Genomic DNA, 57,671 nt, shown 5'->3' with positions numbered 1-57,671 from the left:
GTTGCCGGTTCCGTTTCCGGAGGACGGCGCGGTCGGATCGGGCAGCGTGGGAATGTGGCTCGTAGTGCTGTTGAGTCCGGGAACGTAGGTGTTCCACATGACCTGGCGACCGTTCTTGGCGCAGGCCTCCTTGTCGGCCTGTGCCTGCGAGCCGTTGGGATCGGAGTAGCACCGGGGCAACATGAGCGCGGTCGCCAGCCCTTTGGAGGTGGCATTGATCCAGCCGACGGTGTAATCCAGCGCTGCGGCCACCTGTTTGGTCTGATCGACCAGCAGTCCGTTGGCCTCGTGGTAGGCCGACATCGCCGACATGGCGCGCGTGGCGCCGCCCGGGCTGGTCCAGCTCTTCTTGCTCGCTTCGACTTTGGCGTTCAGGTCGTCGAAACCCGTTTTCAGCCAACCTGCCAGCCTGCCCCAATACAACGCGGTGTGGGCCAGATTTCCGGGCACCGTCGACAGCGAATTCATGATCGCCTGGAGTTCGTTGTAGTTGTAGCCGCCGGGGCCCTCCGCCTTCATTCCGGCCGGATCGAAGGTCTTGCCGTCGGACAGGACCTTCGGCAGGTTGACCGCGGTCGCCACCGCCGGGAATTGGAGGACCGTGGGCGGCAGCGGCGTCTTGGCCATGCCGGCGCTTCTGCCCTGCTCGATCTTGGTACGCAGCGCGTCCAGATCCACCTTGCTGCCGTCCTCGGCGCCCTTGTAATGCCGGGCCGCGTCGAGAAAGGTGTTGGCGACATTGTCGAGGACCGTCTCGTGCTTACCGAGTACGGTCTGCAGCTGACCGGCCTTGCCTTCGAACTGCTTCGACAGTTGTTTACCCGACTCCAGTGAGGAGAACTCGGGCAGGTTCGAGACCATGTCCACCTGGGATTTCACCGAGTTGACCCAGTAACGCGCGTTGTTGGCGGCTTCGACCAGGTTCGGCAACGCCGACGGCTCGAGCATCAGCGATCCGTCCGAGGCTGCCGAACGCAGCCCCGCCCACTGATCCTGCGCCGATGGTCCCGTCATGAAGTCGACCCTCCCTGTCCGTACCGGTGTCGCCTCGCGCCCCGCCTGGCACCGCTACCACGACACCGCCGATTCGCACGGCTTGCTAACGATTCTACGGTCTGTCACATGAATTACGCATGTACAGCAGCGATCTCACTGGTGGCGATGGTTCGACCATCTCCGACCATCGCGATCACCAGCCCGCGTCGGTAGCGGGCCGCGACGGATCACGGGATCCGTCTTCTTCGTCGGTCGAGAGCCGTTCCCGCTCAGGCGAGTTGGGCGGCTCCAGCGAGGCTTCCACCGGCTGCGGAATCGCGAAACCGTCCATGTCGTCGACCAATTCGGTGATCTTCGGCAGGCGGGCGCGTTCGCTCTGGATCGGCGCCATCAGCGCCTGTGTCTTGCGGGCCACCTCCACCGAGGCCTGCTGCGCGGCCTCGGTCACGGCCTTGGCGATCTCGGTGTAGGTGAGGTCGTCGATGTCGGGGGTGAACTTGGTCTCGATGACTTTGTAGTCGGCGTTGACCGTCACCGTCACCCGTTTGCGCACGGTGGCGCTGGCGATGATCTTGGCGCGGTCCTGCTGGACCTGCGCGATCGCACGCATCTGGGTCTGGACAGTCTCGAGGATGTCCGCCATCTGCGCCTTGGCGTGCTCGTTGGCCATTCCCGGTTCCCTCCGACTCGCGGGCCGTCGCGCCCAGCCCGTCGGTTAGCGAGCACACCACAACTGCCACACCCACGCAACAGCACGACGCCGTAGGTCAGGTCGCCAGGCCGACGGTGTGCGTGCCCGCCGAACCGGCGAGATTCAGCTGGAACCAGGCGGAATCGACGTTGTAGACATCGTCGGGAAAGACGCGGGTGAACGCCTCCCTGGCCACAGCCCCACGCTCGGCGGCCTCGACCAGGCCGGGGACCGCTTCCTTCTGCGCCTGACCCGCTTTCGCGCCGAGCAAGCCGGTCAGCACGTCGACGACGGTCCTGGTGTCCCACATCCCGGGGACGGCGGACGTGAGCGCGTCGGCGCCCGCCGACGCGCCCCGATACCAGCGGCCGCCCTCCCACCAGTAGCAGAAACTCAGCAGACCGTTCTCGGCGCGGCGGTTGATCACCGGCTCGGCGACCCAGTCGGGGGCCCCGAGAAAGAACTGCGGCATCGGCAGGTCTTTGTTGTAGACGGCATCGAGTTCCGGTGCGTCCCATACCCCGCCGGAGAGCACCGCACGATCGCCCGGGAGCAGACACAGGGTGGAGCCGCTGTGTTTCGAGCCCTCGAAGACGTGGAAGGCCGGTGTCACGCGCGGCCCCCACTTGGAGCCGATCGCGACGAACGCGGCGGCGATCAGCGCCCACCGGCGGGCCAGGAGATCGAGCGGCGGGAATTCCACGTCCGGCGCCGACCCGATGGCGGTGCGGCCCGCCGCGGTATCGGCACGCGCCTGCTCGGCCGCGGCCAGCGGCGTGCGGATCTGCCGGTTACCGTGACCGATGTAGGCGGCCAGCCAGATCGGCAGCCGATCGCGCGGATAGATCTCGATGTCGGTGCGGTACACCGTCGGCGGGAAGAGCTGGTCGTCCGGGAACGGGTCGTCGCCGTAGTCGAATTCGACGTTCATCCGGCCCGCGTTGCTCAGCGTGAGCAGGTAGCGCCACCACGGCCCGTCGCCCATCGACGCGGACAGGTGCCGGTGCTCACGCAGCAGATCCAGCAGTTCCGGGCTCGGGAACACCCGGGCGAACCGCTCCTGCTCATCGTGGAACACGACCATCGACACCTCGGCCGCCGCCGTCAGCGCGAAGGAAGCCTCGACCTTGGTCCAGCCCGGCGGACCCAGCGCCGCCAGCGTTTTCGCGATGCGATGACTCAGGGCGGCGGCCCGATCCGTGATCCCGTCGTCGTCGGCCACCACCGTGGTGAGGGTGAATCCGACATCGGGATCCCCGGCCAGCTCGTCAGCCACTGCGCACTCCTGTTGCCTAGTCCTGGTTCTCGCCGTACCGCGCGGTCACGGTGCCTGCCTCGTCCCACACGGTCCGGGTGAGCAGCGCGCCGTCGGGGGCGAAAACGGTTTCTTCCTTGCGATTCCCGGTGGGGAACCAGGTGCGCCAGCGGCCCACCTCGTGCCGATCGGCGTACTCGCCGGTGTAGCGCGGGGTGCCGTCGAGGTACCAGCCGCGCGTCGGACCGTCGGGGTAGCCGTCGGTGTAGCCGGCCAGTTCGGTGATGGGGCTGCTCGGTGCCGGGCGGCGGAACTGCCTGCCGGTGAACGGCTCGTCGCCGTAGTACAGACGGCCTTCCTCGTCGTCCCAGCGGAACGCGGGATCGTCCGCGGGCAACGCGTCGGCCGCGATGCCCTTGCGGGTGCGCTCGTCCTCGAATTCGATCACCTCGCCCGCCTGGTTCCAGACCGAGTGGGTGAGCAGTGTGCCCTCGATGTCGTAGACGTCCTCCAGGCGGCGGGCGCCGTCGGGATACCACTCCTGCCAGGTGCCCACGGGCCGGTTGCGGTAGAACTCGCCGTTGTAGCGCATGGTGCCGTCGGGGTACCAGCCCGTCCAGTCACCGTCGCGGTCGCCGTCGTCGTAGCTCCAGTACTCGCGCCAGCTGCCGTCGGGGCGGGTCTGGGTCACCGCGCCGCTGTAGGGCTCACCCCGATACGACAACCTGCCGGTCGCCGCGTCGATCACCACATCCGGATCGCTCAGTTCGATCGGATCGTCACTCACCTTCGAAACCTCTCCGATCGCATCAGACTCGGTCGCTGAAGATTGTCATCCGGCCCGCCGGATCGGCAACCACGTTACGGATCAGCAGGCCGAGGTCCAGCTCCGGCGGCAGCGAACGGTAGATCAGCTCACCCATCGGCCTGCCGTCGACCGCGACCGTGAACCGCGTCATCCGCTGCCGTGAACGCTCCCAGCCCACGTGCGCGGCCCAGGTGAGCTCGATCGGCTGAGCGCCGACCTGCACCATCAGCCGATCGGCGAGCCGATAGAAGATCACCGTCACCCCACCGAGATCGGCGTACAGGCCGTCGGCACCGAGCTGTCCCGGCGCCGCGGGCCGCAACGAGCCGGACCGCGGATCGAACTCGGCCAGCACGCCACCGCCGTACGGACGGACGAGCAGCACGATGTGCTCGGTCGGCGGCTGATACTCCGGCCGATACGGCCTGCGGGCATCGCCCTGCCCACCGGCAGGCGGCATCGCGGGCGGCGGATACATCGGCGCACCACCCTGCGGATTGCCGGTACCCGGCTGCTGCCAACCGGATTGGTCGAGGGCCGGGTTCCCGTTCGCCGGAGGGTAGAGCTGACCGTTACCCGGTGGCTGACCATTGCCCGGCGCGTACGGCTGACCGTTGCCGGGTGGGTACGGGTGAGAACTTCCAGGTGGGTACGGCTGACCGTTACCGGGGTACGGCTGACCACTACCGGGGAACGGCTGACCGTTACCCGGCGGGTACGGCTGGCCACTTCCAGGCGGGAACGGCTGACCATTACCCGGCGGGTACGGCTGACCACTACCCGGCGGATAGGGCTGACCATTGCCTGGTGGGAACGGCTGACCGCTTCCCGGCTGGTCCGGCATGCCTGAGCCAGGGGGTTGCGTTCCCCACGGCGGAAGAGACGGCAGACTCGGATTTCCGCCGGGCGGTGTCGGCTGGACCGGCCACGACGGCACTGTCGGTTCGTTCGGAGTCGGCTCAGTCGGCGTCGGCTCCGTCGGCCACGGCGGCACAGGTGGAAGCGGCGGCTCAGTCGGTACCGGCGGCACAGGTGGCAGCGTCGGTACCGGCGGCAGCGTCGGTACAGACGGCAGCGTCGGAACCGGCGGCGCAGGCGGAAACGGTGGCACGGGCGGAACCGGCGGCAGCGGTTCGCCCGGCGGCAGCGGTTCGCCCGGCGGCAGCGGTTCGCCCGGCGGCAGCGGTTCGCCCGGCGGCAGCGGTTCGCCCGGCGGCAGAGGCGGTTTCGGTGGCACGGACGGATTCGGCTGATCCGGCGGGCACGGCGGATTCGGCTGGCTCGGCGGTTCCGGCCGGCTCGGCGGTTCCGGCGGCAGCGGTGGCTCCGGCGTCAGCGCCAGCGGCGGCACCGGCCATTGGACGGCGTCGAACACCGGCACGTCGAGCTCGACCTCGTACTCGTGCGGCGGATGCGGAATGTGCGAACGCATCGCCGACCCCGGCAATTGCCTGCGCACTCCCGGCCGCCCCTCACCATCGGGCGACCGCGGCGGATCCTGGCCGTCCCCGGCGGAACCACCGTCCCGATCCAGGTCGAAGCTCTTGTCCGGATCCCCCGAATCAGCGTTGTCCCCACCCTTGTCCGAGTCTCCGGCCGTGGTCGGCTCGCCGTCATCGACACCCGAATCCGGATCGTCCACCGACGGCCGACGCGCACCCTGGCCCGCCTCCGAACCTTCTTGTTCGGCCCGGCCGGTGTCGCCCCGGTCAACGCCCGATGTCGGCTTGCTCGGATCAGCTTCGCCCACCACTACATTCGCGCCAGCACCCACTGGATCGGGCTCACGCGGGATGGCCTGCCCAGCCGCACTGCCGTCGCCCGTTCGAGCCGCGCCGACGTCTCCGTTCGGATCGACTTCGCCCGCAACAACGTCCGGGTCTGCGCCCACCGGGCCGACCCTGCGCGGAGTCGGCGAATTCGCCGGGTCGCCAAGGTCGCCGCGCTCTCTCTGGCCCACTCGTTCGCTCGGATCCGGCGATCCCGGCCTCCGTGTCGGCAGCCCGGAGTCAGCGTTCTCGGCAGCCGGGTCGGAGCCCGGATCCTGCCGCGAACCAGCACCCGGCTGAACCTTGTTCTCACCGTCGATATCCGGACCGGCGGACAAACTCGGCGGAACCTTGTTGTTGCCGTTGCCATCCGGCCCCACACCCGATGTCGACGGAATCTGGTTGTCGCCGTCAGCATCCCGCCCCGCAGGCAACCCTGGCGGAACCTCGTTGTTGCCATCGGAATCCGAACCCGCAGGCAACGCCGGCGGAACCTGGCTGTTGCCGTTGACATCCGGACCCACAGACAACGCCGGCGGCGCGGGTGTACCGGGGCGCGCAGGCGTGGCGCGATCAAGTGTGGGCAGTGCGGGGGAATCCGGAGTGGGGGCACCGTGGGTCGGCCCACCGTCCACCGCGAGTGGGGACGTGGGCGCGTCGATCTCGGGGTCGGTGACGAACGGTTCGTTGAGGAGCTCGCGCAGGCGGGCGATGTCGGCGGCGCGCTGCCGGATCTCGTCGCGGATCTCCTCGTGCACCCGCGCCAGCTGTTCGAGGGTCAGGCGTTCGTGCTTGTCGATGCGGCCGTCGCGGAACCACTCGTAGACCTGTGCCACCCGCTTGTCGTCGGCGTCGGTCAGGTCGACGCCGAGCAGACGCGCGTGGTCGCGGCTCGGTCCGGGGACGGCGTCCTCGGGGGCGGCGGGTAGCGGCGACCGGTTGCCGAGGTTGTCGGCGCCCACTTCGCGCAGGAAGTCGAGGGCGTCGCGCAAGTGCACCGGGGGGTCGTCGCCGATGGCGCGCGGGTCGGTGTCCGGGTTGTAGACCAGGTTGTCGGCGTACGGATCGACCTTCGCGAGCGCCCGCACGTAGTCGGCGAGCGGCCCGACGAGATCGTCGATTTCACCGCGCGCGGCCCGGTTGGACAGCGCCTCGGCCAGCGCCGCCGCGTCGAGCGGCAGCGCACCGCGCGGTAGGCCGAGATGGGGGGCGAGCGCGTCACGGGCGGCGTCGACGGCCGCCGGGTCGAGTGCGCGCAGCAGCTTCGCGTAATCGGTGAGGTTCGCCGACCGCTGACGATGCAGCTCCACCCGCGTCGCCGGGTCGGCGAGCCCACGGGCGATCGCCTCCGGGCTGAGCGCCTCCGGCGTGACCCCGAAGCGCAGTGCCAACGCACTGCGCGCATTGTGCAGCGCGTTGAAGTTGTCGATCGCGTCGGCGCTGCGCGCGTAGTCGACCAGCCCCTCGACCTGCCTGGCCCGCACCTGATTGGCGCGTTCCTGCTCGGCGAGCAGCGCGTCGAGCTGCTCCCCCGACAGGTTCGACGGATCGTCGATGCCGAGCCGCTGCGCCACCTCGGCGATGTCGGCCCTGAGTTCGGCGAGCGAACGAGGTTCCGGCACAGGCTGATTCGTGTCATTCGCCACGGCGGGAAGGTCGGCGGCCGGCTCGGCGCCCGTGGGCGGCCGCTCGATCATCCGCCACGGCTGCGTCCCGTCGCGCACCATCGTCGCGTCGACCGTGCGCCCGTCCACCTCGGTGCGCAGGTGCCGCACCTCGGGCGCGTCGACCTCGAGGATGTGCACGCGGCCGCCGTCGTCGATGCCGACCACCCGGATCTCGATGTCGACCTCGCCACGGTTGAGCCGGTCGATGAAGTCGGCGTCGGCCTCGGCGAGCGCACGGGCCAGCGCGGCCTCGTGTCCGGCCCCGGTGTCGACGATCGCGATCTTGCCGTTCTCGGTGTCGACCACGAGCCGGTCGCCGCTGTCGCTGTCGTTGAAATCGGCTACCCGCTGGGTGAATTCACCGAGCACGCCGACGTTGTCGTCCAGCTGCCCGCGCAGCCTCGCGATCTCGCCGTCGAGATTGTTGACCAGCGCCTCCAGGTCCGCCCCGGCCAGGTGTGCCCAGGTGGACCGTTCGTCACGCAGTCCGGCGCGGCGCAGCGCGTCGTCGAAGATCTTGCGTGCGTCCTCGGCGTGAACGGTCGGATCGCCGCCGTCGTCGCTGAGATCGCCCCAGATGTTGACCCATTCGCCGCCGTTGTTCACCCCGCGCCAGTTGAGCATTCGCAAGCTGAACTCGTCGCCCTTGGCCGCGACGACTTCCTTGAGGTAGGCGCCGAGTGGGTCCTTGCTGTGGAAGTTGGCGGGCCGGAACGGGATGTCCGCGTGCTCGGCGTTGAAGAATCGCGCGGCCGCTTCCAGCGCCTGGATCACACCGTCGCGGCGCAGCAACCGGTATTCGGCCTCGGCGACAGCTTTGCGCAGCCCTTCTTCACTGAAATCGGTGAGCTGGACACCGAGTTCGCGGGCGATCGCCTCGAGCACGGTCGCATCGGAGATGCGTCCGTTGACCGCGTCGACCACATCCTGCAGCCACGGCGGCAGCGGTTCGGCAACCGCGGGAACTTCCTCGCCCTCGCTCGAAATCTGCACCGGCTCATCGGAGTCCGCGAGTTGCTTCGGCTCCCGCGCAGCCAGCTCCTCGGGCGACAAGCTCTCCGGTTCGAGCAGATGCTCCAGCCCCGCGTCACGCAGGTCCTGCTCGATCTGACGGCGCAGCTGCGGGTCGGCATCGGAGATCCACGGCTTGTACTCGCTGCCGTCGAGATTGCGCAGCGGCAGGAATTCGCCCGCCTGATCGGCGATCCGCGAGGACAGGTGCTTGAGGATCGGCACCAGCTCGCGGTTCTGCCACATGAGCACACCCTCTTTGAGGATGCGCGCCGGATTGAACTTGATCTGCAGCTGGTCGTATTCGCCGCCGGGCTGGCCTGGCGTCGAGTCCTTCACCGTGGTCAACGGCAGCCCGGCACTGTGGCCGAGCATCGACTGACCGGCACCGTCCATGCTCGATCCGGACGGATACTTCGGATTGTCGCCGTAGTAACCGCGATTGACGAGCCGGTCCCACAGCTTGCGCAGCCAGTTCTTCTTCGGCGGCACCTCGACAGCCTTGTCCGCGGTCGTGGTGAACGGCTTCGGTTCGATGCGCGCGAGTGGTTCCAGATGCCAGGCGTCGGGCCCGTCGGCCACCAGCCGCACCAGCATCTTGTCGCCGTCGACGTCGAGCGACAGCACGCGGTCGTCGAGCTCGGTGCGCACCATCTGATACAGGTGCGCCATATCACCGGCGTCGCGCGTCACCCCTGCGCGCAACCGGTTGATGTCGTCGGCGGCGCGGACGAGACCGGGGTCGGCGGGCAGTCCCAGCCGGGCCGCCCAGCGCCGGGCGATGGCCTCGCGCAGCGCCCGCTGCTGCGGATCGGTGGCGGCCTCGGCATGCCGGACCGCGGCGGCGAACGCCTCGACCGCACCCGCCCGCAGCAACTGGCGATACCGTGCGGCATCGAGTGAGCCCGCATCGGTGAGATCCACACCGAACCTGGCGGCCAGGCGATCCATCGCCTGCTGCGCGGGCTCGATCCTCGGCCCGCCCGGCTGACGGGCACCGTCTTCCGGCGGCAGTATCGAGGACGGGTGCAGCGGCGTGGCCTGCGGGTTCGGCTCCGGATCGGCGCCGAGGGCTTGGCGTGGGTCGTCGAGTCCGGCCAGCCGCAGTTCCTCGGCCATCTCGGCACGCACCTGCGGATCGCCCTCGACCCGCCAGTGGTCGAGCCCGTCCTGCAGCTCGTCGACGTCGAGCGGCTCGTAGTCGTCCGGATACCGCATGGGTGTGCCGAGTTCGGCGTCGGGATCCAGTGCGCTGTCGAGGAATCCGCGGGCCCGCGCCATATCGGCGATCTCGGCGAGCGCTCCGAGCGGATCACGCTGGCCGGTGAGCGCGTCACCGAGGCCGAGGGCGTCGGCGAGTACGCGGATCTGCTCGGCCTGCTGTGGAGTGAGTGGTGGCGTGTCGGCGGTTACCGAGGGCGGCAGATCGCTGAGTTCCTGGAGGAACTGGTGGACATCGTTGAGGAAGTCTCTGCGTTGGTACGCGCGCTGGGGTTCGTCACCGGCGTCGACACCGTCGGTGACCGGCTGATCCACCACGGCGTCGCCGAGTACGGCCAGTTCGGCGGGCGTCTTGGGCAGACCGAAATCCAGTGGCGACGAATTCTTGGCCGGCTCTTCGGGTTCCGGGCTCGGTGCGGTCGGCGGACGCGACGGCGGCTTGGACGGCGGGCCGCCGGGCGCCGTCTGCGCCGCGGGCGGATCACCCGAATCGTCGTCATCGTCACGCGAACCGTCGTCTTCACGCGAAGCACCCTCGGCACGCGAGCGGTTGTCGCTCTCGCCTGTCGACCCGTTCCCGCTGTCCGGCATCGAGGCGCCCTGCCGTTCGACCGCGGCGGCGAACCGGGCGGCCATTTCCGCACGGGCAGCATCGAATTCCTGCTGCGCCCGCAGATACGACTCGAGGGCTTGCGCGTCGGCCAACGCTTCGGCGTCGAGCTCGTCGGGCCGTGTCTGCGCGGCCTCGGCGAGTTCGGCACGCAGCGCGTCGAACTGCTGCTGCGCGGCGAGGTAGGACTCGAGCGCGGCCAGGTCGGCCGCGCGTACGGCGAAATCCGCCTCGGCGTCATCGCCACGCCGCGCGGCGGCCTCCGCGTCCCTGGCCGCCAGTTCCTCGAACCTGGCGGCGATCTCCGCCTGCGCGGCGTCGAAATCCCGTTGGGCGCGCAGGTACGACTCCAACGCGGCGAGGTCCTCGTCGACACCGTCGAGATCACGGAGCGTGTCCTCCAGCGCGGCATCGGCGCCGTTGGCGCGGCGCTCGTCCGCCTGGTCGTGCAGCTTGTTCTGGCGTTCGACGGCGTCGTCGATCATCGCCAGCGGATCGACCGGATCACCCGGTCCGACCAGGTCGTCCAGCGAGGGAATCGGTTCGGCCAGTTCGTCGGCGACCTCGTCCAGCTTGCGCATGGTCTGGTCGAGCTTCGCATCGGCCCGATCGTCGAGGTCGCGGCCGCGTTCGGGCGGCACCTCGGAATCGGGTCGGCCCGAATCCGGTTGCGGGCCAACCGGTCGCGGACCCCCGCCCGGCTTGCCACCCTCCGGCCCCGCGGGCAGTCCGCGCCGACCCTCGGGCAACCCGTCGGGCTGCGACCCCGGGTGTTCCCTGGCCGGCGTTCCCTCGGCGGGCGGCAGGTCGGCCACCGGCCGGTAGAACTCGTCGGTGAGCGCCTTCAGCTGCTCGAGCTGCTCGGTCCTGAGGCGGATCTCCTCGCGGATGGCCGCGATCTCGGCGGCCAGCTTCTCCGGGCTCAGACCCTCGTGCTTCTCGATCTTGCCGTCGCGGTAGGCCTCGTAGATCTCGACGAACTTCGCGCCGTCGACGGTGGACACATCCACGCCGACCAAGCGCGCCCAGTCTCGATTCGGCTGTGGCCGTGGATCATTCGGACCGACCGGCTCGTCCGCGCCATAGGAGCGGGCGATGTTGCCGGCGACCTGGGCGGCGAAATCGACGGGATTCGCACCGGGCTCGGCGGCGTCGACCACATCGCGCAGGCCGTGGATCGCGTTGCGGTCGTAAATGTGCGGGTCGCCGGTGGTGCGCGGATCAGCCGCTCTGGTGCCCGCGGGATGATCGGTGTACGGGTCGATGCGCATCAGCGCGTCGGCGTAGGCGGCCAGCGCCCCTCGCGCGTGGTCGCCCGCGCCGAGCCGGTGCATCCGCGTGACGAGTTTGCGCAGCTTGGCCGGATCGATGCCGCTATCGGCCGGGCCGACCTTCGACCGGCCCGTGAGTGGGTCGGTCTTGCTGACCTTCGGGCGCAGTGCCTCCGGATTTCCCGGGCTCAGCGCCTTGATCAGCGCTTCCTGCGCCGCCTTGACCGCGGCCGCGTCGACGTTGCGCAGCTGCTGGGAGTAACCGGCGGTCTTGCTCGGTTCGCGCTGCTGCCCGTCGAGCAGGTCCTCGAACTGCTGCTGGCGTTTGCCGCGCCGCTGTTTCGGATCGGTCAGGGCCTCGGCGATCCGTCTCGGCGTGAGCTCGCCCTCCGCGATACCGAGCCGCGATGTCAGCTGATCGCGCGCGTCGCCGATCAGGTAGAAGGTCTCGATGTCGGCCATCGTGCGGGCGTAATCGAACAGCGCCTCGGCCTGCCCGGCGCGCACCGCGTTGTCCAGGTGCAGCGCGCGGATGGTGGCGTCGATATTGTCCGGGTGCAGCGCAGCCGGACCCAGACCGAGTTGCCTTGCCAGATCGACGATGTCGCGCACCATGTCCGCACGGTCGCGCGGGGCGGGCGGCGGTTCCGGTGTCGCCTGGACCGGGCGCCACTCGCCGTCCTCGCCGCGCATCATCGTCACCTGCAGTTCGGCGCCGTCCACAGTGCGCCGAATGTGCTGCACCTCCGGGGTCGCCACCGGATCGAGGAACTGCCTGCCCGCGCCGTCGGCGTGCACGGCCCGGAAGTCGGGCCGCAGCACCCCGTTGTCGATGTCGATCGCCAGCTCCGGGTTGTCCCGCAGCGCGCGGGCCAGCGCCTCCTCCCGGTCGAGCGCACCGTCGACGACCAGCAACCGGTCCGGCCCACCGTCTGCATCGGGCACCCGCGCGACCTGATCACCGTAGGACTTGCCCACCGGTTCGGCGCCGTCACCTTGAAGGATCGGCTGCGCTGCGGCGATGAAATCGGCGAGGTTCTGGGCCCGCTGCCGAGCCGCGTCACGCAGCTCGTTGAGCGTCGGTTCCATGCGATCGCCGGACAGATCGCTGAGGTCACGGCCGAACATCGCCGCCCAGCCGGACAATTCGTCACGCAGCTGGTCGCGGCGCAGCGCGTGTTCGAAGAACTCGCGGGCCCGCGCCTCGTCCCGGCCCGGCTCCCGATCGTCGGAGAAGCTGGCCCATTCGGGCAGCCGGTCCGCGCCGTTGCCGACCCGGTCGTAGTCGCGCAGCGAGGTGACGCCCTCGAAGGCGACGATCAGGTCGCGCAGGAACCGGCCGAGCGGATCCTTGTCGAGGAAGCTGACCTCCCGCGAGAACGGCACCGGGCGTGGGGAACTGGTGTCGCCCCAGTGACTGCGCGACGGCTCGGCGCCGCCCGGTTCGTCGTCGTCGTAATAGTCGGCGTCGTCCCGTGGTTCGTCCGACTCGATCTCGCGCAGGCGGTCAGGACCGTGCAGCGTCCGGTCGTCAGGGGCAGGCGCCGGGTCGGCGGGATGATCGGCGCGCCGGTACGGGCGGGTCTGTTCCTCGTCGGCTCGGCGTGCCGCGTCGGCCAGGCCCTCGATCGCACCGATCTCGCGCAGCAGCCGGTGGCTCTGGAGGTCGATCGCCCGGCGCACATCCCGGGGTCCCTCACCGTCGAGATCGATACCGAGCCGCTCGGCCATCTCGGCCAGCGTCTCATCCTCGGGCGGCGGACCCTGCTGTTCCGGCGGCGTCTCGGCGGGCGGAACGGGCGCGTCCTCCATCGCCCGCGCCTCGTCGGTGTCGATGAGTCCGTTGAATTCCAGATCGTCGATCAGGTCTTGGCGCAACCGCGGATCGCGGGCGTCCGCGAACAGTTCCTTCAGGATGTCGCGGACCTCGTCGGCGTCCATCCGGTTGGCCCGCAGCTCGCTGAGCACGGTGTCGCGCACCGCGTTCGGATCGGCATCGGAGATCCACGGCCGGTATTCGGTGCCGTCGGGGTAGTACACCGGGCGGTAATTGCCCGCCGAATCCGCCTCGCGTCCCAGCACCCCGCCGATCACCGGAATGTGCTCACGGTTGTGGTACCAGGTGAGCCCCTCCTTGCCGATCCGCGCCACGTTCAACGCGGGATCGCCCGCACCGGGCGGTGGTTCGCTGATCATCGGACCGTCCACCGGTGGCGCGGGCTGCGCGGGTGCCGGCGTCGCGGGCGGGTCGGTCAGCAGGTGCGCGCCGCCACTGACGCCGTCGCGCAACGCGGTCTGCCCGCGTCCGTCGAGACCCGATCCGGACGGGTACTTGAGATTCAGCCCCTGATACCCGGCATTGAGATCGTCGACCAGTTTCCGCAAGGCATTCCGGGTATCGACTTCGGGAATGTCCGCGTCGTTGCGCGCGGGCACATTCTGCGTGGCTTCGTCGCCGTCGTTACGCGCGACCACCCACTGCCCGTCTGCCAGCTGGATGTGCAGCGCGACGACTTCTCCGTTGGCACCGAGTTCGACGCGCACCTCACGCTGTGGGGTCTCGGGTTCGGGATCGGCGAAGTCCGGTTTGCGCTGACGGTTTTCGCCGTCTTCGTCACCCATGAAGTCGGTGCCGTCGTCGACACGCGGCGCGCCGTCCCACGAGACCAATCCTGGTTTGCGGGGGGTGCCATCGGGATTCAGCTGCCCGTCCAGGTCCGCACGTCGCTCGGGTGCGATGGGATCCTTCGGATCGAAGCCATCGTGATTCCGGTAATGGCCTTCGGCACTTTCGGTCCCGGACACCATTCTGGTGCAGTTCGCACAGCAGAGCATTCCGGGGTGGTCGCGGTTACCGACACTCACCGGAGCGTGCACCAGCGAGCGCATGGCGTTTCGATCGGTCGGCACACCTTGCCGGTCGCGATCGTGCAGCGCCTCGTTGGTAGTCCGTACCTCGGCGTGGCGCAGCGGATCGTCACCATGCGGGAAGGCCTGCTCGCTCCTCACCCCGCGCGCCAGCTCCGCCATGTCCTGGCCTGTGGCCCTGACGTTTTCGTCGACGCGCGGATGAAGCTCGTCGACCTGGATGCGGCTGCCGCTGGGACCGTTCGCAGCCTCATAGACCCGGCCGGTGAGGCGATCGATCGTGACAGCCATGACCGGGCCGATGGGGTTCTGGGTGTCGTACGCCCGGACACAGTCGCTCTGCGCGCGGTCGAGTTCTTCTCTCAGACCGTTGAACGTCGCCTCTGTCCGCTTGAGCTCCTGGACAGCAGCACGCTTGTCCTCCGGCGCCGCCTGTTTGAGCGCGGCGATCGCGTCCACTTTCGCTCTCTTCGCCGTTTCGAGCCGCCGCTCGACTTCGCTGCGCTGGGCTTCGGCAGCCACGATGTCGGCAGCCCGCCGGCTCTTGGCAGCATCGGCCGCCGCCGCGTAGTCGGCCGCGCGGTCTGCGGCAAGCCTGCGCGCATAGTCGTCGATGTACTCACCATCGATCGACACGATCTCGCCGTCGCCGTCTCGGACGATGTCGCCGTCCAGTTCACCGAGCAGGTGTGCCTTCGCATCGGGCACATCACTGGAACCCGGATCATCGGCAGTCTCGGGCACCGGTGTGATCTTCGACATCGCCGGCCCGAGGTCGGCCGCATCGTCGGTCCGGGAGGCCGGAGTTTCGGACGAGTCCGTCGGCAAGACATCGTCGTCGTCCATATAGTCGATCCGGTCGTCACCGGTTCGAGTTTCCGAATGACTTTCCGGCGCCGGTGAATTGTTCAGGGCTGCTGCCGGATCGGCAGCGAACGGCAAGGGCACATCAGCCAGCAGATTCGTGCCGTCTCGCTCGAGCAACAGTTCGGTGACCGTCACCTTGCCCTTCTCGGATGCGTGGACGAGCTTGTACTCGACCTGCAACGTGCCGTTGTCGCGGGCTGTGCGCAGCGCATCGACGGCTTCTCGCAGTGCGCGCCCTTCGGGACTGTCGGGATCGATACCGCGGGCGCGCATCTGTTCCGGTATCTCGTTGAGAACGCGCCGCAGATTCTGATCCATGTCCAGCGTGCGCCGGAGGTACTCGGGAGAACCCTGTTCCGCGCGAGCGATCTTCGAACCACCGAGGTCCGCGCCGACGCCCTTGGCCTCGATCACGAGCAGGGTCGGCGACGAATCAGCATGGGCGGGTGGCACATACGACGCGATATCGACGACGCCTGCACCATCGAACGCACCGACGAACGGCGTGAGCAGCACCGCCCCGGGTCGGCTCAGCGCCACATCGAGTCCCGCTGTCTCACCGAGCAACTTCGAGACGCCGACCATCTCTGTGCCGAGCTTGTAGTACTGCTCGGCCACGGACTCCAGATCCGCCAGGGACTCCAGCTTGGCGACCATCTCCTCCGGGGTCAGCGATTCGTCGGCCATGACCTCCGCGGTGAGATCTTCGATCTTCCCAGCGACCTTCTCCGGCGCCAGATCATGTCGGTTCTTGACATCGAACTCACCCATGAGGCGATCGAGGTCGTCTCGTACCCCGTTGCGCTCGGTTTGGAGTTCCATCCGACGGTCGGAGGCATCGCTCAATGCGTCAGCGCGATCCGAGTCCCGCATCGTGTGCGTCTCCGAATCACCCTTCTGCACCTCGTGGAGGTATTCGCTGTCGACGAGCGGGTCGCCGCGCAAATACCCACCTTCGGGGCGCTGGAGACGGAATCGCTGGTCTCGAACAGAGTTCGCCGGGTCATCGACGTGATGCCAGGTCCCGTCCGGATCTCGATAGCTGTCCAGCCGATCGCCGGGCCGACGCAACAACCCGTCGTCGCCACGGACCATTCCGCTCGGGACCGAATCATCAGATCCGCGATCCGGACCCGCGACATCATCGTCGTCGCCCATGAAGTCGGTCTCCGGATATTCGGGTGAGACCAACCGGGGTTCGATGGGATTGCCGTCCCTGGCCGCCTGTTCGAGATCGGCGTGCCGCAGCGGGTCGACCCGGGGTGCCCCTTCGTCGATGATGTGGCCCGCGGTGCTCTCGGTGCCCTGCACCACCCGGGTGCAGTTCGCACAGCAAGGTGCTTCGACGCCACGGCTGGGGACGAACGGTGAATTGAGGATCGAGGCGAGGCCGTCGAAGTCGGTCGGCAATTGATCGCCGGGGTCACGCTGCTGGTTGAGCAGTTCCCGATCGTGCAGGGCGGCGTTGGTGCCGCGCACTTCGGCGTGGCCCAGCGGGTTGTCCGTGTGCGGGAAATGGGCCGGGTCGCGCCCGTTGTGGTAGGCGTCGGTGGGGTCCTGGTAGCGGGCGACGTTGTCGTGCAGCGTCGGGTGCAGCTCGCTGGGGTGGATGCGCTGCTCGGAGGTGCCGTTGGCGGCTTCGTACACGCGACCGGTCAGGCGGTCGATGGTGATGGAGGTGACGTGGCCCCGCCGCTTGCCGGGCAGCCGCTCGGCTTCGGCCTTCTCCAAGCGCTTGGCGGGCGAATTGCCCGCCTCGGATTCGGCAGCGTCGGCGGCCAGGAAGTTGTCGAGGGCGGTCTTGGCCGCCGCGGCCTGCTCCTTGGCGTCCGCGACGCCTGCCTCCGCGCGTTGCACCCCGTCCGCGGCCTCCTCGGCGGCGCGGCCGAGCGCGTCGGCGTCCTCGGCGCCGCGGTTGCGTGCGTCCGCAGCGGCTTCGACAGCGCGGGTGTGTGCTGTCCGGGCGTCCTTGAGGGCCATCGCGGCATCGCGCACCGCCCGGCCCTTGTCGGACTTCGCGGTTTCCAGCGCCTTCTGCTGGGCCTTGTGCTGCTCGTAGTCGGCGACCAGGGCCGCGTCCGGCGTGGACGCGTCGACGAACGCCTGGCCGCGCTCGGCACTGAGCCGGTGGGAGAACTCGTCGATCGGCTCCCCGCCGACATGGGTGATCCGGGGTGGATCGCCCGCGGTCTGCACCATCGGGTCGTTCGGATCCAGCACGCCCAGCAGATGCGCGTCGACACCGGGCGTTCGGCTGAACGGTGCGTTGACGGTCCCCGGTTCGGGTTGGAGGAACGACATCGCGGTCGGGCGGGTCGGCGGGTCCTGGTCGCTCATGAAGTCGACGAGCTCGCGATCCAGTGGTGGTCCGTCGCCGTCGAGAGTGTCGCGATCACGAGTATCGGACGGATCGGAATCCGTTCTGGGCGAAGGTGTATCGCTCGGCGTCGTCGCGGACTCCGGGCTGAACGTGCGCCACTGGCCACCGCGATCGATCACCGGATCGGAGCCGGGCTCGCGCCGCACACCGACTCGATCGGTCGGCGCGGTGACATCGACGCCGAGCTGGTCGGCGATGTACTGCGCCCAGCCCTTGCTGTTGCCCGCGTGACAGGAGAGCAGCCGGATAGGCGTTCCTGGAACGTAATTCGGGTTGCTGCGGATCGCGTCGACGATGTCGCGCGGGTGGACCGGGTCCCCGTTGCTCGGAGTCACCGAACCGTCGCGCCGCCCGTGCACGACCACGTCGTGGGAGCCGTCGTTGCGGACGTTCTCACTCACCCGGTGCGTTCGGGCGTCCTCACCGATGGCCGTGCCGGTCGGATGGTGTACGACGCCTTGGCCGTTGGGCAGCTGGGTGTCATAGACCGGGCCGCTGTCGTTGTCGTCGGGCTGCGGTTGCCTGCGATCATCGCCGGAGTCGGCGCGGTCCCGCGGCGAGGCGGCGTCGCCGGCCCCCGGTCGCCCGGGACGACCCGTTTCCGCGCCCGGCCGGGCCGGGCTCGCGCCCGGGTCCGCACCGACGATCGGCACCACCGGCGGAATATCGGCCAGCGGATCGGACTCCGGCCGAACCTCGGAATCGCCGACCCGAGTCCGGTCGGCGGTTGCGTCGGGCTCGCCCGCGCGGGTCGGCGGCGCTTCGCCCGGCGCAGCCTGCAACCCCTGAAGCGGCGTCTCGGCCACACCGGCGCCGCGCTGTTCACCGACACCCGCGCGGCTCTCACCGTCGGGTCGACCCGTCGCACCGGGATCTTCGGCGGTGCCCTGCGGGTCCGCCCCCGACTCGTCGACAGTCGGGTTATCGGTTCTGACTTCCGGTGCGCCGGAACGAATGTCGGATCCCGGCTGCACGCCGTCGGTCAGCCCCGCGCGGACTTCCGGCGCGCCGGGGCGGGCCGCGGGCTGCGAACCCTGCGCGGGCGTCGACTGCTGGCCCGGAGTGGACTGCTGCGGCGTCGATTGCGCTGGGGCACTGGGTGTTTGAGCGGGACTCGCGGCGGGCTGACCGGTCGTCGGCGTCGCGGCCTGATTGGTGACCGGCGCCTGACCGGTCGCGGCGGGCGAGGGCCCCGCCGTCGCCGCGGGACCGGCACCCGTCATACCCGCGCCGACCGGCGCCCCGGCCTGCGTCGCGGTGTCCCGGTTGGTCGCCGGAGTGTCGTTGACCTGAGTGACCGGCTGACCACTCGACTGCGCGTCGGTGCGCGTGCCCTCGCCGACGCTCGCACCATCGGCCTGCTCGGCCTCGCCGGCCCGAGACTTGTCCTGCCCGGAATCCGACTGCGCCGCAGGGGTTTCCCCTTCGGCACGGCCGCCGCCGTCCTGACGACCACCGTCGCCCGCCTGCGATTCGCCGCCCTGCACCTCGGGCTTGGAGTCCTGGCGCCCAGCCGCCGCACCGCCCTCGGCCGAGGACTGCCCGTCGTCGCCGGACTGCTGATTCGCCCGTCCCTCTTCGGAATTCGTCGGCCCCTGGGCTTCGCTCTCGGGCGACTGCGTGCTGCCCGCGGGGCGCATCGACTGACTGTCGTCACCGGCACCGGCTCGCGACTCGCCCGAGCCCTCGCCGCCCATGGTGTCGTCGCCCGCACCCGCGCGCACGCCGTCGTCGTCACCGGCACCGGTCGCCTCGTCGTCGGCTCCGGCCCGGTTCTCGCCCTCACCGCCGGGACGGTTGGACGACCCGTCGCCGCCCGCACCGTCGTTCTGCCCGAATGTTCCGAGGTCGTGGCCGGGCATGGCATCGCGAACCTGCGAGCTGAAGCTGGGACGTTCGAACAACCCGGGCTTCATCGCCGACCACGCGGAATTCGCCCCGGCCTTGTTCAGTCCCGAGAGTCCGCCGTTGGTGGCGCCCGCACTCCACATCAGCGGGTCGGACGCCGCGGTCTTCAGGTTGTTCCAGGCCTGATCCCACCCCTGGGTCATACCCTCGTACCCGAATTGGCCGAGCATGCCGCCGCCCGCGCCGACCAGACCGGCACCGGTGCCGGTGATCGCGCCCTTGAGCCAGGGCGACATGCCGTCGCCGAGCCGCTTGCCGAGGAAGTTGCCGAACGGACCGGCCGCCAGACCACCGGCGGCGGAGGAGACCGCGGCCGCCTTGACCTGGTTCCAGTCGACCTCCTTGCGGTGGCCCTGATCCACCTGCCACTGCTGGACGCCGAGTTCCTGCAGGGTGCCCAGCGCCGTGTCGATCGCCACGTGCTGGCCGACGAACTTCAGGACCCGGGTGATCACGGCCTTCGCGCCGTGCCGCAGGATCGCGGCCAGCACGCGTCCGAAGATTCCTCGCGCCACCACGCGGGTCACGCCGATCGCGGCGGCCTCCACCGCGGGAGCCGTCGGCGGAAAGATCCACGCCGCAGCGATTTCCAGCGCCAGCAAGCCCAGCGACGACAGGAACATGATCTTGGTGTATTCGATCTCGGTGCCGGTCTGATACACCGAGTCGCCGAGGATGTCGAACAGTTCGCCCAGCTTGGTCACCGACTGATCGCCGCGGGCCATCCCCTCGAAGGCCTTGAGCATGTCCTCGACGCCGTCGCCCTGCGGATACGCCTTGAACGCAGCATCTTTGGCGGCATCGACGTCGTCTACCAGGCCACGAAGACTGTCTGCGGCCGTGCGCCAGTCCTCGGCCATGGCCCACATCTCGTCTTCATTGCCCTCCGGCCACTCCATGCCGGCAAGAATCGAGAGCCAATGCAGCCCAGATGGGAGATCGATCATGGAGCGCTACGTCACCAACTCGAGCCCGTGAACGTCGCCATCGCCCCTCATCCCTCAATAGTGATGCCCGGTCGAGCACACCACAACTCGTTCGCCTGCGCAACAGAGTGACAGCTACCGACGAATCCGTGGTGACGACAGAATGAACGCCAGGCAGCCGGAACGAACCCCGCGCGGGCGACTTGACGACCAGCCGGTGCGGGCGAAGGATCGGGGTCGGGGCACGCCGAAGCGCTGGCACGACGGGGCACCCCGAGCCGACGAGCACGCCGAGCCGGACACAGACTCCATGATATCGAGAACGGGACGCACGCAATGGAATTGAAGCCGGTGGCCATGTACCGCGAGATGTACGAGCGCGGGCACGACGAGCTGCCCTCGGTCTTCGACGCGCCCACCGGTACCGTCGAGGGCGACCGCGACCGGATTCTGAACTACATGCGCAAGGTTCGCGCGATCTTCGACGTCATGGGCGAATCCCCCGACCTGTTCACCAGAGACGCCGACATCGAGGGCGGCCCCTCCCTGTACTCCGACGGCGTCTGGATCTGGCGCGAGGACTCGCTGAAGTACCTCGCCGAGCAGGCTCTCGTTCTGCCCACCGAGTTCATAGAACACGTCCGCGCCCTCGACTACGCTCCCCAGAACTTCGACACCCGCGACCCCGATTTCGACGCGGCGTTCCTGTCGTACTTCTGACGGCATCCCGGGTCCGATCGAGCAGTCCGAAAGCGGAGGGTTCACGTTGGCAGACGACGAATACATCTACGACGAAGAGATCCAGAATCTCGTGGATAGCCAGATCAGTCTCCACAACGCCGATTTGCGGATGGACGGCAACACCGCACTCTACAAAGGCAAGCCGTTCACCGGCGACATTGTCGACGACAGCAGCGGCACCATTGTCGAAGGCTACGAATATGTCGACGGCGTTCGTTCGGGTTACTGCTACGGACGCTATCCAGACGGCAGCCCACGGTTCTTCGGCGAGTACCGTCGCGGTCTCCCAAGCGGCCGCTGGACAGTCGAGAACGTGGCCGGAAGCCTCGTCGAGGAGTACGAATACGATCCGAGCGGCTGTCTGCGATATCGCAAACGCTGGAACGACAACGGTGTCCTGATCGAAGATTTCGACGCCAAGACGATCGCCAAACCCACCATCACCGGGGTCCGCGACCGCGAAGACCCCGACATCCACTACGACTCCGCGACCGACACCCGCTACGACCGCAGCGAATTGTTCACCGGACAGCTCGCCGAATACACCTGGGTTACCCGCGACATCGTCGAACTGTCCTGGTACACCCGCGGGCACTGGGACGGACCACAACTCGCCTGGTACACCCTTGGCAGTCGCAAATATGCCGGCACCTCGACCCACGGCCAGCACTTCGGTCTCTGGCTCGCCTGGCACGAAGACGGAACCCTCAGCCAGCGCTCCCTCCTCGGCCTGGACGGTACGACCCTGCTCCTCGAAAAATGGGACGCAAGCGGGCAGCGCACCGAACACACCACCGACCCCGACATTCGCATCGAGGAACTGCTCCACACCGATTACGACGACGGCAAACTCATCCGAGCTGGGATGTCGACCCCCACCGGCCCCATCGGTTACTGGTGTACCTGGGATACCACCGGCCGAATCCGTCGGGAAGACCATTACAGCCCTCGACACCAACTGCTCCTCCGCCGCGACTGGGACGAGGAAGGCGCACTCGACCGACCCGCCGAAGGCTCTGCGCTCCAACCGGACAGGACACCACGATGACTGCTTGGCACACGCGAACCACCGAGGAAGTCGCTGACCTGGCAACCCGATTGCGCGCCATCGACTGGACATGGCAGCTCACCGAAATTCCTCGAATCGCTGAACATTTCGGTTGGAAGGTCATCTCCAGCAAACCCGCCTGGGCTCTTCTCGACACCGGGCTCGGCCTGGCCAGCGGAAAGGCCTTCGCCGACAACGGCCACGTCGAGCGCCTCCAAGTCGACGCCAGCACCATCGGACCCGACACGAGCGAGGGCCGCACCGAGGTCCACGCCGCCTACTCGGCCATGGCCGAGACACTGGTCGCCACGCTCGGCCCACCGACCGCTGAAATCAATGGCGATCTCGAAGAACTTCGATGGGCGGGATCGGACTCCACCCTGCTCCTGCAGGAACTCGCACGGTCGATCAAGCTGGCCCTGGTCACCAACGAATGGCTGACCGGATTCGACCACCGAGTCCAGCTCTCCCGACAGGGACAGCTATGAGCGACTGGGTGACCTTCACCGACCGCCTGGCCTCGGGGCTCGACGAACTCCCCAACACCTCCCGCGTGATCATTTTCGAACCCAAGCCGGTCTCCGGCCGAAGGTTCGTGCAATTCGCGAGAGATGAGGACGTACTGTCGGCCCAACTCGTCGGCAGTAAGTCACTCGAACCGGAGTGGCAGCCCGATGCGGCGGGTTGGCGGGCGATCACCCGCGCGGGTTGGCACCAGCCCGACGCGGCCAACGCCCACCTGTGGTGGGTCGACTTCGACGCGCCGGTCACCATGGACGACTGCCGACGAGCTGCCGCCATCGCCGTCACCGGTCTCCGCGACGGATACGGCATCACCAGCCCGGACGCCCTCGTGTACGACGCCTGGGCGGGACGGACCAGGACCATCGACCTACACACGCTGGGGCTGAAGCAACAACGGATGTAAGCCGGGCGGCCGTGTCCTCGACTGGGAAACCGACTTCCGGCCCCGAGCTCGGCGGCTACTTCAAGCCGTCGCGGTTGCCCTTTTCCATCTTGTCGATGTAGTCGGCGCTTTCGGTTTGACCGTCGGCGAACTCGCCCATGGACTTCGCCATCGTCTTGACGTTGTCGCTGGTGTTGGTCCACGAGGAGTCGTAACCGTCGTTGCCGCCGGGGCCGTCGTTGAAGCTCTGACCGAGTTTGTCGTTGCCCCAGACGTTTCCGCGGCCGTTGAGCGAGCTGTTCAGCGTATTGATGATGCCGGTGAGTTGCGTGCTGACGTTGCGCGATTTTCCGGCCGCGGTCCGGAAATCGTCGGCGTCGTACTCGAAGGTGCCCATCGCCCTCATCCCTCCACGAGTGGTGGCTCTGAGCACACCACAACTCTTTCGCGTGCGCAACAGCCTCGCACGACGGAACGAACCCGGGATGAAAGCGCTGTGAACGGTGGGTACCTCGCGGCCCCTATGCGCTTGCTTCCCAATGCGATTCCACGCGCGACATCATCCGCTGGATGGACGTGTTGACCTTCTCGGTCAGGTCCGATCGCGACATCGGGGTGGCGATGGGATTCTCGCTGGGGAGTTCGATGACATAGCGTCCGTCGTCGGGAAGATCGCGCCACACCAGGATGTCGCGATGCATCCCGCGCGAGCCGAACATGGACTGATTCTGCAGGATGTTGATCGTTCCGGTGCGGTCGGCGGAACGGTTGAAGAACTCGGTGCTGCGCTCGACGACCGAGGTGTCGGCTTCTTCGAAGAACATCGAGGATCGCTGCCCGTACTCGTCGCCGGCGCCTGCGCTCGCGTCGGTGACGAGCGGGATCATCCCGCCAGTGCCCGCACCGGTGGTCGGCATCAAGTCGACGATGGCGTCGGCCAGGCCGTGGGGACCGATGTCGACCACCGTGTAACCACCACTGTGGGTGGGGGTTTCACCGGGGAGCTGGTAGACCAGGTATCCGTTGGCACCGGCTCGCGCGGCCCTGGCCTTGAGCCACTGGTCGGCGTCGTCACGCGCACGATCGTTCCAACCACGCAGCCGCACATATACTTCCGGCCGTTCCAGCACATCGAAGACCGAGCGAAGCGTCGGATCGACCGTGTGCTGCAGACGCTGCCAGACCTGGTACTTCTCCTCCTCGTAGTCCTCGTGCAGGCGAGTCCTGGTCTGGAAGGTGAGCGGACGCGGCAGATCGGTGCCGACGAATCGCTGCCACAGCACCCGGAATTCGATGTCGGTGAGCTCCCACTTGCGCGTCACGCCTGCGCCTCCGGCCGCGCGTGCGCGAGCGAGCCGGCGGCGCCGACTTCCACGGATTCGACCGGCGCTTCGACAACTTGCGCGGGCGCTTCCACCACTTGCGCGGGCGCTTCCACCACTTGCGCGGGCGCTTCGGTCGCCATCGACTCCGCGAGCAAGCCGGTGAGCGGAGTGACGACCTCGCCCAGACCCGAGAGATTGGAGAAGTCGGGCAGCGAGGCACGCGGGAATGCTTCGCCCGCAGCCGTTTCGGTGCTCTCCTGCGGCAGTCCCGCTCCGTCGACGGTCGTCGCGGTATCGATGCCGAGCAACTCCGCCAGCGGCGAGAGGGCAGGGTTGTCCGCGATCAGCTGGTTGAGCTCGGGCGACTGCGACAGCAGTTCGGTCAGGTCGGGGAACTGCCCGAACAGGTTGCCCAGCTGGGTGAAATCGGGCAGGCCCGACGTGGCGCCGGTACCGCTGGTGTCGGCGGACACCTGCTGCAGCGCGGTGGCCAGCGAGGGCAGCGCCTGGGTGAGCGAGGACACCGCGGACGTCACCGCCGACATCACCGAGGACAGGATGCTGGACATGTCGCCCGACCCCGAGCCGCTCGACCCCGCCGACGACCCGGTGGATCCGGTGGATCCGTTCGATCCGATGGAACCCGCCGTCTGACCGTTCGCGCCCTGCTGCGAACCGTTGGTGCCGTTCTGCTGCAGCTCCGCGGCCGCCTGCTGGGCAGCTTGCTGGGCAGCCACGGCGGCCGGCGACGTCGCCTGCTGTTGGCTCCCACCCCCGGAATTGCCACTGCCACCGGAATTTCCGCTGCCACCGGAGTTGTTGTTACCACCGGCATTGTTATTGCCGTTGTTATTACTGTTGCCGTTATTGTTATTGTTGTTGTTATTGTTGTTGTTGTTCTCCGGCGGCTTCACCGGCCCCTTCGGCGCCGCGGGCTCCGCGGCCGCGGGGAAGAGCTTCTCGGTCTGCCCGACACCGTCGACGTAGTGGCGCTTGTACCGATCGCGGTTCTCCTGCAGATCGTCGTCACACTTGTCTTCTTTGTCGATCGGCATAGACACCTTGGTCGCGTACAACCAGTTCGCGGTGTACTCGAGGTTCTGCTGCATCATCGTGAAGGAGTCACTCGCGGTCATCGCCGACTTGCCGAACGTGGAGATCGCGGCGAACGCGGCGTCACCGCCCTGGCTCTCCCACCGGTCGCGGGTGATCTCACCGAGCTTCTGCTCGAGGTTGTAGGCGGCGCCGTGCACGGCATGGGCCATCGCCTCCCAGATCGGAGCGTCGTTGGCCACCTCCTGCCAGGACAGCCGCTGACCGAGGTCGTACATGTCACGCCAGGACATGTTGTCCGCGGCGCGGACGGGTATCCGCACACCGCCCGATTCCGCCGTCGCGGTGCCCGCGTGCTTGGGCACGTTCGCGGTCTCGATGTCGTAGTTGTGCTTCTCCATCTTGATTTCCATGCCGGTGCCCTGCCGCACCTTGACATCGACTTCCCAGTGGGCCGGAGTGTAACCACCGGCCTGGGAGACCTCGCCCTTCATATCCTTGGCACCCGGCGAGGAGTTCACATTCTTCAGATCACCCTTGAGCGCGGCGATGTTGTCGCCGGAGCCCTTGTCGGTGTCGGTGTAGGACTCGCCCGCGGCCTTGAACATGGAGACCAGGTCTTCGAGCGAGTCGATATAGCGCCCCAGCAGGTCCTTGGCCTGGGTGGCCTCGGAGATGAACTTGGTCCGCAGCGGCGGACCCGCGTCGACTTGGCTACCGCCCAGCTTGGACTCGTCGTAGTTGTTGAGGTCGTGGTCGCGGAACAGATTCTGGCAACCCTTGAACACCTCGATCGCCGTACTGCACGCCTTGGCCGCCTCGAGCGCGGCTCCCGTCTCGACCTTGACTTTTGCCTTACTGGCCAGTCCTGACCAGGGAGAATCGCCCACGCTAACCGCTCCTCGAAGCACCCCACCGCCGACTCTCGCAGCCGACTCGATCGCATCGCATTCTAGTGAGCAATGCGAAATATGCACAGCACCAAGGAAACACCGGCACCGATGCCGGATGAACAGCCGGTTCCGGCGAACGATCCGGCAGCCGACACCGATCTGTGACAGACTCGATCAAAGCGCTAGCGGCCGCCGGACGGCCATGAACGAACGAACGATGGGTGCCCAGCTTGACGTCGCGATGGAACTGCTCATGACCGATCTGAGCGGCCTCGAACGGCGCGTGGCAGCCAATCGCGCCAACACCCGCAGCCAGCATGCCGACGACTACCTGCGCTTGGCCGGATCGCTGACCGAGCTCGCACAGGGTCTGCTCACGACCAGGGATGATCCGTCGGGGCGCGACCGCACGGCGGAGGCGCTGGAGCCCGCGCAGGAAGCGGTGGCGATCCGGCTGCACTGGCTGGTCGGGGGGTACGTCTCCTACGAGTACGCAGGTGCGTTGCAGGACGCGTTGCGGTTGTTCGAGCAGGCGACACGGCTGGTCGGGCACCGGCAGCTCGCGACGAACACCATTCGCAGCGCCTGTTCGGCGTATCGGCAGGTCGCGCAGGACTACCCGGATGTTTCGGCCATGTGCGCCGACGGTTTGTCCAAGTGCGGTGTGTGGTTGATGCGGCTCGATCACGACGCGGCGGTGGCGGCCAGTGAGTCGGCGGTCCGGATTCGGGCGGCGATGTACGCGCGCGCTTCCGAACAACCGGGCAAGTACCTGGCGAGTCTGAGCACTCTGCTGCGCACCCTGATGGTGGGGCGCTCACGCAAGCAGGCCATCGCGAGCTACCGCACCCTGTATTCCGAGGTGACCACCACCGCGAGCACGGCGAAACTGCGGGAAACCCGGGTCGAGGAGCTCGATCTCACCGTCAAGACCACGCAGGCGCTGGTGAAACTGGGCGCACCGACCCTCGAACGCGCGGGGCGGCTCACCCAGCAGCAGATCCTATACCAGTCGGGTGGCGACCTGGCCACGATCGACGAGATCAATTGGCGGCTGGCCCTGGTCGGTCTCAAACCCCTTGCGGCAGGGGCGATGCCGGAGCCGCCGTCGCGACCGGTCGAGATCTCCGCGACCTACGGCGCGATCGCCGTCCGGTGCTCGGCGCCGGACGCGCTGGACCAGGTACGCGCCGCGATCGTCGCCGCGTACGCCCAGGACGGCGCGAATCCCGTCGACGCAGGCCGCTTCGCCGGGGTGCACGACAAGCACTGGGGCGTCAAAGAACCCAAGACCAACCTCGAGACCGAGCTCGGCGCCGATGTGGTGCTCGTCGAAAAGTCTTCGGGCAGCTGGATTTCGGTGAAGAGCCTCAACTGGGAGATCGGCGCCCTCGGCAAACACCCACTCGCCGTGGCCCTCTCGATGAAATGGCCGGTCCTCACTGTCGCCACGATCGAGAAGATCTCCTACGAACTGTGCCTCTACGACAACGGCGTCGCCACCCAGTACGCCGCGCTCGGCAGGCCGGCGGGCCAGGCACCCCTCGAGACCCCGCTGGCCCCCCTGGATTTCGCGACCCTGGCCGACTACGGCGCCGACTACGCCTCCGAGACCCAGGTCAGAGCCGCCTTCGGCAATGCCGAGATGTTCGCCAAGGTCACCGAGCTCCCCGGCGCGGGCATCCGTCAGTCCGCGGAGAAGGCCCCGCTCACCGACTACGGCCCGAATATCCTCTTCTTCGGCAAGGACTGAATCGGCACGGCGAAAAGCCGCTGTGACCAGTGGACCCGTGCTGATCGCACCGACAGATACATCGCCCCGGGATGCCGCCCGGCGCGGTCACCCGGCATGATCGGAACTGTGCGAGTACTGCTGCAACGTGTGACCAGCGCCCAGGTGAGCGTCGACGATCAGGTCGTCGGCCGCATCGATCCGGCGGCGACGGGTGTACCCCACGGGCTCCTCGCTCTCGTCGGCGCTACCCACACCGACACCGCGGCCACCGCGAAAGCCCTGGCCGACAAGGCCTATCGCCTGCGCATCCTCGACGGCGAACGCTCCGCCGCCGACCTGGACGCCCCCATCCTGGTGGTCAGCCAGTTCACCCTCTACGCCAACACCGCCAAGGGCAGGCGCCCGTCCTGGAACGCCGCCGCCCCCGGCTCCCTCGCCGAACCCCTCGTCGACACCTTCGCCGAGACACTCCGCGAACTGGGCGCCACCGTCGCCACCGGAGAATTCGGCGCCCACATGCAGATCGAACTCACCAACGACGGCCCGGTCACCGTCCTGCTCGAAGGCTGACTACTTGTCGCCCGGCCGGTACGGGATGCCGTCGGCCGCGGGCGCGACCGCCTTTCCGATGAATCCGGCGACCACGACGAGGGTGACGATGTAGGGCAGCATGCCGAGGAACTCGGTGGGGATCGGGTTACCCGGCATGGTGTTGAGGAAGCGTTGCAGGGCACTGGAGAAGCCGAACAGCAGGGCGGCCAGCAGGGCGCCGACCGGCTTCCAGCGGCCGACGATCATCACCGCCAAGGCCACGAAGCCGAGCGCGGCGGTCATGTTCTTGCTGAAGGCCACGTTGTTGGCGATAGTGAAGGAGGCGCCGCCGAAACCTGACAGGGCGCCGGCACAGGTGACATTCCAGAAGCGCAGGCGGTTCACGTCGATGCCCGCGGCGTCGGCCGCGGCCGGATGTTCGCCGACGGCGCGGGTGCGCAGGCCCCAGCGGGTCTGGAACAGCAGATACGACAGCCCGAACACGCAGGCCAGCGCCACATAGACGAACAGGTTCTGGTCGAACAGCACCGGCCCGAGCACCGGGATGTCGGTCAGGAAGCCGAGGCCGATGTCGTGGAGGAACCCACCGATGCGCGGCACCGTGCTCGGCTGGTTGAGCGAATGGTCCATGCGCATGAGCCGTTCGAACAGGAAGCCGGTGAGCCCCAGCGCGAGCAGATTGAGAATGACACCGGTGACCAGCTGGTTCACCTCGAAGCGGGTCGCCAGCCAGGCCAGTAGCAGCGTCGACAGCATGCCGCTGATCACCGCGGCCAGAATCCCGGCGTAGGGGCTGCCGGTGATCGACGAGAACAGCACCGCGGTGAACGCGCCCGCCAGGAACTGTCCCTCGATGCCGAGGTTGATCACGCCCGACCGTTCACAGACCACGCCGGACAGCGCACCGAAGATGAACGGCAGCGCCAGGAACAGCGTCGACGCCAACACGAACTCCACCGGGAAACCGACACCCGGCGTGACCACCCACGACAGCGCCGCGATCACCAGGGCCGTCACCGCGATGCCGACGATCGCCCCGTGCGCGCGCCGCGAGAGCGTCCGCGCCGCCAGCACCCCACCGAGCACCACCGTCACCACGCTGAGGACCAGCACGATCGTGAGAGTGTCGACGGTCCAACCACTTTCGACGGTCTGATCCAGCCGGAAGGTGGTCGTGCGCCCACCCTCGACGAACAGCAGGCCGAGGACGCCGAGACCGATGCCGAGCACGATGAGCACCACCCCGGCCACATTGTGCCGGACGGCTTCGGCCGTGACGGCCGGTGACGCGGTGGTGGTACTCACCAGCCCCTCGCTTCCAGAGTGTTGAGACCACCGCGCGGTGTGCGCAGGTGCAGCAGGGTTTTCACCAGCGCGGGCGCGGCGACGAACAGCACGATCACCGCCTGCAACAGCGTGGACATCTCGACCGGAATGGCGGGCTGCATGTGCAGCGTGCCCGATTTCAACGCACCGAACAGCAGTGCGGCGGCCACGATGCCGCCGGGATGGGCCCGCCCGAGCAGCGCGACGGTGATCCCGTCGAACCCGAATTCGGCGACCGTACCCGGATTCACCGTGTAGGGGTTGAGTCCCAGTACCAGTGCGGCACCGCCCAACCCGGCCAGCCCGCCCGACACCGCCATCGTCGTGATGAACGTGCGCCCGATATCGATACCCGCCGTCTCCGCCGCGTGCGTATTGGCGCCGACCGCCCGGATCCGGTAGCCGAAGGTGGATTTGCGCAGCAGCCACCAGATTCCGGCCGCGAGCAAAAGCCCGAGCAACAGCCCCGCGCTGACCCGCAGGCCCGAGCCCGCCCAGCCGAGCAACCGGGGCAATCGGCCGGAGAAGTCCACCTGCTTGGAGACCAGTTCCTGCGAGGTCGTCGAGTGGATGAACGTGGTGCTCAACGCCCAGAGCAGGAAATAGGTGGCGATATTGTTCAGCATGATCGACGAGATCACCTCGTGCGCGCCGGTTTTCGCCTTGAGCACACCGGGGATGGCGCCGAGCACACCGCCGGCGAGCGCCCCCGCGAGCAGGGCCAGCGGAACATGCAGCAGCGGCGGCAGGTCGAGCGCGAACCCGACGATCACGCCGCCGAGCATGCCGAGGATGAACTGCCCGTGCCCGCCGATATTGAACAGTCCGGCCCGGAACGCCAGACCGACGGCGAGCCCGGTGAAGATCAGCGGGGTCGCGTAGGTGAGCGTCTCCGAGATCGGGCGCAGCACCTGGGCCAGGGTGGCGTCACCGTCGGTGTACTGGCTCACCCGCCCGAAGTCGATGATCGCGCCCTCGAACATGTCGCGATATCCCGCGCTCACCGCCTGCCACGAGAAACTCAGCGCATCGGCGGGGCGATTGAAGAAGTAGCCCCAGGCACCCCGCACCGCCGCGTCGGAGACGATGATCAACAGGGCGCCGATCGCGAAGGCCAGCAGCAACGAATAGATCGTCACCATCACGCTGTTGGCCTCGGTCAAGTACCCCACGAACGTGCGGCCTACGTCGCGCTTTTCTGGCTTACGCTCGCCGGGTGAGTCGATGTCCGGCTCGATGGTCGTACTCGGCATGGGTGTCCTCAGCTCGCGGGTGCTGGATCGGCGGGACGATGGCCTGCCATCAGCTGACCGATGATCTCGCGTGGCGTGTCCGGGGCCAGGACGCCGACGATCTGCCCGTTGTGGATCACGGCGATGCGGTCGGACAGGGCCAGGATCTCGTCCAGCTCCGCGGAGATGAGCAGAACCGCTGTCCCCGAGTCACGTTCGGCGACCAGCCGGCGATGGATGAACTCGATGGCGCCGACGTCGACTCCTCGCGTCGGTTGCGCGGCGATCAGAACCGAACGCGGCCTGGAGAATTCGCGCGCGATCACCACCTTCTGCTGATTGCCGCCCGACAGCGCCGACACCAGCTCCCCCGGCCCCCTGGTACGGATGTCGAAATCGGCGATGGCCTTGTCGGCCAGCGAACGCACCGCCGCCGCGTCGACCACCCCGTGATTCGACAGCGGCTTGTCGCGGTACTGATTGAGGACGAGGTTCTCGGCGACGGTGAAATCGGCGGCCAGCCCGTCGCGGCCACGATCCTCCGGGATATAGCCGAGCCCGGCGACGATCCGCCGATACGGGTTCCATCCGGTGACCGGGGTCCCGCTCATCTCCACCGACCCGCCCTCGGGCGTGATGGTGCCGAGCACCGCCCTGGCCAGTTCGGTCTGCCCGTTGCCCTCGACCCCGGCCAACCCGACGATCTCACCGGCCCGCACAGCCAAACTCAGTCCGTCGAGCATCGGCGTCCCCCGCTCGCCCAGCACTGTCAGATCCTTGATGTCCAGCGCGATCTCGCCCGGCCGCGCGGGCGGGCGATCCACGGTGAGCACGACCGACCGCCCGACCATCGCCGCCGCCAGCTCGGCCTCGCTGTCCTGCGGCGACGCCTCGGCCACGACCTTCCCGCGCCGCAGCACAGTGATCGTGTCGGCGATCGCTTTCACCTCTTTGAGCTTGTGGCTGATGAAGATCACCGACATCCCCGAGGCCGTGAGATTGCGGATGATCCCGAGCAACTCGGCCACTTCGGGCGGGGTGAGCACGGCGGTCGGCTCGTCCAGGATCAGCAGATCGGTCCGGCCCGACAGCGCCTTCACAATCTCGACGCGCTGCTGCACGCCGACCGGCAGGTCCTCGCAGATCGCGTCGGGATCCAGCGCCAGACCGTACCGCTCGGACACCTCGAGCACCGCCCGCCGCGCGGTCGCCCGATCGAGGCTGCCCCGCTTGACGTGTTCGCGACCCAGCTGCACGTTGTCGGCGACACTGAACGGCCCGACCAGCTTGAAATGCTGATGCACCATGCCGATTCCGGCGGCGATGGCGTCGCCCGGCGATCGCAGCCGTACCGGCTCGCCGTCGATCAGGATCTGACCGCTGGTCGGTTCGAGGATGCCGTAGAGCATGTTCATCAGGGTCGACTTGCCCGCGCCGTTCTCGCCGAGGATCGCGTGCACCTGGCCGGGTTCGACCACCAGATCGACGCTGTCGTCGGCGAGAAACGTTCCGAATGCCTTGGTCAGTCCCTGTGCTTCGAGTCGCATGCGCCTGTCCTCTACAGCTTCGGGGCGGCCGGGGAATTGATCACGATCTTGCCGTCGACGATGTCGCGCCGAAGAGTGGTGAGCTCCCGCTTCAGCGGCTCGGGCACCTTCGCGTCGAAATCGTGGAACGGCGCGAGCCCGACCCCGGCATTGCTCAGGGTGCCCACGTACCGGCCGTCCTTGACGCCGTCGCCGAAGGCATTGTCGATCGCCACCCGCACCGCGGCGGAGATGTCTTTCATCGAGGAGGACAACATGATGTCCTGGTACTCCGGAACCGCCTCGTAGCCATCGGAATCCACCCAGATCATGGATACGTTCGGCGAGTCCTGCACTGCGGACGCCCCACCCATGCCGACCGGTCCCGCGACCGGGTGGATCACGTCGGCGCCCTGGGCGATGAAGTTCTCGGTGAGCGAGCGACCCGCGCTCGTATCGTCGAAATTGCCGGTGAACGAACCGTTCTGGTCCTCGACATCCCAGCCGAGCACGGCGATCGCGGTCCCGTGCGCCGCGTTGTACCCGGCCACTCCGGCGGCGAACCCGTCCATGAAGATGGTCACCGCGGGAATCTGCATGCCGCCCCAGGTGGCGACCCGGCCGGTCTTGGACACTCCCGCCGCGAGATAGCCTGCCAGATAAGAGGATTGGGCGGCGTTGAACTCCATCGAGTAGACATTGTCCAGCTCGACGTGCGCGTCGACGATCGCGAAACGCTGATCGGGGTACTCCGCGGCCACCTGTGCCACCGCCTCGGCCATCAGGCCGCCGACGCCGATCACCAGATCGCAGTCGTCGTCGGCCGAGGCTCGCAGGTTGGGTTCGTAGTCGGCGGAACTGTTGGATTGTCGGTAGGAACCGTAGACGCCGGGGTTGGCGTCGATCGCGGCTTTCACCCCGTTCCAGCCGGATTCGTTGAACGACTTGTCATCGACGCCGCCCGCGTCGGTCACCATGCAGGTCTCGAAACCCGCGTTCGCGGTGCCGTAGGTGTTGCCCGATCCCGTATAGCGCGCGTCCGGCGGCGGCTCACCGCAGCCGACGAGCAAGGCCGAGGCCGCGCAACCGACGGCGACCAGCGCGATCCGAGATCTCATCACTCAGAGATACAGGATCGCGCAGGCGACCAGACTGATTAGAACGATTACTTCACCGAAAAGCCGTCGGTGAACTACTCCGGGCGCAGCGTGAGAATGCGCGGCCCGTCTTCGGTGACAGCGACGCTGTGCTCCCAATGCGCCGCGCGCGTCCCGTCGGTGGTGACCACGGTCCAGTCGTCATCGAGCGTCTTGGTCTCGGTGGTACCGAGCGTCAGCATCGGCTCGATCGCCAGCACCGACCCGACCACCAGGCGCGGGCCCTTACCGGGCGCGCCTTCGTTGGGCAGGAACGGATCCATGTGCATCTCGCGCCCGATGGCATGGCCACCGTAACCGTCGACGATGCCGTACTGCCGGCCGTGCGCCTGTTCGGCCGCGCGCGTACCCAGCTCGATGGCGTGCGAGACGTCGGTCAGCCGGTTGCCCGGCAGCATCGCCGCGATGCCGGTCTCCATCGAGAGTCTGGTGGCCTCGCTCAGCAACTCATCGGCCTCGATGATGGTGCCGATGCCGAACGTCCACGCCGAGTCGCCGTGCCAGCCGTCGAGGATGGCGCCGCAGTCGATGGACACGAGATCGCCCTCGACGAGAATGTCACTCGCCGAGGGGATCCCGTGGACCACACGATCGTTGACCGAAGAACAGATCGAGCCGGGGAACCCGTGATAACCCTTGAACGACGGGACAGCACCCGCGTCGCGGATCGTCGCCTCGGCGACCTCGTCGAGCTCCAGCGTCGAGACGCCGGGCTTGGCCGCCGCGCGAACGGCGACCAGCGTGGCGCCGACGATCGCGCCGGCTGCCTGCATGGCATCCAGCTCGCCCGCCGAACGGAACGGCACGACCTTCTTCTTACGGTTGAAGACCATCCGGCCTCAGTACTCCGATCCGCTGATTACTGACCGAGCGCCTTCAGCGCCCGCGCGTTGACCTCATCGACTTCACCGATGCCGTCGACGGTCACGACCAGACCGTCGTAGTGCTCGAGCAGCGGCTCGGTTTCCTCACGGTAGACCCGCAGCCGGTTGCGGATGACGTCCTCGGTGTCGTCGGCGCGCCCACGGGCGAGCATCCGCTCGACCACGGTGTCCTCCGCGACCACGAAGCACAGCACCGCGTCGAGCGTGGTGCCGTTGTGCTCGAGGATCTTCTTCAACGCGTCGGCCTGATCGACCGTGCGCGGGTAACCGTCGAGCACGAAACCGTTCGCGGCGTCGGGCTCGCCGACACGCGCCTCGACCATACGGTTGGTGACGTCGCTGGGGACCAGGTCGCCCGCGTCCATGTACTTCTGCGCCTCGCGACCGAGTGCGGTCTGCTGGCTGATATTCGCGCGGAAGAGGTCTCCGGTGGAGATGTGCGGAACGCCCAGCTTCTCTGACAGCAGGACGGCCTGAGTACCTTTGCCGGCACCCGGCGGACCGAGCAGAACAACTCTCACTTGAGGAACCCTTCGTAATTTCGATTCATCAGCTGGCTCTCGATCTGCTTGACCGTGTCGAGACCCACGCTGACCATGATGAGCACCGCGGTACCGCCGAACGGCAGGTTCGCGACCGCACCCGAATTGCCCATGTCGAGGAACAGGTTCGGGAGCACGGCGACCAGACCGAGGTAAATCGAGCCAGGCAGGGTGATGCGGCTCAGGACGTAGTTGAGGTAGTCGGCGGTCGGCTTACCGGGCCGGTAGCCCGGGATGAAGCCACCGAACTTCTTCATCTCGTCCGCGCGTTCCTCCGGGTTGAAGGTGATCGCGACGTAGAAGTAGGTGAAGAACACGATCAGCGCGAAGTAGATCGCGATGTAGACCGGGTTGGACGGATTCACCAGGTATTTCTGGATGATCTCCTGCCACCAGCTCGGATCCGTCGCCGTATTCGAGTTGGTGAGCTGCGCGACCAGGTTGGGTAGGTAGAGCAGCGAGGACGCGAAGATCACCGGGATGACACCGGCCTGGTTGACCTTCAACGGCAGGTACGTCGATGAACCGCCGTACATCTTGCGACCGACGACGCGCTTGGCGTACTGCACCGGAATCCGGCGCTGACCCTGCTCGACGAAGATCACGGCCACGATGATCGCCAGGACGGCGGCACACACCAGACCGAAGACCAGACCACCGCGGGTATCCAGGATGCTCTTGCCGTCGAGCGGGATACGCGCCGCGATACCGGCGAAGATGAGCAGCGACATGCCGTTACCGACACCGCGCTCGGTGATCTGCTCGCCGAACCACATGACCAGCGAGGCACCGGCGGTCATCACCAGAACGATGATGATCATGCCGAAAATGCTGGTGTCGGCGAGGATTTCCTGCTGGCAGCCCTGCAGCAGCTGACCTCGCGCGGCGAGCGCGACGAGACCGGTGGCCTGCAGGATCGCCAACGCGACCGACAGGTACCTGGTGTACTGCGTCATCTTGGTCTGGCCGGATTGGCCTTCCTTGCGCAGTTCCTCGAACCGCGGGATGACGACCGTCAGCAGCTGGATGATGATGCTCGCGGTGATGTACGGCATGATGCCGATCGCGAACACCGACAGCTGCAACAGCGCGCCACCGGAGAAAAGGTTGATGAGCTGGTAGATACCGGCGGATTCACCACCGGAGACCAGCTTCACGCAGTCCTGGACCGCGCGGTAGTCGACGCCGGGGGACGGCAGCGCGGCACCCAACCGGTACAGCGCGATCAACCCCAGCGTGAAGAGAATCTTCCGCCGTAAGTCCGGAGTCCGGAAGGCCGATACGAAGGCGGAAAGCACAAATCCTCCTGGCGAACGACATGGTCATGCCATGCGACTGAACCACTGGACAGCATGTGGAATCGTCAGCCGATGACGAGCTTGGCAGACAACACTTGGAACTCTAACAGTGACACCGGACGAGCTCGCGACTCGTCCGGTGTCAGCTGCTGACTACAGTACCGTCAGGCCAGTTCGGTGACAGTGCCACCGGCGGCGGTGATCTTCTCCTTGGCGGAGCCGGTCACCTTGTCGGCGGTCACCTGGATGGCGACACCGATCTCGCCGTCGCCGAGAACCTTGACGAGCTCGTTCTTGCGAACGGCGCCGGCCTCGACGAGTTCTGCCTTACCGATGACGCCGCCCTGAGGGAACAGCTCGGCGATGCGGCCAACGTTGACAACCTGGTACTCGACCCGGAAGCGGTTGGTGAAGCCGCGAAGCTTCGGCAGACGCATGTGCAGCGGCATCTGGCCACCCTCGAACGCCGCAGGGACGTTCTTGCGTGCCTTGGTGCCCTTGGTACCGCGACCGGCGGTCTTACCCTTGGAACCCTCACCGCGACCCACACGGGTCTTCTCGGTCTTGGAGCCAGGGGCGGGACGCAGGTGGTGCAATTTGATGGTCATGTCTAGACCTCCTCAACTGTTACGAGGTGGCGCACGACGTTGATCAGACCGCGGTTCTGAGCGTTGTCCTCACGAACCACCGACTGGCGGATCTTCCGCAGACCAAGCGTCCGCAGGCTGTCGCGCTGGTTCGACTTGGCACCGATCGTGCTCTTGATCTGAGTCACCTTGAGATCAGCCATGTCAGGCTCCCTGTCCTGCACGCGCACGCAGCATGCCCGCCGGAGCGACATCCTCGATCGGCAGACCGCGACGAGCGGCAACCTCTTCGGGACGCTGGAGCATCTTGAGCGCGGCAACCGTCGCGTGAACGACGTTGATCGCATTGTCGCTACCGAGCGACTTGGCCAGAATGTCGTGAATGCCTGCGCATTCGAGCACGGCGCGAGCCGCGCCGCCCGCGATCACACCGGTACCGGGCGAAGCCGGACGCAGCATGACCACACCGGCCGCCGCCTCACCCTGAACGGGGTGAGTGATGGTCGAGCCGATCATCGGGACGCGGAAGAAGCTCTTACGAGCCTCCTCGACACCCTTCTGGATGGCCGCGGGAACTTCCTTGGCCTTGCCGTAGCCGACGCCGACCAGACCGTTGCCGTCACCGACGATCACGAGGGCGGTGAAGCTGAAGCGACGACCACCCTTCACGACCTTGGAGACACGGTTGATCGCGACGACGCGCTCGAGCTGGTTCTTCTCGGCCGCGTTGTCACGACGGTCGCCGCCACCGCGACGATCGCCACCGCCACGACGGTTGCCCTCGGGGCCTCCGGCGTTGCTGTTGGAGTTGCTGTTGGGTCCGGCGGGTCCGTTGCCGCCGTCACGCCGCTGACGTCCCGGCATCAGACGTTCCTTCCGTTCGAAATAACAGTCATCAGAACTTCAGCCCACCTTCACGAGCGGCATCGGCCAGCGCCGCGATACGGCCGTGGTAGTCGTGACCACCACGGTCGAACACGACCGCCTCGATACCGGCAGCCTTGGCACGCTCGGCGATCAGCTGACCGACCTTCGCGCCCTTGGCGGACTTGTCGCCCTCGAGCGCCCGCACGTCGGCCTCGATCGAGGAAGCGGCGGCAATGGTCTTGCCCACCGAGTCGTCGATCAGCTGAGCGTGCAGGTGCCGCGCGGAGCGGTTGACCACCAGGCGCGGACGCTCGGTGGTGCCTTCGACCTTCTTACGAAGACGGAAGTGACGGCGGGTCTTCGACAGGCGACGCTTCGTGGAAGCGTCCTTGCCCAGCGGAATCCGCTTCGCCTTCTGGTTAGCAGTTTGCGCCATGATCACTTACCCGTCTTTCCGACCTTGCGGCGAACGACCTCGCCGGCGTAGCGGATGCCCTTGCCCTTGTACGGGTCGGGCTTACGCAGTCCGTGGATGACAGCGGAGATCTGACCGACCTTCTGCTTGTCGATTCCGGACACCGAGAACTTGGTGGGCGATTCCACCGCGAAGGTGATGCCTGCCGGGGCCTCGATCGGCACCGGGTGGCTGTAACCGAGGGCGAACTCGAGGTTCGAACCCTTGGCCTGAACGCGGTAACCGACGCCGAAGATTTCCATCTTCTTCTCGTAGCCCTTGGTGACACCCTCGATCATGTTGGCGATCAGGGTGCGGGAAAGGCCGTGCAGCGAACGGTTCGCGCGCTCGTCGTTGGGACGAGCAACCTCGAGCTCATTACCTTCACCCTTGGTGACGATGATGGGCTCGGCCACGGTGTGCGAGAGGGTGCCCTTGGGCCCCTTGACCGTGACAACCTGGCCGTCGATGTTGACGTCGACGCCGGCCGGAATCTCGATGGGCTTCTTACCAATACGCGACATTAGTCCTGACCTCCCTTACCAGACGTAGGCGAGGACTTCGCCCCCGACGCCCTGCTTGGCCGCCTGACGGTCGGTGAGCAGACCGGTCGACGTGGAAATGATCGCCACGCCGAGGCCGCCGAGGACCTTGGGCAGGTTGGTGGACTTCGCGTACACACGCAGACCCGGCTTCGAGACGCGACGCAGGCCCTGCAGGCTGCGCTCACGGCTGGGGCCGTACTTCAGATCGACGACGATGGCCTTGCCAACGGTCGCGTCTTCGGTGCGGTAATCGGCGATGTAGCCCTCACGCTTGAGGATCTCGGCGATGTTCACCTTGATCTTCGAGTGGGGCGCCTTCACCTGATCGTGGTACGCCGAGTTGGCGTTGCGCAGACGCGTCAAGAAGTCTGCGATCGGATCAGTCATGGTCATGGTTAGACCTCGACACCTTTCTCGCTGCGGTTCCCATGCAACATCTCCCGCACTCTCACGCGGTCGACCGTGGGCCTACAACAATTCGGCTGGTCCGGTCGGCACTTACCGACCGGATGAGTTCTCTTGCGAGCTCTCGGCGCCTGGCACGGTCCCACCCGCGCCGAAGCGCGCAGCGGACACAGATCTGCCCAGGCAACCGCTCTAGTGTAGGCAATGCCGTGGTCAGGACCAAACTCGGGGGCCGACCGACCGGGGCGATCTCCGTCACGCGGCGGTGTGGGCCGCCCTCCCACCCGTCTTGTAGGTGATCAGAATCGCCGCGGCCGAGACAACGGCGGCGACGATCAGCATCATCTCACCACCCACCACCGTGCTCATCAAGCCGCCGAGCAGGGCGCCGACGGCGAACGCCGCGTACTGCATGCCGTAGCCGAGCCAATCGCGCGCACTACCCCCGCTGACATGACTTTCGATGCCCTGGCTCAGTTTCACGACCGTTCCGGTGGCATAGCTGAGCGGAACGCTGGTCTCGCCGTTCTTGACGAACGCGGTGTTGAGCGCGCCCACCGCGAACGCGACGAACGCGATCGGGATGAATCCCACCTCCTGGCCGCCGGTGCGGTCGAGGGCGAAGTCGACCACCGCGGCCACGGCGAGCGCCACGGTGGTCACCACGGACGCACCGTAGTGACCGCGCCGCCACAGCCGCCGTCGCAGCAGCGAGGCGACGAACACACCGAGGCCGAACGAGAAAAGCAGCGTGATCGCCCCGGTGGCCAGCAGCTGATCATTGTCGAACCAGCCGAGAACGGCGCGCTCGGTATTACCGGTCATGAATGTCACGAAATATCCGGCGGAATGCGTATAGGCCGCCGCTCCGATAAATCCGGCCAAAATAGAAAGAAACGCGACCATCGGCATCGCGCCGGCGGGAATTCCCCGCAGAGACACCCGGTGGGCCACGTCACGTGGCTTGTTTTCTGTGGTCAGGGTCACGAACTCACATCCTCTGCATTCACTCGGCAAGGGATCGACACTGACGCCCATCTGCACGCCGCATTGTCATGCAACGACCCCGACAGTAGCCACGAAATAAATTATCGACCAGCATGGAGATCACATTCTCGGGAAAGACACAGGAATATGAGGAGCCGGTAATGCCGCGGTAACCGTGAAAATTCGAAGACAATTCCGCGGACGACCGCATCGACCGACGCCCGAGGAAGGCGGCGACATGCGACGATGCCGGCACGCGATGCCGTGCGGCCCGCGCCACCGATCGAATTGTGTTCGATACCAACCACTTTGCGTTAGTAAGCGCTGCTCACGAATGTGGTAGCTTCGCGAGGTTCGTCGGATCCGCGCAGGAGGCTCGGCTGTTGTCTTCCCACTGTGCACGCCGCCGGAGCTCGGCTTATCTGCTCGCCGTACTGCTCGGGATCGGCGCGCTCGTCACGCCCGCGCGCGCTGGGGCCGATCCCTATGTCGACCAGCTCGCCGAGGGTGCCGCCACCCCGGCACTGGCATGGGAGTCCTGCGCGGACGGATTCGAATGCGCGCTGGCTCAGGTGCCGATGGACTACAACAGCCCGCAGGCCACGCAGATCGACCTGGCTGTCATCAAGTTGCCCGCCTCCGATCCCGCACGCCGCATCGGCACGTTGTTCGTCAACTTCGGTGGGCCCGGACCCTCCGGCGTCGACCGCTTACGCGAACGGGCCCGCTGGCCGTGGCTGTTCTCCGACGAACTGCGCGCCCGCTTCGACCTGGTCTCCTGGGATCCGCGCGCGGTCTCGCGCAGCGCGGGCACGCAGTGTTTCCCGAGCGCCGAAGAGCAGGCCGCGTACCTCGGTTCCTTCCCCGGCACACCGACCGATCCGGGCGACGAGCCCGCGTTCTTCGCCGCCTCGGCCGATATCGCGACCCGCTGCGCCCAGCACGCGGGGCCGATCCTGCGCCACGCCTCCACCGCCAACACCGCCCGCGACCTGGACCTGCTGCGCCGCGCGGTCGGCGATGAGGCTCTGACCTACCACGGCATCTCCTACGGCACCCAGGTCGGCGCGGTCTACGCCAACATGTTCCCCGGCCGGGTCCGCGCGATGGCGTTCGACGGTTCGCTCGACTTCGAGGGCAATGTGAACGGCCACGGCGCCGACGGCGTGAATCTGCCGCTCGACACCCGCCAGGGCGTAGCCGCCGGCATCGCCGAAACCTTCGACACCTTCCTGCGCGACTGCTCCGCCGCGGGTCCACGCTGCGCGTTCGCCGCGGGCGATCCGAAACTCAAGTGGATCACGCTGGCCGAGCGAGCCCGCCTCGCGCCGATCACGGTCGCGGGCACGCCGTGGACCTTTTCCCAGATAGTGAGTGCCGCGGGCAGCCTCTCCCGCCCCGACACCTACCCCGACCTGGCGATCCTGCTCCAGAACCTCTTCGACGCGGCAACCGTCCTGCCCGCCAGAGTGCCCGACGCCCTCTTCGCGGAGAACCACCCCGCCAATCGCGTCGAGGCGTTCTACACCATCCAATGCTCCGACAGCACCGTCCCCACCGACCCCGCTGTCTACAGCCGGGTGGCCGCCGCCGAAGACTTCCAGTCCCGCTACTTCGGCCGGATCGCCGTCTTCAACGCCACCCCCTGCGCCTTCTGGCAGGCCGAGGACTGGGACCGCTACACCGGCCCGTGGAACCGCGAAACCGGCGCCCCGATCCTCGTCCTCAACAGCCGATACGACCCCGCCACCCCACTGCGTGGGGCCAAAGCCGGTGCGGCCCAACTGAACCGGGCCCAGGTAGTTGTGATCGAAGGCGCGGGCCACAGCTCCATGTACGTCCAGAGCACCTGCGCCGAACACCTCAAACGCGACTACCTGTTCACCGCCCAGCTCCCGCCCGCCGGCGTCAGCTGCGGAATCGACCGCTCCCCGTTCAGCTGAGCAGGCAGAGCAGGTCGTAGAGCGGCGGCTTCTCCACACTCCCCGTGGCGAACAACAACTGCGCGATCGGCGAACAGATCAACTCCGTCTCCGACGACCCCGACCCACCCCCGGATCCGGAACCGGCGCTGGGGGCGGCGGATGCAACAGCGGGCGCCCCGAGGAGCGCGACGGAAAGAACAGCGACTGTGGCGAACTTCTTCATGCGCCAAGAGAACACATCAGCCCTCACCCCTGGAGTGAAATGCATATATTTCATCCAGCGCTGGTGACAGCTCACAACATGGAAATGCGCGAGGGCACGGACTTCACTGAAGTAGTCCGTGCCCGCCGAGAAGAACTGGTCGCCGACTGATCCGAGGACAGTGGCGTCAGCTCGACCCTCCTAATTGATCACGGGTGGTACATGGATCTCTGCGCAATCCGAGTGCGTGAAGTTGCCGAACGCGTCGACGTGATTGTGCAGCGTGCACCCCATGAAGCCGTCGCGGCCCGGAGGACCTGGCTCGCCCCGATCCCCTTGGTGCCCTCTGGGGCCACGCTCCCCCTGCGCGCCCTGCGGTCCCGCCGGTCCCACCGGTCCGACACGACCCCGCTCCCCCTGCTGGCCGCGCGGCCCCTTGGGGCCTGGTACCAGACCCGAGGCTTCGTTCACGACCGCGTTGGTGAAGTTGGCCCGGGTCACGTCGGCGAATCGCAGGTCGGCGCCAGCCAGATTCGCATTTTCCAGGTTCGCCGTGACCAGGTTCGCGAGCCCCAGGTTCGCCCCGGACAGCTTCGCACCGGTCAGGTTCGCACTGGTCAAGTTCGTCATGAACAGGTCCACGTCACGCAGATCCGCGCCGGACAAGTTCGCCCCGGACAGGTCCGCGAAGGAAAGGTTGTGACCGCGCAGATCCTCGCCGGACAGGTTCGCACCGTGGCAGGACGTCTTGCGTCCCGCCAACTCAGGGTTGGCGACGATTGTGCACGTGCCGTGTTTCGGCGCGGCGCTCGCCATCGAGGCGGTCGCCCCGAGCCCCATGGCGGCCAACACCACACTCAACACGAGCACAGCGGGCCGACGGGCGGCAGAAACTCGCAGCGCTGCCTTCTTGTCCACGTTCTTTGTCATGACCTTCTCCTCGAGATGTGCCGCCCGATGGTGGCGGTGTCGACGTGCCACCAGTCAGTAACACACTTCAAAAATAGGTTCTGTACAGCAGTTTTATCGTCCGGGCAGGTACTGAGATCCCTACGGGGGAGCACGGTTGTGCTGTGCTGAGCTCGGGACACCCGGTCGCTGATCAGCCCAGTCCCGGCACGGATTGAGTGGACGGTTGTGTGTGGGTTTCCGGCGGAGGATCCTGAAGAGGTCGGGTAGTTGGAGGCTGTTCGATGACACCTCGTTCGATCGCGCTCATCGGTGGTGTGACGGCCAGTGCCGCCGCGTTGAGCGTCGCCGTGGTGTTGTCGGTGGACTGGTCGGAGGTAGCGCTCTACGACCCGGCCAGAATCCTGTTGCTCGGCCCGCGCGAAGCCTTCTCGGCGGCTCAGCATTCGCCGAAGTTCGGGCAGGTCGAGCTCGTGCTGTTCCTGCTGACCGGGGCATCATTCGTGGCGTCGGGACTGTTCACCTGGACCAAGCGGCCACACGAGCTGGCCGGTCCGCTGTTCGTGGTGGCGGGCTTGGTGTGGCTGGCCTGTGGCGTCCGCAGGTCCAGTGACCCGGTGTTGTTCACCGCTGGTGCAGTCCTGACGAATATCTATCTGCCCGTGATGATTCCGGTGCTGCTCGGCTTCCCGTCGGGTCGGCTGCGACAATCGTGGGAACGCCGGTACGTCCGGCTGTGCTGGGCGCTGGCCGTGTTCGGTGTGTCGGCCGAGTGGATGTTCTTCGATCCCCGGGAGGTGCCCGCACCGCACCGATCGACCTCGGTCAACCTATTGCTGATCCGCCACGATCCGGTTCTCGCCGATCGAATCCAGCTCATCGTCGGTGCATTCGCCTTCCTGATCGCCGTCACTGCCATCGTCGTCGTGATCAAGCGGTGGCGATCCGGCACCGCGGCGTATCGATCGGGCTTCGCCCCCATCATGGTGCTCGCGACGGTCGCCGGAGTGAGCGTCCTGTGGGTCATGTTGACCGCGATCCGATTCCCCGGTTCGCTGCACGGTTGGACGCTGAATCTGCGCTACATCCCGATGGTGCTACTACCGATGGCCATCGCGTTCGGGCAGGTCCGGTATCGCATGGCCAGGACCGCGGTCGGTGACGCCATGGTCGAAATCGGCGCGACCCCGATCAGTTCGGGTTTCGTCGAGGCACTGCGGCGCGCACTGCACGATCCCACCCTGGCACTGTGGAACTTCGACGCCGAGCGACGCGGCTACGTCGACGACCAGGGCATCGCCAGGGTACTGCCGCGCGGCACAGGTCACCGGGTGGCGACGATCCTCGAGCGGGACGGCGCCCCGACTGCCGCCCTTGTCTATGACAAGCATTTACAGACCGAACCCGAACTGCTGGCCGCTGTACGCGGCGCGACCGAACTCGCCCTCGATCACGAACGGCTGCGCAACGATCTGCAGGCCCAGCTCGCCGAGGTACGTCGCTCGCGCGAGCGCATCGTGGCAGCCGGCGACGCCGAGCGACGCCGAGTCGAACGCGATCTGCACGACGGTGCGCAACAACGTCTGGTCGCCGCGGCCCTCCTGCTGCGTCGGGCTCAGCGCACAGCGGACACCGAAACACGGGGTGATCTGGTGACGCTCGGCGCCGCCGAACTGGACACCGCGCTCAGCGAGCTCCGCGAGCTGGCGAGGGGCGTGTTCCCACCGATCCTCGCCGAACGCGGTCTGACGGCGGCGCTGACCTCACTCGCCGAACGGGCCCCGATCGCCGTACGGATCCACGGCACACTGGTTCCGAGGCCACCGGCCGGGGTGGAGCTGGCCGCGTACTTCATCGCCGCCGAGGCCGTCACCAACGCGGCGAAACATTCCGACGGCACGCACGTCGATATCCAGGTCAGCATCGTCGACGAGGCCATGCGGCTCGTGATCGCCGACGACGGTCGCGGCGGAGCCCAGGTCGGACCCGGCGGCGGCCTGAGTGGCTTAGTTGATCGAGCTGCGGCGCTCGGTGGGCACCTGCGGGTGGACAGCTCGTCCGGCGCGGGCACAGTCCTCACCGCCACCCTTCCACTTCGCGGGGGTGACGCATGAGAGGGTGCGACCTGGAACCAGGCACGGTGTTCGCGGGCTACGCCATCGAGCAGGTGCTGGGCGCAGGCGGCATGGGCTGTGTCTACGCGGCTCGGCACCCCACACTGCCACGCACTGTCGCACTCAAGATCCTGCATCCCTCGCTGACCACAGACGACTACGTCCGTACGCGATTCGAGTTCGAAGCCGACCACGCCGCCCGGCTGGAGCACCCCGCCATCGTGGCGGTCTACGACCGTGGCCGCGAGGGCGATCGCCTCTGGATCGCGATGCAGTTGGTGCCGGGGACCGATGCGGCGCGCCTGGTGCGGGACGGGCCGGTAGCGCCGGAGCGGGCCGTGCGCATTGCTGAAACGGTCGCGGCGGCCCTGGACTACGCGCATCGGACAGGTGTGTACCACCGCGATGTCAACCCGTCGAACATCCTGCTGGCCGCGCCCGACCAGCCGGGCGAGCCCGAACGGGTGCTCCTGGCGGATTTCGGCATCGCCAAAGCGCTCGACGACACCGTGCACCTCACCAGCGCCGGGATGATGGTCGCCACCATCCGCTACGCGGCCCCCGAACAGATCGAAGGACGAACCATCGATCATCAGGCCGATGAATACTCGCTGGGCTGCACACTGTTTCATCTGCTCACCGGCCGCCCGCCCTATCCAGGACCGAGTCGAGCGGCCATTCTGAACGGCCACCTCAACGCCCCGATTCCACGACCGAGCGCGCTGCTGGACACCCTGCCGAGGGCATTCGACGCGGTCATCGCCCGGGCGATGGCCAAGCTCCCTGGCGACCGCTATCCGGACTGCGGCACGTTCGCGGCCGCCGCGCGGGCGGTACTCACCGCGGCGGCCGACGCCACCGCCGAACATGCGACGGTCCGCCACCACCAGGCGCCGACCGCACCTCGCCTGCGCGTGGTGCTCGCCGACGACTCGGCGCTGCTCCGGCAGGGAATCGCCCGATTGCTGGAGGACGAGGGCATGGAAGTAACCGGACAGGCGGGCGATGCCGCGGCACTGTTGAGCCTGGTCCGCGCGCACCGCCCCGATGTCGCGGTCGTCGACATCCGGATGCCACCGACCTGCACCACCGAGGGCATCGATGCCGCCGTAGTCATCCGTCGCGACTTTCCCGAGACGGCGGTGCTGCTGCTGTCGCAGTACATCGAAACCGAGAGCGTTCTCGACCTGCTCTCGGGCGGCGCGCGCAGCCTCGGCTATCTGCTCAAAGACCGGGTTTCCGACATCGACGAGTTCGTGACAGCCCTACACCGGGTCGCCGAGGGCGGCTCGGCGATCGATCCCGACCTGGTCGGCCGCTTGGTCTCGCGACCGCACCACGGCGCCGTCCCACTCGACGCGCTCTCCACCCGCGAACGAGAAGTCCTGCGACTCATGGCCGAAGGCCGCTCCAACCGCGCGATCGGCGCCGCCCTGTTCCTCGGCGAACGCACCATCGAAACCCACGTCCGCAGCATCTTCGTCAAACTCGGCCTACAGCCGGAACCCGACGACCACCGCCGCGTCCTAGCGGTACTCACCCACTTACGGGTCTGCACCTGAACGCACGAAGGCACTACGACGCCGTCGCGCGGCTACTCGACGAAGCATGGACACAGTGGCGTCGGACTATCATCGAGCCATGACGAACGCGCATCACCAGCGCCCCGACCTGCCTGAATTCATGACATGGGAGCAGCTCGAGGAGCTCCCCGAGGAAGTTGCCGGACAGATCGAACTGTGGGCCGGTCGCGTGGTCTGGCTTCGCCGTGGTCCGGGCGAGCATCAGGAATTCAGCAACTTGCTCTGGAACGGTCTTCGACATTCAGCCAAGTCCGCCATGGGCATCGACCCGAGGCAGTGCTGGAGCGTACGCACCGAGACCAACGTCTTCTTCGGCGACCACGGCCGCTCCGACTTCGTCACGCCGGATTTCATGATTCACCGCTGCCTCGGGAAGGCCTATTCCTATGTGCGCGGCGATGATGCCGTGATGGTCGGCGAGGTGCTGTCCCCTTCGAACACCGATCGCGACATCGAGGCGAAGAAGGCTCGTTACGCGGGGGCGAAGATCCCCTGGTACTGGGAGGTCAAGCTGCGCGGCGAGCACAGCGCCATCGAGAGCGTCCGGATATTCGCGTTGGAGTCCAGCCACGGAGCCCTCCCGGCAGGCGTCCGGCCACTACATCCGGCCAACTACCTACTGGTCGGCGAATGGACCCCCAAGGATTCCGACGGGATCCACTTCGACCACCCGTTCGTCATTGATCTCTCCTGGGCAGACCTTGAATTTCTGACATAGACCGGAGCGCAGAATGCGTAGCCCGAAAAAAGACACCGTCAACGCCGCATTGCGCGAGATCATCGATCGCCGCCGCCGCGTCGAGGCGATCGCCCGCATGCGGGCCCTGGTCGCCGGTGGGGAGATCGACCTCACCGGGCAGCCCTTCAACGCATCGACTGAGATGCCCACAAACGCAGCAAGGCACGGACTCCGTCGAGAGTCCGTGCCTTGCTTCGTATTCGCCTAGGCGGCGGGTGCGCTCACGAGGAGCGCAAGCTCACCAGGAGCTCTTGTGCACGCCCGGGAGCTCACCGCGGTGCGCCATTTCGCGGACGCAGATGCGGCACAGGCCGAACTTGCGGTAGACCGCGTGCGGGCGACCGCAACGCTGGCAGCGGGTGTAGGCGCGGACGGCGAACTTAGGCTTGGCCTCCGCCTTGATGCGCAGTGCTTTCTTAGCCATGTGCTCAGTTCTCCTTGAACGGGAAGCCGAGGTGCTTCAGCAGCGCGCGGCCTTCTTCGTTGTTGGTCGCGGTGGTGACCACGGTGATGTCCATACCGCGCGGGCGGTCGATGGAATCCACGTCGATCTCGTGGAACATCGACTGCTCGCTGAGGCCGAACGTGTAGTTGCCGTTGCCGTCGAACTGCTTCGGCGACAGGCCGCGGAAGTCGCGGATACGGGGCAGCGCGATGGACACGAGACGGTCCAGGAACTCCCACATACGGTCGCCACGAAGGGTGACCTTCGCGCCGATCGGCATGCCCTCACGCAGCTTGAACTGCGCGATCGACTTGGTGGCCTTACGGATTTCGGGCTTCTGGCCGGTGATCAGCTCGAGGTCCTTGACGGCACCGTTGATCAGCTTCGCGTCACGGGCGGCGTCGCCGACACCCATGTTCACGACGACCTTGACGACGCCGGGGATCTGCATCACGTTGGCGTATTCGAACTCGCCGTTCAGCGCGTCCTTGATCTCGGCGCGGTAGCGCGCCTTCAGCCGGGGCTGAGTCTGCTCAGAGGTGGTCATGTCAGATGTCCTTCCCGTTTTTACGGGAGATCCGGACGCGCTTGCCGGACTCTTCGTCGGTGCGGTAGCCGACGCGAGTCGGGTTACCGTCGGAGTCGACGACCATCACGTTGGAAACCTGGATGGGGGCTTCCTGGGTGACGATGCCACCCGAGGACGCGCCACGCTGGTTCGCGGAATCCGCGACGTGCTTCTTGATGCGGTTCACGCCTTCGACGAGAACCTTGCCGGTCGCCGGGAAGGCCTGAATGACCTTGCCCTTGGCGCCCTTGTCCTTGCCCGAAATGACGAGCACGGTGTCACCCTTGTGCACCTTCATAGTCAGAGCACCTCCGGGGCCAGCGAAACGATCTTCATGAAGCGCTTGTCACGCAGCTCGCGGCCGACCGGGCCGAAGATGCGGGTGCCACGAGGGTCGTTGTCCGGCTTGATCAGCACGGCAGCGTTCTCGTCGAACTTGATGTAGGAACCGTCCGGACGACGACGCTCCTTGGTCGTGCGAACGACGACAGCCTTGACGACGTCGCCCTTCTTCACGTTGGCGCCGGGGATGGCGTCCTTCACGGTGGCGACGATGATGTCACCGATACCGGCATAGCGACGCGACGAGCCACCGAGCACGCGGATGCAAAGGATTTCCTTCGCTCCGGTGTTGTCGGCGACGCGCAGTCGCGACTCCTGCTGAATCACTTCAGCACCTCCTGGACCTGGATGTATACGTACGCCGGATTGCCGACCCGACGCACATGGTCAGTCACCCTCCGGACGCGCGCCTGCCAGCGGAAATACCTTCCACTGGGGGTTCACTGCCGGATTGCGGGGGCATAGCTCCCGCAGGCAACCGTTCTAGTGTAGGTGAACCTCCAGGACGAACCGAATCGGGGTGCGCCGGGCAATCTGAAGTGGATATGTTTCAAACCGCCTTCGTCGCGCACGACCCGTTGCTAACGTCCCGCCATGAACATCACCCTGCCGATGAAGCACCGGCTCGCGACCACGGCCGCCGCGTTCGCCGCCGTCGTCACCATGGTGGCACCGCACGCGAGCGCGGGCCCCGTCATCGACATGCTCACCGACACGCTCACCGTCGGCTGCACCTCCAAGATCGACGTCGTCGGCCTCGACAACTATGTCGGCGCACAGGTCGACTTCCTCGCCAACGGCAAGTTCTTCGCCAGCGACACCGTCGACCTCGAGGTGAACGTCGCGGGCGTCACCGTCGCCAAGGCCACGGCGTTCTACCACGTCGAAACCGAGGTCGAGGTGCAGCTGTCACTGCTGCTGCACGCCACCGGCACACCGCTGGTGACCAAGCGCGTGCCGACGGTCATGCGAATCCTGAACGCGGGCAGCGGACTCGCCTGCGACCTGGCGACAGGCAGCTCGAGCCTGTCTTCCTAGCCACCACCCGACCGAGACGGCGTCGCGCCGGTAGCCTGTGCGAGCTAGCTGGATCGCAACAAGCAGGGTGCGGCTGCCGCATCGGGGAAGGAAGTCCTGTGACATCGTCCGGTCGTCCGTCGGTGGTCGACCGCCGCGCATTCCTGATCGCCATGGGCCTGGTGCCCGTGGCCGCCGCGCTGGCGTCGTGCTCGCCCGAACCCACCGAAGTCCAGCTCACGGGCGTCGACCTGGGCGGCGGCGACCCAACCATCCGCCCGCAGGATGATCTGTACCGCCACGTCAACGGCGCCTGGCTGCGCGATTACCAGCTCCCGCCCGACAAGGCCTCGGTCGGCGCGATCACCGACGCCAACGACCGGACCCTGGATCAGCTGCGCGCGATCATCGAGGGCATCAAGGATCCGAAGCACGGCTCGGAGGCCCAGCAGATCAAGGATCTCTACGACGCGCGCCTGGACCTCGACGAGATCGAGCGACTCGGCATCACGCCGCTCAACAGCCTGTTCGCCGCGATCGACAAGGCCGCGGGCAAGCCGGAGCTGGCGAAGGTGATGGCCGAGGCGCCCATCGCCGGGCTGATCGGGATGGGCATCGGGATCGACCGCAAGAACTCCAAGGCCTATATCCCCAGCGTCGGCCAGTCCGGGCTCACCCTGGGCGAGCAGTACTACCGCAAGCCCGAGTTCGCCGCCCAGCTCGCGGGCTATCAGATCTACCTCGAACAACTGGCCGCGGGCCTCGGCCTGCCCGACCCGGCCGGGGTGGCGCAGCGGACGGTCGATCTGGAGAAGCGCATCGCCGCCGGGCACTGGGACAGCGTGCGCCTGCGCAACACCGATGCCACCTACAACCTGATGAGCTGGCAGGAACTGACCGCGCTCGGCCCGCAGTTCGATTGGGATCCGTGGCTGGCGGGCATGACCGACCGGCCCAAGTCGCTGTTCGACAAGATGGTGGTCGGCCAGCCGTCCTTCGTCACCGCGGCCGCGCAGCTGTGGGGCGAGGTCGATATCGCCCAGTGGGGCGACTACCTCAAGCTGCATGTCGCCAACAACTACGCGCGCTTCCTGCCCAAGGCCATCGCCGACGCGCGCTTCGAGTTCGTCGGCCGGGTGCTCAGCGGTATCGAGGAGAAGCCGGAGATGTGGCGCTCCGCGGTGGGTGTGGTCGACGACAATCTCGGCGAACCGCTGGGAAAGCTGTACGTGGACAAGCACTTCCCGCCCGCAGCCAAGGAACGCGCGTTGGAGATGGTCGCCGACCTCACCGCCGCCTACCGCGACAACTTCACCAATTCGAGCTGGATGACCCAGCCGACCCGCGACGCCTCGATCGCCAAGCTGGACAAGATCGTCGCCCAGATCGGCTACCCCGACAAGTGGGTCGACTACTCGTCGGTGCATGTCACCCGCGGCAAGCTGATCGAATCCTTGTTGGCCATCAACACGTTCGAGTCCAAGCGCGCGTTCGCCCGCCTCGGCACCGAGGTGGACAAGATGGAGTGGAGCATGTCGCCGCAGACGGTGAATGCCTACTACAGCCCGACCACCAACCAGATCGTCTTCCCGGCCGCCTACCTGCAGCCCCCGTTCTTCGACAAGGACGCCCAGGCCGCGGTCAACTACGGCGCGGTGGGTTCCACAATCGGCCACGAGATCGGGCACGGCTTCGACGACCAGGGCTCCAAGTACGACGGCGACGGCAACCGTCGCGACTGGTGGACGCCCGAGGATCTCGCGGCGTTCGACGCCAAGACCCAGCAGATCATCGCCCAGTACGACGTGCTCGTTCCCGAGGGCGCGCCCGAGGGTCAGCACGTGAACGGCGCGCTGACCGTCGGCGAGAACCTGGCCGACCTGCGTGGCCTGCAGATCGCGCTGGCCGCCTACCAGAAGGTGGCCCAGCGCTCCGGCGAGCAGCCCGATTTCCGCACGATGTTCCTGTCGTGGGCGCGGCAGTGGCGCGACAAGCAGACCGAGGAAGCGACGCTGCAGGGGTTGCAGGACACCCACTCTCCCAACGAGTTCCGCTGCAACCAGGTGGTTTGCAATATCGGCGAGTTCTACACCACCTTCGAAGTGAAGGAGGGCGACAAGCTGTTCATGCCACAGGACCAGCGCGTCACGCTGTAAGGGCACAGCTTCCCGCCGAAAAGCGACGTAGGTTAGCCTAGGCTGACTTACGCTGGAACTTGCTCTACGGAGGGTGTACCCATGACGACTGTTCGGACTTCGCGCGGCTGGCGGCGCGCGGCGGTGGCCGCGCTCGCCGGTGCCCTCGCCTTCGGTGTCGTGGCCTGCGGTTCCAGCGAGGACGAGGCCGCCTCGGGCGAAGCGGTGACCATCACCCACGCCCGCGGCGAGACCACCGTCCCCGGCACCCCGAAGAAGATCGTCGCCCTGGGCAACCAGTGGCTCGACAGCTCCCTCGCCCTCGGCGTGGTCCCCGTCGGTTACATCGACAACGTCTCCGCGGTGTCCAAGAGCACCCCGCCGTGGACGCCGGAGTCCCTGAAGACGGCCACCGCCCTCAACACCACCGGCAATATCGCCGAGCAGGTCGCGGCGCTCGAGCCGGACCTGATCCTGGCCGACCCGTTCATCGCCGATCAGAAGACCTACGACGACCTGTCCAAAGTCGCCCCCACCCTGCCCGCGCTGACCAAGGACGCCGTCACCCCGTGGCAGGACCAGGTCACCGCACTGGGCAAGGTGCTGCACAAGGAGTCCGACGCGGGCGCGGTGATCAAGAAGGTCGACGACAAGGTCGCCGCCATCGCGACCGCCAACCCCGGCCTGAAGGGCAAGACCTTCGCCAGCACCTGGCTGGCGAGCCCCGCGCAGCTGATGGTGCTGACCGACCCCAACGACGGTTCGGCCAAGGTGTTCACCGCACTCGGCATGGGCATCCCGGCCAACCTCACCGCGCTGCCCGCCAATCAGGGCCGCCTGGCGCTGTCGCCGGAGAAGGTCGACGAACTCAGCGCCGACCTGCTGCTGGCCGGCTACTCCCCCGGCCTCGACGAGAAGTACCGGCAGCTGCCGGGTTACGCCGATCTGCCGTCGGTGCGCAAGGGTTCGGTCGTGTTCCTGACCACGCAGGAGATCAGCGCGATCAACCAGCCCAGCGCACTGTCGGTGCCGTACATGCTGGACAAGCTCGAGCCCGCGTTCGCCGCCGCCGCGAAATAGGCTCTGCCCCAGACCGGTTCTACCCCCGAGGATTTCACCGTGCTCGCCTCCGCTTACCCCGCCCAGACCCGATTCGCCCTGCGCGCGGGCGTCACCTGCCTGACGACTCCCGTCGGCGCGGTGCTGCTCAACCCGCCGCGCAACGAGAAGCTGACCGGTCTGGGCGCGGGGGCGCTGCAAGCGCTGAAAACCCTGAACCAGGGCCCGGCGACCGCGGCGGAAATGGCGACCGCGGCAGCCGGCGACGACATCACCGCCCTGATGCGCAAGCTCACCGACGGCGGCTGGCTCTCGGTGACGGTCCGCGACGGCGGCCGCGACCTCTACAGCATCCGCCCCTTCGCCGACCCCGCGCCGCGCCCCACGGTGGCCCTGCCCACCTGGTCGGCGACCCTGTCGAAATTCGCTGTCCTGCACCGCGACAACCAGGGCTTCGTCCTCGAACACCCGCAGGCGTGGTGCGACCTGCGCATCCACGACCCGCGCCTGCTCGCCCTGCTCGACGGCCCCCTCGCCGCCGATTCACCGGTGGCCGCCACCGTGAAGACCCAGTTCATGGCCGACCTGCAGTGGTGCGGCTTCCTGGTCGACGGCGACGAGGAAGAGCGCGAGTTCACCACTCGCTCCTGGAACACCCCCGACCTGTGGTTCCACCGCCGCAGCACCCTCGGTGCCCGGACGGTGACCTGGGACGATTTCGGCCCCACCCGCTGGGCCGACGGCCAGTTCCCCGAATTGCCTCTGCGCCGCGCGTCGTTCGACGGCGAGCCGGTCGCCTTGGCGGCGCCGGATCTGGTGTCGCTGCGCGTGTCCGATCCGAGTCTGGCCGCCACCATCGAAGACCGGGTCTCCACCCGCGCCTTCGACGACGCCGCCCCCATCACCTCGGTGCAGCTGGGCGAATTGCTGTTCCGCACCGCCCGCACCCGCGAGGACGGCTCCCGCCCTTATCCCTCCGGCGGCGGCGCCTACGAACTCGAGATCTACCCCGTGGTGCGCAATGTCGCGGGCCTGGAAAACGGCATGTACCACTACGATTCGGCCGACCACGCCCTGCGCCCGGTCGCGCCCGCCGACGCCCCCGCCGTCCAGAAGCTTCTCAAATCCACCTCGGCGACCCTGGCGGGCGGCGCGCAACCGCAAGTCCTGCTGCTGGTTTCGGCCCGTGCGGGCCGCGTCATGTGGAGCTACGAACAGGTCGCCTACGCCAACATCCTCAAACACGTCGGCGTCCTCATGCAGACCGTCTACCTGGCCGCCACCGCCATGCACCTCGGCGTCGTCGCCCAGGGCTTCAGCGACACCTCCGCTTTCGCCGCGGCCACCGGCCTCGACGAGCTCGAAGAGTGCAACGTGGGCAGCATCATCGTGGGCTCACCGGCCCGCTAGCGGTAGAGATCTGCGTCACACCATGCAACCCTCGACGGGTCTCGCGCGTCCAAGCATATGACGTGCATTCCGACAGATCGAGGGTCTCATGAACGAGGACTGGTCGGCGCCGACACAGGCGTCGAACAACGCTTTGCGTGCGCAGATCGATTCGATGCTGGATACCTTCACCGCTGAGAAGTCGGCCCTGCTCGACGCCCGGTCCCAGGCCACCCAGCTCGTGACCGCCTGGTCAGCGGACGGGCTGGTCCGCGCCTCGGGGACCATCGCGGGGATCTCGGAGGTCCACCTCGAGCCGGACGCCTTCAAACGGTCGACCCCGGCGTCCCTCGGCCGATCGGTCACCGAGGCGATCGCCGAGGTGGCCGCCCAAGCGGCCCAGACCCAGCAGCAAGCCCTCGCCCCCTTGTCGGACCTGAGCGCGAATATGCCGGACCTCCCCGACCTGATCCCGGGCGCCCCCAGCATGAAAGACCTCATCGCCCAGCTGACCCCGCCACCGCCCCCGGCCCCCGAACCGGTCACCGACTCACCTCACAGCCTCGTCGATGACACCGACGACGAAGAAGGCGAATACTTCCGCAACCGCGGATACCTCCGATGAGCTCGCTGAAAGCCGACCCGCAAGCGCTGCGCGGCACTCAGCCGTCGTTCACCTCGGTCGCCGACACGATCACCACCGGCGCCCAGAAGCTGGCGGCCGTGATCGCGGCGGAGGGTGAGTGCTGGGGCAGCGACGAGATCGGCCAGTCCTTCGCCAAGAACTACACCCCCGGCGTCGAGCCCGGCCAGAAGGCGGTGACCGGCCTGGCGACGGTGATGACCCAACTCGGCGAGAACATGGTCAAGGTCGCCGAAGCACTACAGACCCAGGACACGACGCGCGCCGGTGAGATCGACAAGGCCACGGGGTCGCTGTAGTGGGCATCGAGATCCCCGACGAGCTCGCCTGGGTGGCCAAGTACATTCTCGGCGCGGGTGATTGGCCAGAAGGTGACGAAACGGCGATGCGCCGGGTCGCCGACGGGTGGACCGCCATGGCCAACACCCTCGACACGGTCGACGACAACGCCGCCCTCGCACTGAACGCCGCCCTGACGGCGCTGTCCGAAGGCGAAACCCACACCGCCATCACCGCTTACCGCGACAAGCTGCTGTCGGGCGACGAAGCGACCTTCACCGCTGTTCGCAAGTGGTGTGCGAAACAGGCCGAACTACTCGAAGACGGCGCCAACGATATCGAGCACACCAAACTGGTGATCATCGCGACGATGGTCATCGCCGCGGTGGAGATCGGTGCGGCGATCGCGACCTCGTGGACAGGTGTCGGCGCCGTCGCCGGTGTGGCCGCCCGGGTGGCCGCTCAAGTCGCGGTGCGGGTGGCGATCAAGCAGCTCATCGCCCGCATGCTCACCCGCGGCGCCGCCAAGGCAGCCGCCCGGTTAGCGCTGCGCGGCGCCGCGTTCGAAGCACTCGAGGAAGGCGGCACCGATCTCGGCGCGCGGCTGATCCAGGTAGCCAAGGGCGACCGCTCCACCGACAAATTCGGCTGGACCGATCTGGGCCTGGCCACTTTCGGCGGCGCGGTCGGCGGCGCGGCAGGCGGCCTGCTCGGCGGCGGCACCGGCGCGCTCGGCGATGTCGCGTCCTCTACCACGGGCAAACTCGCGGGCAAGGTCGTCGGCGGCACCGTCACCGAACTGGGCGCCGACCTCTCCGCCCAGGTCGCCACCGCAGGAGTCGGTGCGGCCTTCCTCGGCCAGGAATTCAAGCTGGATGTAGGCGTCGACACCTTCACCAGTGCTGGAGCGGGCGGCGTCCAGAGCGCGCTGGAATCCAGCAGCCACGGTGGAAACAGCACGGCCCCCACCGTTCCCGATCTGGGCACCGACGTTCCCGGTTCCACCACGCCCGCAGGGACCGATACCCCCTCCGGTGATCAGAGCCCGAACGCATCCGACAACACCGGCCCGAACGCGCCGGCGACTCCGAACAACGGCGACACCGGCGGGTCGACGAACCCAGCATCCACCGCTCCCACCGGGGACGGCGCAACCCCACAAAACGGTTCGCCCAACACCTCGGGAGAATCCACGCCTTCGAGCCCCAACGGCAATGGCGCGAACGAGACTTCGCCTACTGGCGACTCCACACCGTCGAACCCGAACAACAACGGATCCACCGACGCCGGGCAAACCGCACCCTCGTCCAACGGATCCCCCTCCCCCGGCGACACGACACCGTCCAGCCCGAACGGCAACGGGTCCAACCCGACCCCACCGACCGGCGACACCACACCATCGAACCCGAGCAGCAACACCCCCACCGCGACACCCCCGACCGGCGATTCGCCATCGGCCCCGAACAGCAACGCCCCCAACGAAACACCGTCTACCGGCGACACCTCGCCCTCGAACAACCCCACGAACACATCGCCCACAGGCGACACCCCAGCGCCCAACCCCACCGGCTCCTCGCTGGACCTCCCGAACCAGGATTCCTCGACCCAGCCGAACGTCCCCACCGATACGGCCCCGAATACCGCTACTGGACAACAGAACCCGACTCCGAGCGACAACGCGCGAGCCGACACCACCCCCACATCACCGGCGAATCCCCAACCCACGACACCAGCCCCCACCAACACGCCGGATTCGACCACCCAACAACCGACCACATCGACACCCACCACACAGGAGTCGGCCCCACAGCAATCACCGACTTCGACCCCCGCCGCAACTACCGGTTCGCCACTCTCCACAACCTCTCAACCGACAACCCCTCCGAACAACCCCGCCCACACCCCAGCCGACACCACCCGTCCGTCCGCCACAGACACATCGACAGCGACCGCCACCACCGCGACAGCTCCCCAAACCACAAACCCCACAACAACACCCACCACATCGAC

At 67.3% G+C, this 57,671-nt stretch carries 48 protein-coding genes (2 of these 48 running past the window's edge); 17 read left to right on the top strand and 31 right to left on the bottom strand.

The window, feature by feature from the left end; genetic code table 11:
* From ACFULV_RS14835 to ACFULV_RS14815, 5 genes are all read right to left on the bottom strand, one after another.
* Positions 1–1,014, bottom strand: partial view of a hypothetical protein gene (locus ACFULV_RS14835; protein WP_378632309.1) — the 5' portion only. It extends 744 nt beyond the left edge of the window; only the first 1,014 of its 1,758 coding nucleotides appear in the window; it begins with the start codon at positions 1,012–1,014; its stop codon lies beyond the left edge, outside the window.
* Between the two features lie 175 nt (positions 1,015–1,189).
* Positions 1,190–1,666 (bottom strand): YbaB/EbfC family nucleoid-associated protein, encoded by a 477-nt coding sequence (locus tag ACFULV_RS14830; protein ID WP_101464408.1) that lies wholly within the window; start codon positions 1,664–1,666, stop codon positions 1,190–1,192.
* A 97-nt stretch (positions 1,667–1,763) separates the two neighbouring features.
* The gene (locus ACFULV_RS14825) at positions 1,764–2,963 is read right to left on the bottom strand and encodes a hypothetical protein (protein WP_378632304.1); all 1,200 of its coding nucleotides are present in this window, start codon (positions 2,961–2,963) and stop codon (positions 1,764–1,766) included.
* Between the two features lie 16 nt (positions 2,964–2,979).
* On the bottom strand, positions 2,980–3,729 hold the full coding sequence (locus ACFULV_RS14820) for a toxin-antitoxin system YwqK family antitoxin (protein WP_378656701.1): 750 nt from the start codon (positions 3,727–3,729) through the stop codon (positions 2,980–2,982).
* Positions 3,730–3,751: 22 nt separating this feature from the next.
* Positions 3,752–20,221 (bottom strand): hypothetical protein, encoded by a 16,470-nt coding sequence (locus tag ACFULV_RS14815; protein WP_378656698.1) that lies wholly within the window; start codon positions 20,219–20,221, stop codon positions 3,752–3,754.
* A gap of 363 nt (positions 20,222–20,584) precedes the next feature.
* Here ACFULV_RS14815 and ACFULV_RS14810 point away from each other — a divergent pair, with 363 nt between their 5' ends.
* From ACFULV_RS14810 to ACFULV_RS14795, 4 genes are read left to right on the top strand one after another with little or no spacing between them, the layout of a single operon-like run.
* The gene (locus ACFULV_RS14810; protein ID WP_378632296.1) at positions 20,585–20,968 is read left to right on the top strand and encodes a hypothetical protein; all 384 of its coding nucleotides are present in this window, start codon (positions 20,585–20,587) and stop codon (positions 20,966–20,968) included.
* 46 nt (positions 20,969–21,014) lie between these two features.
* Complete coding sequence (locus ACFULV_RS14805; protein WP_378656695.1) at positions 21,015–22,037, top strand: hypothetical protein; 1,023 nt, start codon at positions 21,015–21,017, stop codon at positions 22,035–22,037.
* Positions 22,034–22,525 (top strand): DUF6301 family protein, encoded by a 492-nt coding sequence (locus tag ACFULV_RS14800; protein WP_378656691.1) that lies wholly within the window; start codon positions 22,034–22,036, stop codon positions 22,523–22,525. Before ACFULV_RS14805 ends, ACFULV_RS14800 begins: the two co-directional genes overlap by 4 nt.
* Positions 22,522–22,965 carry a hypothetical protein gene (locus tag ACFULV_RS14795; protein WP_378656688.1) on the top strand — a complete coding sequence of 148 codons (444 nt, stop codon included), beginning with the start codon at positions 22,522–22,524 and terminating at the stop codon, positions 22,963–22,965. Before ACFULV_RS14800 ends, ACFULV_RS14795 begins: the two co-directional genes overlap by 4 nt.
* Positions 22,966–23,020: 55 nt before the next feature.
* Here ACFULV_RS14795 and ACFULV_RS14790 read toward each other — a convergent pair whose 3' ends face one another.
* From ACFULV_RS14790 to ACFULV_RS14780, 3 genes are all read right to left on the bottom strand, one after another.
* The gene (locus ACFULV_RS14790; protein WP_378632285.1) at positions 23,021–23,341 is read right to left on the bottom strand and encodes a WXG100 family type VII secretion target; all 321 of its coding nucleotides are present in this window, start codon (positions 23,339–23,341) and stop codon (positions 23,021–23,023) included.
* A 124-nt stretch (positions 23,342–23,465) separates the two neighbouring features.
* A complete protein-coding gene (locus ACFULV_RS14785) occupies positions 23,466–24,266 on the bottom strand; it encodes an ESX secretion-associated protein EspG (protein ID WP_378656685.1) in 801 nt (266 codons plus the stop codon).
* Positions 24,263–26,212 carry a hypothetical protein gene (locus ACFULV_RS14780; protein WP_378656682.1) on the bottom strand — a complete coding sequence of 650 codons (1,950 nt, stop codon included), beginning with the start codon at positions 26,210–26,212 and terminating at the stop codon, positions 24,263–24,265. The genes ACFULV_RS14785 and ACFULV_RS14780 overlap by 4 nt, the downstream gene beginning before the upstream one ends.
* Before the next feature lie 220 nt (positions 26,213–26,432).
* Between ACFULV_RS14780 and ACFULV_RS14775 the strand changes: the two genes are divergently transcribed.
* A complete protein-coding gene (locus ACFULV_RS14775) occupies positions 26,433–27,968 on the top strand; it encodes a hypothetical protein (RefSeq protein WP_378656679.1) in 1,536 nt (511 codons plus the stop codon).
* 108 nt (positions 27,969–28,076) lie between these two features.
* Positions 28,077–28,520 carry a D-aminoacyl-tRNA deacylase gene (gene dtd / locus ACFULV_RS14770; RefSeq protein WP_378656724.1) on the top strand — a complete coding sequence of 148 codons (444 nt, stop codon included), beginning with the start codon at positions 28,077–28,079 and terminating at the stop codon, positions 28,518–28,520.
* Here the strand turns inward: dtd and ACFULV_RS14765 are convergent, their stop codons facing one another.
* The 14 genes from ACFULV_RS14765 to ACFULV_RS14700 form a co-directional block, all read right to left on the bottom strand.
* Positions 28,521–29,807 (bottom strand): ABC transporter permease, encoded by a 1,287-nt coding sequence (locus tag ACFULV_RS14765; RefSeq protein ID WP_378656677.1) that lies wholly within the window; start codon positions 29,805–29,807, stop codon positions 28,521–28,523.
* On the bottom strand, positions 29,804–31,081 hold the full coding sequence (locus ACFULV_RS14760; protein WP_378656675.1) for an ABC transporter permease: 1,278 nt from the start codon (positions 31,079–31,081) through the stop codon (positions 29,804–29,806). The genes ACFULV_RS14765 and ACFULV_RS14760 overlap by 4 nt, the downstream gene beginning before the upstream one ends.
* An 8-nt stretch (positions 31,082–31,089) precedes the next feature.
* On the bottom strand, positions 31,090–32,607 hold the full coding sequence (locus ACFULV_RS14755; protein WP_378632271.1) for an ABC transporter ATP-binding protein: 1,518 nt from the start codon (positions 32,605–32,607) through the stop codon (positions 31,090–31,092).
* Between the two features lie 11 nt (positions 32,608–32,618).
* Positions 32,619–33,704 (bottom strand): BMP family protein, encoded by a 1,086-nt coding sequence (locus ACFULV_RS14750; RefSeq protein ID WP_378656672.1) that lies wholly within the window; start codon positions 33,702–33,704, stop codon positions 32,619–32,621.
* Positions 33,705–33,778: 74 nt separating this feature from the next.
* A complete protein-coding gene (gene map, locus ACFULV_RS14745; RefSeq protein ID WP_378632268.1) occupies positions 33,779–34,576 on the bottom strand; it encodes a type I methionyl aminopeptidase in 798 nt (265 codons plus the stop codon).
* A 26-nt stretch (positions 34,577–34,602) separates the two neighbouring features.
* Positions 34,603–35,148 carry an adenylate kinase gene (locus tag ACFULV_RS14740; RefSeq protein WP_378632266.1) on the bottom strand — a complete coding sequence of 182 codons (546 nt, stop codon included), beginning with the start codon at positions 35,146–35,148 and terminating at the stop codon, positions 34,603–34,605.
* Positions 35,145–36,467, bottom strand: coding sequence for a preprotein translocase subunit SecY (gene secY / locus ACFULV_RS14735; RefSeq protein WP_378632265.1), 1,323 nt, complete (start codon positions 36,465–36,467; stop codon positions 35,145–35,147). Before secY ends, ACFULV_RS14740 begins: the two co-directional genes overlap by 4 nt.
* Positions 36,468–36,631: 164 nt before the next feature.
* Positions 36,632–37,075, bottom strand: coding sequence for a 50S ribosomal protein L15 (rplO, locus tag ACFULV_RS14730; RefSeq protein WP_101464424.1), 444 nt, complete (start codon positions 37,073–37,075; stop codon positions 36,632–36,634).
* A gap of 2 nt (positions 37,076–37,077) precedes the next feature.
* Entirely contained in the window at positions 37,078–37,257 is a 180-nt protein-coding gene (rpmD, locus tag ACFULV_RS14725) for a 50S ribosomal protein L30 (protein WP_056819257.1), read from the bottom strand.
* Position 37,258: 1 nt separating this feature from the next.
* Positions 37,259–37,918: a 30S ribosomal protein S5 gene (gene rpsE, locus ACFULV_RS14720; protein ID WP_378632262.1), complete on the bottom strand. Its 660-nt coding sequence runs from the start codon at positions 37,916–37,918 to the stop codon at positions 37,259–37,261.
* Positions 37,919–37,949: 31 nt separating this feature from the next.
* Positions 37,950–38,357, bottom strand: a complete 408-nt coding sequence (gene rplR, locus ACFULV_RS14715; protein ID WP_266296784.1) for a 50S ribosomal protein L18 — start codon at positions 38,355–38,357, stop codon at positions 37,950–37,952.
* Positions 38,358–38,359: 2 nt separating this feature from the next.
* Positions 38,360–38,899 (bottom strand): 50S ribosomal protein L6, encoded by a 540-nt coding sequence (rplF, locus tag ACFULV_RS14710; protein ID WP_378632260.1) that lies wholly within the window; start codon positions 38,897–38,899, stop codon positions 38,360–38,362.
* A gap of 15 nt (positions 38,900–38,914) precedes the next feature.
* On the bottom strand, positions 38,915–39,313 hold the full coding sequence (gene rpsH / locus ACFULV_RS14705; RefSeq protein ID WP_056818383.1) for a 30S ribosomal protein S8: 399 nt from the start codon (positions 39,311–39,313) through the stop codon (positions 38,915–38,917).
* Positions 39,314–39,580: 267 nt separating this feature from the next.
* Complete coding sequence (locus ACFULV_RS14700; protein ID WP_378632465.1) at positions 39,581–40,231, bottom strand: YoaK family protein; 651 nt, start codon at positions 40,229–40,231, stop codon at positions 39,581–39,583.
* 464 nt (positions 40,232–40,695) lie between these two features.
* Here ACFULV_RS14700 and ACFULV_RS14695 point away from each other — a divergent pair, with 464 nt between their 5' ends.
* Positions 40,696–42,255 carry an alpha/beta fold hydrolase gene (locus tag ACFULV_RS14695; protein WP_378656670.1) on the top strand — a complete coding sequence of 520 codons (1,560 nt, stop codon included), beginning with the start codon at positions 40,696–40,698 and terminating at the stop codon, positions 42,253–42,255.
* Here ACFULV_RS14695 and ACFULV_RS14690 read toward each other — a convergent pair.
* Positions 42,248–42,460: a hypothetical protein gene (locus tag ACFULV_RS14690; protein WP_378632256.1), complete on the bottom strand. Its 213-nt coding sequence runs from the start codon at positions 42,458–42,460 to the stop codon at positions 42,248–42,250. The genes ACFULV_RS14695 and ACFULV_RS14690 overlap by 8 nt on opposite strands.
* 180 nt (positions 42,461–42,640) lie before the next feature.
* A complete protein-coding gene (locus ACFULV_RS14685) occupies positions 42,641–43,369 on the bottom strand; it encodes a pentapeptide repeat-containing protein (RefSeq protein WP_378656667.1) in 729 nt (242 codons plus the stop codon).
* Between the two features lie 263 nt (positions 43,370–43,632).
* Between ACFULV_RS14685 and ACFULV_RS14680 the strand changes: the two genes are divergently transcribed.
* From ACFULV_RS14680 to ACFULV_RS14665, 4 genes are all read left to right on the top strand, one after another.
* The gene (locus ACFULV_RS14680) at positions 43,633–45,462 is read left to right on the top strand and encodes a sensor histidine kinase (protein ID WP_378656664.1); all 1,830 of its coding nucleotides are present in this window, start codon (positions 43,633–43,635) and stop codon (positions 45,460–45,462) included.
* Positions 45,459–47,024, top strand: a complete 1,566-nt coding sequence (locus ACFULV_RS14675; RefSeq protein ID WP_378656662.1) for a protein kinase — start codon at positions 45,459–45,461, stop codon at positions 47,022–47,024. The genes ACFULV_RS14680 and ACFULV_RS14675 overlap by 4 nt, the downstream gene beginning before the upstream one ends.
* A gap of 79 nt (positions 47,025–47,103) precedes the next feature.
* Positions 47,104–47,763, top strand: a complete 660-nt coding sequence (locus tag ACFULV_RS14670; RefSeq protein ID WP_378656659.1) for a Uma2 family endonuclease — start codon at positions 47,104–47,106, stop codon at positions 47,761–47,763.
* Between the two features lie 13 nt (positions 47,764–47,776).
* Complete coding sequence (locus ACFULV_RS14665; RefSeq protein ID WP_378632244.1) at positions 47,777–47,992, top strand: hypothetical protein; 216 nt, start codon at positions 47,777–47,779, stop codon at positions 47,990–47,992.
* A gap of 30 nt (positions 47,993–48,022) precedes the next feature.
* Here the strand turns inward: ACFULV_RS14665 and ACFULV_RS14660 are convergent, their stop codons facing one another.
* Genes ACFULV_RS14660 through rplN form a run of 4 tightly spaced genes read right to left on the bottom strand, consistent with a single transcriptional unit; the run spans position 48,023 to position 49,466 of the window.
* Positions 48,023–48,208 (bottom strand): type Z 30S ribosomal protein S14, encoded by a 186-nt coding sequence (locus tag ACFULV_RS14660; RefSeq protein ID WP_056818387.1) that lies wholly within the window; start codon positions 48,206–48,208, stop codon positions 48,023–48,025.
* Positions 48,209–48,212: 4 nt separating this feature from the next.
* The gene (rplE, locus tag ACFULV_RS14655; protein ID WP_056818389.1) at positions 48,213–48,776 is read right to left on the bottom strand and encodes a 50S ribosomal protein L5; all 564 of its coding nucleotides are present in this window, start codon (positions 48,774–48,776) and stop codon (positions 48,213–48,215) included.
* Between the two features lies 1 nt (position 48,777).
* The gene (gene rplX, locus ACFULV_RS14650) at positions 48,778–49,095 is read right to left on the bottom strand and encodes a 50S ribosomal protein L24 (RefSeq protein ID WP_056818391.1); all 318 of its coding nucleotides are present in this window, start codon (positions 49,093–49,095) and stop codon (positions 48,778–48,780) included.
* Positions 49,096–49,097: 2 nt separating this feature from the next.
* The gene (gene rplN / locus ACFULV_RS14645; RefSeq protein ID WP_056818394.1) at positions 49,098–49,466 is read right to left on the bottom strand and encodes a 50S ribosomal protein L14; all 369 of its coding nucleotides are present in this window, start codon (positions 49,464–49,466) and stop codon (positions 49,098–49,100) included.
* 267 nt (positions 49,467–49,733) lie between these two features.
* Here rplN and ACFULV_RS14640 point away from each other — a divergent pair, with 267 nt between their 5' ends.
* The 6 genes from ACFULV_RS14640 to ACFULV_RS14615 all read left to right on the top strand — a co-directional run bounded on the left by ACFULV_RS14640 (position 49,734) and on the right by ACFULV_RS14615 (position 55,681).
* Positions 49,734–50,177, top strand: coding sequence for a hypothetical protein (locus ACFULV_RS14640; RefSeq protein ID WP_378656656.1), 444 nt, complete (start codon positions 49,734–49,736; stop codon positions 50,175–50,177).
* Between the two features lie 98 nt (positions 50,178–50,275).
* Positions 50,276–52,312 carry a M13 family metallopeptidase gene (locus ACFULV_RS14635; RefSeq protein ID WP_378656654.1) on the top strand — a complete coding sequence of 679 codons (2,037 nt, stop codon included), beginning with the start codon at positions 50,276–50,278 and terminating at the stop codon, positions 52,310–52,312.
* Positions 52,313–52,393: 81 nt separating this feature from the next.
* Positions 52,394–53,371, top strand: a complete 978-nt coding sequence (locus ACFULV_RS14630; RefSeq protein WP_378656651.1) for an ABC transporter substrate-binding protein — start codon at positions 52,394–52,396, stop codon at positions 53,369–53,371.
* A 39-nt stretch (positions 53,372–53,410) separates the two neighbouring features.
* Entirely contained in the window at positions 53,411–54,760 is a 1,350-nt protein-coding gene (locus ACFULV_RS14625) for a SagB family peptide dehydrogenase (RefSeq protein ID WP_378656649.1), read from the top strand.
* Between the two features lie 88 nt (positions 54,761–54,848).
* Complete coding sequence (locus tag ACFULV_RS14620; protein ID WP_378632231.1) at positions 54,849–55,364, top strand: YbaB/EbfC family DNA-binding protein; 516 nt, start codon at positions 54,849–54,851, stop codon at positions 55,362–55,364.
* Complete coding sequence (locus ACFULV_RS14615) at positions 55,361–55,681, top strand: hypothetical protein (protein ID WP_378656646.1); 321 nt, start codon at positions 55,361–55,363, stop codon at positions 55,679–55,681. Before ACFULV_RS14620 ends, ACFULV_RS14615 begins: the two co-directional genes overlap by 4 nt.
* A 521-nt stretch (positions 55,682–56,202) precedes the next feature.
* On the opposite strand, the gene ACFULV_RS14610 is transcribed toward ACFULV_RS14615, so the two are convergent.
* The 3 genes from ACFULV_RS14610 to ACFULV_RS14600 all read right to left on the bottom strand — a co-directional run.
* Positions 56,203–56,607, bottom strand: coding sequence for a hypothetical protein (locus ACFULV_RS14610; protein WP_378656643.1), 405 nt, complete (start codon positions 56,605–56,607; stop codon positions 56,203–56,205).
* Between the two features lie 92 nt (positions 56,608–56,699).
* Positions 56,700–57,200: a hypothetical protein gene (locus tag ACFULV_RS14605; protein WP_378656641.1), complete on the bottom strand. Its 501-nt coding sequence runs from the start codon at positions 57,198–57,200 to the stop codon at positions 56,700–56,702.
* Positions 57,201–57,527: 327 nt separating this feature from the next.
* A protein-coding gene (locus tag ACFULV_RS14600; protein ID WP_378656639.1) for a hypothetical protein crosses the window boundary here: on the bottom strand, positions 57,528–57,671 show its final stretch. 312 nt of this gene lie beyond the right edge of the window; 144 of the gene's 456 nt are visible here — the last part of the coding sequence; the start codon falls outside the window, past its right edge; the stop codon is at positions 57,528–57,530.

This window comes from Nocardia sp. NPDC057272 (genome assembly GCF_042668615.1).
In the GTDB taxonomy this organism is placed as follows: Bacteria; Actinomycetota; Actinomycetes; order Mycobacteriales; family Mycobacteriaceae; genus Nocardia.
Note: the sequence above shows the minus strand (reverse complement) of the source record. Positions and strands in the feature narration are given on the sequence as shown.

What these genes read in the sequence shown, in the direction of transcription:
- ACFULV_RS14685 (WP_378656667.1), bottom strand. Translation starts at nt 43,369, where the DNA reads ATGACAAAGAACGTGGACAAGAAGGCAGCGCTGCGAGTTTCTGCCGCC.
- ACFULV_RS14755 (WP_378632271.1), bottom strand. Translation starts at nt 32,607, where the DNA reads ATGCGACTCGAAGCACAGGGACTGACCAAGGCATTCGGAACGTTTCTC.
- ACFULV_RS14690 (WP_378632256.1), bottom strand. Translation starts at nt 42,460, where the DNA reads ATGAAGAAGTTCGCCACAGTCGCTGTTCTTTCCGTCGCGCTCCTCGGG.
- ACFULV_RS14790 (WP_378632285.1), bottom strand. Translation starts at nt 23,341, where the DNA reads ATGGGCACCTTCGAGTACGACGCCGACGATTTCCGGACCGCGGCCGGA.
- ACFULV_RS14665 (WP_378632244.1), top strand. Translation starts at nt 47,777, where the DNA reads ATGCGTAGCCCGAAAAAAGACACCGTCAACGCCGCATTGCGCGAGATC.
- ACFULV_RS14700 (WP_378632465.1), bottom strand. Translation starts at nt 40,231, where the DNA reads ATGGTCGCGTTTCTTTCTATTTTGGCCGGATTTATCGGAGCGGCGGCC.
- ACFULV_RS14810 (WP_378632296.1), top strand. Translation starts at nt 20,585, where the DNA reads ATGGAATTGAAGCCGGTGGCCATGTACCGCGAGATGTACGAGCGCGGG.
- ACFULV_RS14760 (WP_378656675.1), bottom strand. Translation starts at nt 31,081, where the DNA reads ATGCCGAGTACGACCATCGAGCCGGACATCGACTCACCCGGCGAGCGT.
- rpmD (WP_056819257.1), bottom strand. Translation starts at nt 37,257, where the DNA reads ATGGCTGATCTCAAGGTGACTCAGATCAAGAGCACGATCGGTGCCAAG.
- ACFULV_RS14830 (WP_101464408.1), bottom strand. Translation starts at nt 1,666, where the DNA reads ATGGCCAACGAGCACGCCAAGGCGCAGATGGCGGACATCCTCGAGACT.
- ACFULV_RS14620 (WP_378632231.1), top strand. Translation starts at nt 54,849, where the DNA reads ATGAACGAGGACTGGTCGGCGCCGACACAGGCGTCGAACAACGCTTTG.
- rplX (WP_056818391.1), bottom strand. Translation starts at nt 49,095, where the DNA reads ATGAAGGTGCACAAGGGTGACACCGTGCTCGTCATTTCGGGCAAGGAC.
- ACFULV_RS14750 (WP_378656672.1), bottom strand. Translation starts at nt 33,704, where the DNA reads ATGAGATCTCGGATCGCGCTGGTCGCCGTCGGTTGCGCGGCCTCGGCC.
- ACFULV_RS14800 (WP_378656691.1), top strand. Translation starts at nt 22,034, where the DNA reads ATGACTGCTTGGCACACGCGAACCACCGAGGAAGTCGCTGACCTGGCA.
- map (WP_378632268.1), bottom strand. Translation starts at nt 34,576, where the DNA reads ATGGTCTTCAACCGTAAGAAGAAGGTCGTGCCGTTCCGTTCGGCGGGC.
- ACFULV_RS14795 (WP_378656688.1), top strand. Translation starts at nt 22,522, where the DNA reads ATGAGCGACTGGGTGACCTTCACCGACCGCCTGGCCTCGGGGCTCGAC.
- ACFULV_RS14675 (WP_378656662.1), top strand. Translation starts at nt 45,459, where the DNA reads ATGAGAGGGTGCGACCTGGAACCAGGCACGGTGTTCGCGGGCTACGCC.
- ACFULV_RS14615 (WP_378656646.1), top strand. Translation starts at nt 55,361, where the DNA reads ATGAGCTCGCTGAAAGCCGACCCGCAAGCGCTGCGCGGCACTCAGCCG.
- rpsE (WP_378632262.1), bottom strand. Translation starts at nt 37,918, where the DNA reads ATGCCGGGACGTCAGCGGCGTGACGGCGGCAACGGACCCGCCGGACCC.
- ACFULV_RS14630 (WP_378656651.1), top strand. Translation starts at nt 52,394, where the DNA reads ATGACGACTGTTCGGACTTCGCGCGGCTGGCGGCGCGCGGCGGTGGCC.
- ACFULV_RS14775 (WP_378656679.1), top strand. Translation starts at nt 26,433, where the DNA reads ATGGGTGCCCAGCTTGACGTCGCGATGGAACTGCTCATGACCGATCTG.
- rplF (WP_378632260.1), bottom strand. Translation starts at nt 38,899, where the DNA reads ATGTCGCGTATTGGTAAGAAGCCCATCGAGATTCCGGCCGGCGTCGAC.
- ACFULV_RS14640 (WP_378656656.1), top strand. Translation starts at nt 49,734, where the DNA reads ATGAACATCACCCTGCCGATGAAGCACCGGCTCGCGACCACGGCCGCC.
- rplE (WP_056818389.1), bottom strand. Translation starts at nt 48,776, where the DNA reads ATGACCACCTCTGAGCAGACTCAGCCCCGGCTGAAGGCGCGCTACCGC.
- ACFULV_RS14815 (WP_378656698.1), bottom strand. Translation starts at nt 20,221, where the DNA reads ATGGAGTGGCCGGAGGGCAATGAAGACGAGATGTGGGCCATGGCCGAG.
- ACFULV_RS14680 (WP_378656664.1), top strand. Translation starts at nt 43,633, where the DNA reads ATGACACCTCGTTCGATCGCGCTCATCGGTGGTGTGACGGCCAGTGCC.
- rpsH (WP_056818383.1), bottom strand. Translation starts at nt 39,313, where the DNA reads ATGACCATGACTGATCCGATCGCAGACTTCTTGACGCGTCTGCGCAAC.
- rplR (WP_266296784.1), bottom strand. Translation starts at nt 38,357, where the DNA reads ATGGCGCAAACTGCTAACCAGAAGGCGAAGCGGATTCCGCTGGGCAAG.
- ACFULV_RS14660 (WP_056818387.1), bottom strand. Translation starts at nt 48,208, where the DNA reads ATGGCTAAGAAAGCACTGCGCATCAAGGCGGAGGCCAAGCCTAAGTTC.
- ACFULV_RS14670 (WP_378656659.1), top strand. Translation starts at nt 47,104, where the DNA reads ATGACGAACGCGCATCACCAGCGCCCCGACCTGCCTGAATTCATGACA.
- rplO (WP_101464424.1), bottom strand. Translation starts at nt 37,075, where the DNA reads ATGACCATCAAATTGCACCACCTGCGTCCCGCCCCTGGCTCCAAGACC.